The 53,298-nt window shown below is 73.3% G+C and carries 55 protein-coding genes, 1 tRNA gene and 1 pseudogene; 38 read left to right on the top strand and 19 right to left on the bottom strand.

Annotated elements, in window-relative coordinates:
• Positions 1–403: 403 nt before the first annotated feature.
• Positions 404–1,822, bottom strand: a complete 1,419-nt coding sequence (locus ACIG87_RS30665) for a hypothetical protein (RefSeq protein ID WP_396855101.1) — start codon at positions 1,820–1,822, stop codon at positions 404–406.
• Positions 1,823–1,967: 145 nt separating this feature from the next.
• Between ACIG87_RS30665 and ndhC the strand changes: the two genes are divergently transcribed.
• A complete protein-coding gene (gene ndhC, locus ACIG87_RS30660; protein WP_396855100.1) occupies positions 1,968–2,345 on the top strand; it encodes an NADH-quinone oxidoreductase subunit A in 378 nt (125 codons plus the stop codon).
• 7 nt (positions 2,346–2,352) lie between these two features.
• Here ndhC and folP read toward each other — a convergent pair whose 3' ends face one another.
• Entirely contained in the window at positions 2,353–3,222 is an 870-nt protein-coding gene (folP, locus tag ACIG87_RS30655; protein WP_396855099.1) for a dihydropteroate synthase, read from the bottom strand.
• A gap of 155 nt (positions 3,223–3,377) precedes the next feature.
• Between folP and ACIG87_RS30650 the strand changes: the two genes are divergently transcribed.
• The 5 genes from ACIG87_RS30650 (at position 3,378) to ACIG87_RS30630 (ending at position 6,658) form a co-directional block, all read left to right on the top strand.
• A complete protein-coding gene (locus ACIG87_RS30650) occupies positions 3,378–4,034 on the top strand; it encodes a DivIVA domain-containing protein (RefSeq protein ID WP_396855098.1) in 657 nt (218 codons plus the stop codon).
• Entirely contained in the window at positions 4,031–4,552 is a 522-nt protein-coding gene (locus ACIG87_RS30645) for an SRPBCC family protein (RefSeq protein WP_396855097.1), read from the top strand. The genes ACIG87_RS30650 and ACIG87_RS30645 overlap by 4 nt, the downstream gene beginning before the upstream one ends.
• 109 nt (positions 4,553–4,661) lie before the next feature.
• Positions 4,662–5,258, top strand: coding sequence for a DNA-3-methyladenine glycosylase I (locus ACIG87_RS30640; protein ID WP_396855096.1), 597 nt, complete (start codon positions 4,662–4,664; stop codon positions 5,256–5,258).
• Positions 5,255–5,839: a hypothetical protein gene (locus tag ACIG87_RS30635; RefSeq protein ID WP_396855095.1), complete on the top strand. Its 585-nt coding sequence runs from the start codon at positions 5,255–5,257 to the stop codon at positions 5,837–5,839. The genes ACIG87_RS30640 and ACIG87_RS30635 overlap by 4 nt, the downstream gene beginning before the upstream one ends.
• A 66-nt stretch (positions 5,840–5,905) precedes the next feature.
• Complete coding sequence (locus ACIG87_RS30630) at positions 5,906–6,658, top strand: SDR family NAD(P)-dependent oxidoreductase (protein WP_396855094.1); 753 nt, start codon at positions 5,906–5,908, stop codon at positions 6,656–6,658.
• Between the two features lie 68 nt (positions 6,659–6,726).
• On the opposite strand, the gene ACIG87_RS30625 is transcribed toward ACIG87_RS30630, so the two are convergent.
• Both ACIG87_RS30625 and ACIG87_RS30620 read right to left on the bottom strand, forming a co-directional pair.
• Positions 6,727–7,518 (bottom strand): enoyl-CoA hydratase-related protein, encoded by a 792-nt coding sequence (locus tag ACIG87_RS30625; protein WP_396855093.1) that lies wholly within the window; start codon positions 7,516–7,518, stop codon positions 6,727–6,729.
• Between the two features lie 4 nt (positions 7,519–7,522).
• On the bottom strand, positions 7,523–8,341 hold the full coding sequence (locus ACIG87_RS30620; RefSeq protein ID WP_396855092.1) for a PaaX family transcriptional regulator C-terminal domain-containing protein: 819 nt from the start codon (positions 8,339–8,341) through the stop codon (positions 7,523–7,525).
• A 191-nt stretch (positions 8,342–8,532) separates the two neighbouring features.
• Between ACIG87_RS30620 and ACIG87_RS30615 the strand changes: the two genes are divergently transcribed.
• Positions 8,533–8,700 carry a DUF3117 domain-containing protein gene (locus ACIG87_RS30615; protein ID WP_007455245.1) on the top strand — a complete coding sequence of 56 codons (168 nt, stop codon included), beginning with the start codon at positions 8,533–8,535 and terminating at the stop codon, positions 8,698–8,700.
• Between the two features lie 140 nt (positions 8,701–8,840).
• Complete coding sequence (locus ACIG87_RS30610; protein ID WP_396855091.1) at positions 8,841–10,310, top strand: leucyl aminopeptidase family protein; 1,470 nt, start codon at positions 8,841–8,843, stop codon at positions 10,308–10,310.
• A gap of 69 nt (positions 10,311–10,379) precedes the next feature.
• Here ACIG87_RS30610 and ACIG87_RS30605 read toward each other — a convergent pair whose 3' ends face one another.
• On the bottom strand, positions 10,380–10,988 hold the full coding sequence (locus ACIG87_RS30605) for an O-methyltransferase (protein WP_396855090.1): 609 nt from the start codon (positions 10,986–10,988) through the stop codon (positions 10,380–10,382).
• A 289-nt stretch (positions 10,989–11,277) separates the two neighbouring features.
• Here ACIG87_RS30605 and ACIG87_RS30600 point away from each other — a divergent pair, with 289 nt between their 5' ends.
• Both ACIG87_RS30600 and ACIG87_RS30595 read left to right on the top strand, forming a co-directional pair.
• Positions 11,278–12,606 (top strand): S1C family serine protease, encoded by a 1,329-nt coding sequence (locus ACIG87_RS30600; RefSeq protein WP_396855108.1) that lies wholly within the window; start codon positions 11,278–11,280, stop codon positions 12,604–12,606.
• A 73-nt stretch (positions 12,607–12,679) separates the two neighbouring features.
• A complete protein-coding gene (locus tag ACIG87_RS30595) occupies positions 12,680–13,111 on the top strand; it encodes a preprotein translocase subunit TatB (protein WP_396855089.1) in 432 nt (143 codons plus the stop codon).
• A gap of 199 nt (positions 13,112–13,310) precedes the next feature.
• On the opposite strand, the gene ACIG87_RS30590 is transcribed toward ACIG87_RS30595, so the two are convergent.
• The 3 genes from ACIG87_RS30590 to ACIG87_RS30580 all read right to left on the bottom strand — a co-directional run bounded on the left by ACIG87_RS30590 (position 13,311) and on the right by ACIG87_RS30580 (position 16,512).
• Positions 13,311–14,459 carry a P-loop NTPase gene (locus ACIG87_RS30590; protein WP_396855088.1) on the bottom strand — a complete coding sequence of 383 codons (1,149 nt, stop codon included), beginning with the start codon at positions 14,457–14,459 and terminating at the stop codon, positions 13,311–13,313.
• A gap of 135 nt (positions 14,460–14,594) precedes the next feature.
• Positions 14,595–15,203 (bottom strand): DUF1003 domain-containing protein, encoded by a 609-nt coding sequence (locus tag ACIG87_RS30585; RefSeq protein ID WP_396855087.1) that lies wholly within the window; start codon positions 15,201–15,203, stop codon positions 14,595–14,597.
• Positions 15,196–16,512, bottom strand: a complete 1,317-nt coding sequence (locus ACIG87_RS30580; protein WP_396855086.1) for a magnesium transporter MgtE N-terminal domain-containing protein — start codon at positions 16,510–16,512, stop codon at positions 15,196–15,198. Before ACIG87_RS30580 ends, ACIG87_RS30585 begins: the two co-directional genes overlap by 8 nt.
• 33 nt (positions 16,513–16,545) lie before the next feature.
• On the opposite strand from ACIG87_RS30580, the gene ACIG87_RS30575 reads away from it, so the two are divergent.
• The 4 genes from ACIG87_RS30575 to ACIG87_RS30560 all read left to right on the top strand — a co-directional run bounded on the left by ACIG87_RS30575 (position 16,546) and on the right by ACIG87_RS30560 (position 21,870).
• Positions 16,546–17,415, top strand: a complete 870-nt coding sequence (locus ACIG87_RS30575; RefSeq protein WP_396855085.1) for a PhzF family phenazine biosynthesis protein — start codon at positions 16,546–16,548, stop codon at positions 17,413–17,415.
• Between the two features lie 300 nt (positions 17,416–17,715).
• A complete protein-coding gene (locus ACIG87_RS30570; RefSeq protein WP_396855107.1) occupies positions 17,716–18,180 on the top strand; it encodes a hypothetical protein in 465 nt (154 codons plus the stop codon).
• Between the two features lie 99 nt (positions 18,181–18,279).
• Entirely contained in the window at positions 18,280–19,242 is a 963-nt protein-coding gene (locus tag ACIG87_RS30565; protein WP_396855084.1) for a DMT family transporter, read from the top strand.
• Between the two features lie 312 nt (positions 19,243–19,554).
• The gene (locus tag ACIG87_RS30560; RefSeq protein ID WP_396855083.1) at positions 19,555–21,870 is read left to right on the top strand and encodes an amino acid permease; all 2,316 of its coding nucleotides are present in this window, start codon (positions 19,555–19,557) and stop codon (positions 21,868–21,870) included.
• 763 nt (positions 21,871–22,633) lie between these two features.
• On the opposite strand, the gene ACIG87_RS30555 is transcribed toward ACIG87_RS30560, so the two are convergent.
• Positions 22,634–23,458 (bottom strand): SDR family NAD(P)-dependent oxidoreductase, encoded by an 825-nt coding sequence (locus ACIG87_RS30555; RefSeq protein WP_396855082.1) that lies wholly within the window; start codon positions 23,456–23,458, stop codon positions 22,634–22,636.
• Positions 23,459–23,583: 125 nt separating this feature from the next.
• On the opposite strand from ACIG87_RS30555, the gene ACIG87_RS30550 reads away from it, so the two are divergent.
• Positions 23,584–24,540 (top strand): HpcH/HpaI aldolase/citrate lyase family protein, encoded by a 957-nt coding sequence (locus ACIG87_RS30550; RefSeq protein WP_396855081.1) that lies wholly within the window; start codon positions 23,584–23,586, stop codon positions 24,538–24,540.
• Between the two features lie 42 nt (positions 24,541–24,582).
• Here the strand turns inward: ACIG87_RS30550 and ACIG87_RS30545 are convergent, their stop codons facing one another.
• Positions 24,583–25,161, bottom strand: a complete 579-nt coding sequence (locus tag ACIG87_RS30545) for a DUF4190 domain-containing protein (protein WP_396855080.1) — start codon at positions 25,159–25,161, stop codon at positions 24,583–24,585.
• Positions 25,162–25,345: 184 nt separating this feature from the next.
• Here ACIG87_RS30545 and ACIG87_RS30540 point away from each other — a divergent pair, with 184 nt between their 5' ends.
• Positions 25,346–26,182 carry an SDR family NAD(P)-dependent oxidoreductase gene (locus ACIG87_RS30540; RefSeq protein WP_396855106.1) on the top strand — a complete coding sequence of 279 codons (837 nt, stop codon included), beginning with the start codon at positions 25,346–25,348 and terminating at the stop codon, positions 26,180–26,182.
• On the opposite strand, the gene ACIG87_RS30535 is transcribed toward ACIG87_RS30540, so the two are convergent.
• On the bottom strand, positions 26,183–26,797 hold the full coding sequence (locus ACIG87_RS30535) for a DUF4190 domain-containing protein (protein WP_396855079.1): 615 nt from the start codon (positions 26,795–26,797) through the stop codon (positions 26,183–26,185).
• A 177-nt stretch (positions 26,798–26,974) separates the two neighbouring features.
• Between ACIG87_RS30535 and ACIG87_RS30530 the strand changes: the two genes are divergently transcribed.
• Entirely contained in the window at positions 26,975–28,171 is a 1,197-nt protein-coding gene (locus ACIG87_RS30530) for an acyl-CoA dehydrogenase family protein (protein WP_396855105.1), read from the top strand.
• 107 nt (positions 28,172–28,278) lie between these two features.
• Here the strand turns inward: ACIG87_RS30530 and ACIG87_RS30525 are convergent, their stop codons facing one another.
• The 4 genes from ACIG87_RS30525 to trxA form a co-directional block, all read right to left on the bottom strand.
• Positions 28,279–28,686, bottom strand: a complete 408-nt coding sequence (locus ACIG87_RS30525) for a CoA-binding protein (RefSeq protein ID WP_396855078.1) — start codon at positions 28,684–28,686, stop codon at positions 28,279–28,281.
• Between the two features lie 157 nt (positions 28,687–28,843).
• On the bottom strand, positions 28,844–29,575 hold the full coding sequence (locus ACIG87_RS30520; RefSeq protein ID WP_396855077.1) for a hypothetical protein: 732 nt from the start codon (positions 29,573–29,575) through the stop codon (positions 28,844–28,846).
• A gap of 84 nt (positions 29,576–29,659) precedes the next feature.
• Complete coding sequence (locus ACIG87_RS30515; RefSeq protein WP_396855076.1) at positions 29,660–30,706, bottom strand: Rv2578c family radical SAM protein; 1,047 nt, start codon at positions 30,704–30,706, stop codon at positions 29,660–29,662.
• An 83-nt stretch (positions 30,707–30,789) separates the two neighbouring features.
• Positions 30,790–31,152, bottom strand: coding sequence for a thioredoxin (trxA, locus tag ACIG87_RS30510; protein WP_396855075.1), 363 nt, complete (start codon positions 31,150–31,152; stop codon positions 30,790–30,792).
• 548 nt (positions 31,153–31,700) lie between these two features.
• Between trxA and ACIG87_RS30505 the strand changes: the two genes are divergently transcribed.
• The 11 genes from ACIG87_RS30505 to ACIG87_RS30455 all read left to right on the top strand — a co-directional run bounded on the left by ACIG87_RS30505 (position 31,701) and on the right by ACIG87_RS30455 (position 40,391).
• Positions 31,701–32,216: a MaoC family dehydratase gene (locus ACIG87_RS30505; RefSeq protein ID WP_396855074.1), complete on the top strand. Its 516-nt coding sequence runs from the start codon at positions 31,701–31,703 to the stop codon at positions 32,214–32,216.
• 128 nt (positions 32,217–32,344) lie between these two features.
• Positions 32,345–32,851, top strand: coding sequence for a hypothetical protein (locus ACIG87_RS30500; RefSeq protein ID WP_396855073.1), 507 nt, complete (start codon positions 32,345–32,347; stop codon positions 32,849–32,851).
• 173 nt (positions 32,852–33,024) lie between these two features.
• Complete coding sequence (locus tag ACIG87_RS30495) at positions 33,025–33,648, top strand: TrmH family RNA methyltransferase (RefSeq protein ID WP_396855072.1); 624 nt, start codon at positions 33,025–33,027, stop codon at positions 33,646–33,648.
• Positions 33,649–33,858: 210 nt separating this feature from the next.
• A complete protein-coding gene (locus ACIG87_RS30490) occupies positions 33,859–34,560 on the top strand; it encodes a DUF6758 family protein (RefSeq protein WP_396855071.1) in 702 nt (233 codons plus the stop codon).
• 116 nt (positions 34,561–34,676) lie between these two features.
• Positions 34,677–34,835 carry a hypothetical protein gene (locus tag ACIG87_RS30485; protein ID WP_165942702.1) on the top strand — a complete coding sequence of 53 codons (159 nt, stop codon included), beginning with the start codon at positions 34,677–34,679 and terminating at the stop codon, positions 34,833–34,835.
• Positions 34,836–34,841: 6 nt separating this feature from the next.
• Positions 34,842–35,708, top strand: a complete 867-nt coding sequence (locus ACIG87_RS30480; RefSeq protein WP_396855070.1) for a PH domain-containing protein — start codon at positions 34,842–34,844, stop codon at positions 35,706–35,708.
• Between the two features lie 103 nt (positions 35,709–35,811).
• Positions 35,812–36,594, top strand: a complete 783-nt coding sequence (locus tag ACIG87_RS30475; protein WP_396855069.1) for a SigE family RNA polymerase sigma factor — start codon at positions 35,812–35,814, stop codon at positions 36,592–36,594.
• Positions 36,591–37,838, top strand: a complete 1,248-nt coding sequence (locus ACIG87_RS30470) for a hypothetical protein (protein ID WP_396855068.1) — start codon at positions 36,591–36,593, stop codon at positions 37,836–37,838. Before ACIG87_RS30475 ends, ACIG87_RS30470 begins: the two co-directional genes overlap by 4 nt.
• Before the next feature lie 69 nt (positions 37,839–37,907).
• Complete coding sequence (locus tag ACIG87_RS30465) at positions 37,908–38,774, top strand: PHP domain-containing protein (RefSeq protein WP_396855067.1); 867 nt, start codon at positions 37,908–37,910, stop codon at positions 38,772–38,774.
• Positions 38,775–38,814: 40 nt separating this feature from the next.
• Entirely contained in the window at positions 38,815–39,429 is a 615-nt protein-coding gene (locus ACIG87_RS30460; RefSeq protein ID WP_396855066.1) for a MarC family protein, read from the top strand.
• Positions 39,430–39,554: 125 nt separating this feature from the next.
• Positions 39,555–40,391 (top strand): RecB family exonuclease, encoded by an 837-nt coding sequence (locus tag ACIG87_RS30455; RefSeq protein WP_396855104.1) that lies wholly within the window; start codon positions 39,555–39,557, stop codon positions 40,389–40,391.
• A 150-nt stretch (positions 40,392–40,541) separates the two neighbouring features.
• Here the strand turns inward: ACIG87_RS30455 and ACIG87_RS30450 are convergent, their stop codons facing one another.
• Positions 40,542–41,393, bottom strand: coding sequence for an oxygenase MpaB family protein (locus ACIG87_RS30450; RefSeq protein ID WP_396855065.1), 852 nt, complete (start codon positions 41,391–41,393; stop codon positions 40,542–40,544).
• A 232-nt stretch (positions 41,394–41,625) separates the two neighbouring features.
• On the opposite strand from ACIG87_RS30450, the gene ACIG87_RS30445 reads away from it, so the two are divergent.
• Both ACIG87_RS30445 and ACIG87_RS30440 read left to right on the top strand, forming a co-directional pair.
• Positions 41,626–42,108, top strand: coding sequence for a DUF2231 domain-containing protein (locus ACIG87_RS30445; protein WP_396855103.1), 483 nt, complete (start codon positions 41,626–41,628; stop codon positions 42,106–42,108).
• 1,110 nt (positions 42,109–43,218) lie between these two features.
• Positions 43,219–43,401 (top strand): hypothetical protein, encoded by a 183-nt coding sequence (locus ACIG87_RS30440; RefSeq protein ID WP_396855064.1) that lies wholly within the window; start codon positions 43,219–43,221, stop codon positions 43,399–43,401.
• Between the two features lie 111 nt (positions 43,402–43,512).
• On the opposite strand, the gene ACIG87_RS30435 is transcribed toward ACIG87_RS30440, so the two are convergent.
• The gene (locus tag ACIG87_RS30435) at positions 43,513–44,172 is read right to left on the bottom strand and encodes a flagellar biosynthesis protein FlgA (protein WP_396855063.1); all 660 of its coding nucleotides are present in this window, start codon (positions 44,170–44,172) and stop codon (positions 43,513–43,515) included.
• A 202-nt stretch (positions 44,173–44,374) separates the two neighbouring features.
• Here ACIG87_RS30435 and ACIG87_RS30430 point away from each other — a divergent pair, with 202 nt between their 5' ends.
• On the top strand, positions 44,375–44,644 hold the full coding sequence (locus tag ACIG87_RS30430; protein WP_396855109.1) for a hypothetical protein: 270 nt from the start codon (positions 44,375–44,377) through the stop codon (positions 44,642–44,644).
• Positions 44,645–44,706: 62 nt separating this feature from the next.
• On the opposite strand, the pseudogene ACIG87_RS30425 reads toward ACIG87_RS30430, so the two are convergent.
• Positions 44,707–44,904 (bottom strand): annotated as a pseudogene (locus tag ACIG87_RS30425) (FmdB family zinc ribbon protein); the annotation flags it as partial.
• Positions 44,905–45,064: 160 nt separating this feature from the next.
• Positions 45,065–45,700 (bottom strand): 5-formyltetrahydrofolate cyclo-ligase, encoded by a 636-nt coding sequence (locus ACIG87_RS30420; RefSeq protein ID WP_396855062.1) that lies wholly within the window; start codon positions 45,698–45,700, stop codon positions 45,065–45,067.
• Positions 45,701–45,785: 85 nt separating this feature from the next.
• Here ACIG87_RS30420 and ACIG87_RS30415 point away from each other — a divergent pair, with 85 nt between their 5' ends.
• The 7 genes from ACIG87_RS30415 to ACIG87_RS30385 all read left to right on the top strand — a co-directional run bounded on the left by ACIG87_RS30415 (position 45,786) and on the right by ACIG87_RS30385 (position 53,240).
• Positions 45,786–48,023, top strand: a complete 2,238-nt coding sequence (locus tag ACIG87_RS30415) for a diguanylate cyclase (protein WP_396855061.1) — start codon at positions 45,786–45,788, stop codon at positions 48,021–48,023.
• Positions 48,024–48,032: 9 nt separating this feature from the next.
• Entirely contained in the window at positions 48,033–49,034 is a 1,002-nt protein-coding gene (locus tag ACIG87_RS30410; RefSeq protein WP_396855060.1) for a UTP--glucose-1-phosphate uridylyltransferase, read from the top strand.
• Positions 49,031–50,323 carry a gephyrin-like molybdotransferase Glp gene (gene glp, locus ACIG87_RS30405; RefSeq protein ID WP_396855059.1) on the top strand — a complete coding sequence of 431 codons (1,293 nt, stop codon included), beginning with the start codon at positions 49,031–49,033 and terminating at the stop codon, positions 50,321–50,323. Before ACIG87_RS30410 ends, glp begins: the two co-directional genes overlap by 4 nt.
• A gap of 91 nt (positions 50,324–50,414) precedes the next feature.
• Positions 50,415–51,017 (top strand): GNAT family N-acetyltransferase, encoded by a 603-nt coding sequence (locus tag ACIG87_RS30400; protein WP_396855102.1) that lies wholly within the window; start codon positions 50,415–50,417, stop codon positions 51,015–51,017.
• Between the two features lie 177 nt (positions 51,018–51,194).
• On the top strand, positions 51,195–51,974 hold the full coding sequence (locus ACIG87_RS30395) for a hypothetical protein (RefSeq protein ID WP_396855058.1): 780 nt from the start codon (positions 51,195–51,197) through the stop codon (positions 51,972–51,974).
• A gap of 136 nt (positions 51,975–52,110) precedes the next feature.
• A tRNA-Ala gene (locus ACIG87_RS30390) sits at positions 52,111–52,187 on the top strand.
• Between the two features lie 351 nt (positions 52,188–52,538).
• Positions 52,539–53,240, top strand: a complete 702-nt coding sequence (locus tag ACIG87_RS30385; protein WP_396855057.1) for a hypothetical protein — start codon at positions 52,539–52,541, stop codon at positions 53,238–53,240.
• The last annotated feature ends 58 nt before the right edge of the window (positions 53,241–53,298 follow it).

The following is a 53,298-nucleotide window of genomic DNA, read 5'->3' as shown; positions in this document are numbered from 1 at the left end:
GCCGTCTCCGAGGTGAACCTGTCCCCCGTCAACTGCATCCCATCACCCGAGTCACCCGCAAACCGGATCACCACCCGGTCCAACTGACGGATCTGCTTGGTCACGCCTGCACCTCGCTTCGCTCGGCCCCGCCGCGCGCGCGGCTGCACATGATGGTGACCTCGCCTTGCCCGGCCACACGACCTCCCTGATGCGCCGCTGCACCGGTCCGCCCGTGGGGGGGTGGATGGCCCGGCCCGCTGTCGTCTCTGACCTCCGAGCCTACGTCCCGGTCTTAGGGCATCCTTGGTGGAGGTCCGACACCTGGGAACCGGGCCGGTGGCATATGCCCGATTGTATGGCGATCTGCGATGCCCGCCGTAATTGAGATCACCGCCCGCCCCGGCCGGCCCGTTGCGCCCGGTCAGTCCGGTCGGTCCGTCATCGCCGGGTCCGCTGCCGGCCCGGTCGTCCGTTGCCGCAGCGAGCTGGTGGCCAGCGCGAGCGCCAGCACCACCAGCAGGACGGAGACCACGATCAGCACGAGCGCGGTCCGCTGGGCGGAGGACATCCCGCCGACGTCGACGGCCCCGGCCCCCGCCGCGATCAACCCCTGTGACCCGGTCGGCGCGGGACTGCCCACCGGCGGGGTGGCCAGCGCGGCGGCGGCGGTGATCCGGAAGCTCATCTGGACCTGACGGGCCGGTCCGCTCTCCGGGTCCAGCCAGCCGATCAACGCGCCGGCCAGCGGCGCCTCGCGCTGGGCGTCCGGGGTGGCGGCGACCGTGAACCGGAGCGTCTCCGTCCGCCCCGCCGGCACGACGTCCAGGTCGCAGCGGGTACGTGTCGGCGACACCGGCGCGCAACCGGCCGGCGGGTTCCACACGCTGACCCCGGCGGGCAGCACCACCTCGACCCGCCCGGCGGCGTCCACCCTGCCGGTGTTGCCCAGCCGGGCCGCCAGCGCGGCGGGTCCGCCGCTGATGTCGAAGACCACCTCGTCGGCGTCCAGCAGTATCCCGGGCACCGGGGGACCGGGTGGGAAGAGGACCGCGAAGCCCTCGTTGTCCTGCGCGGTGTCGCCGGCGTCCGGCCCGGTCGCGGTGACCCGTACCGCGCCGCTCAGGGGCATCTGCCGCCAGGCGACGCCGCTGACCCGTACCCGGATCAGGCTGCTGAACCGGTCGCCCGGCGCGGTGGTCCACTCGCCGCAGCGCCAACCGTCGTCGCCGGCCGCCAGGCAACCCGGTGTCCCGGCGTCGGTGAGCCCGGCCGGCAGCGTGTACGCCAGCCGCAGCCGCTCCGGCACGACGCCGGTGTTGGTGACGGTGACCCGCAGGGCGGTGACCGTGCTCCCGGTGCTCCAGTACCGGTCGTCGAGCGTGATGTCCCCGGTGGTGACCTGGACCCCGACCCGGTCACCGCCCGGCTGGTCGGGGTTCGGCCCGGGTGGCGGCGCGGGCCTGCCGGGCAGGGACGGCTTCGGGGTCGGGGCGGCGGTCGGGGCGGTGGTGACCGTCGGCGCGGGGGCGGTCGGCTCCGGCGTCGTGCCGGTCGGCTCGGGCGCGGGGGTGGTCGGCTCCGGGTCCGGCGGCAGCGTCGGCGGCGCGGTGGTCGGGGCCGGCTCGGTCGCCGTCGGCTCGACCGGGGGCGTCGTCTCGTCCGTCGGGTCGCCACCGGGGACGGGCACGTCGGTCGCCCCGACGAGCGCCCAGGTCACGGTGGGTGCCGCCGTCGCCAGGCCCGGCGTCGCCCCGAGCGCGACCGCCAGCGCCGCCACGATCAGCGCGGGGGTACGCCGGGCGACGGACCGCCGAACGGTACGCGCCTGCACGCGGGGCATCTGACCTCCGTGGCACTGGGTGAGCGTTCATTATTCGGTAACAGTTGCCCGGTGGTACTAGTACCGGTGGGAAACGAATCAGTAACGTGTCCGGGTGCTCGCCGCTCCGTCCGGGCCGCCCCGACGCCCGGTAGGCTGATCCACCGTGACCGGTTACCTGGGCTCGTACGCGACGCTCGGGCTGTTGCTGCTCGCTGCCGTCCTCTTCTTCGTCACGGCGTTCTCCGCCAACCGGGTGTTACGTCCCGGCCGGCCTGCCGACCCGGCCGGCAAGCGGGCCAGCTACGAGTGCGGCCTCGACCCGGTCGGCGGCGACTGGGCGCAGATGCAGATCCGCTACTACGTGTACGCGTACCTCTACGTGCTCTTCGCCGTCGAGGCGGTCTTCCTCTTCCCCTGGGCGATGGTCTTCGACCGGCCCGGTTTCGGCGCGGTGACCGTCGCCGAGATGGGCGTCTTCGTGGCCGTGGTCGCGCTCGGCATCCTCTACGCCTGGCGCAAGCGCATCCTGCACTGGACCTGAGCGGCGGTCAGGCCAGACCGCGCCGGGTGGCCGCGGGCGGCCGGTCGCCCCGGATCGAGGCCACCATGTCGAGCACCCGCCGGGTGGGCAGCACCTGATGGGCACGGAACACCCGGGCGCCGAGCCAGGCCGACACCGCCGTCGCCGCCAGCGTGCCCTCCAGCCGTTCCGGCACCGGCAGGTCCAGCGTCTCGCCGATGAAGTCCTTGTTCGACAACGCCACCAGCAGCGGCCAGCCCGTGCCCGACAGCTCGGCCAACCGGCGGGTGATCTCCAACGAGTGCCGGGTGTTCTTGCCGAAGTCGTGCGCCGGGTCGATCAGGATGCCGTCGGGGCGTACCCCCAGGGCCACCGCGCGCTCGGCGAGCCCGGTCACCGTCGTGACCACGTCGGCGACCACGTCGGTGAAGGCCGCCCGGTGCGGCCGGGTCCGGGGCGCCAGACCGCCGGCGTGTGAGCAGACCAGCCCGACGCCGGTCTCGGCGGCCACCCGGGCGAGCGCCGGATCGGCCCCCGACCAGGTGTCGTTGAGCAGGTCCGCGCCGGCCGCCACCGCCTCGACCGCCACCTCGGCCCGCCAGGTGTCGATCGAGATGACCACGTCGGGGAACGCGGCCCGGACGGCGGCGATGGTGTCCACCGTCCGGCGGATCTCCTCGGCAACGTCGACCTCGTCGCCCGGCCCGGCCTTCACCCCACCGATGTCGATGATCTCCGCGCCCTCGGTGACCGCCCGCTCCACCGCGCGCAGCGCGCTGTCCTGGGCGAAGGTGGCGCCCCGGTCGAAGAACGAGTCCGGCGTCCGGTTGACGATCGCCATCACCACCGGCTCGCCCGGGGCGAACGTCCGCCCCCCGAGCCGCAGCGCCCCGGCCAATTCCGCCTCCCGCAGTTCACCGGCCGGACGACCCGGCCGATGCCGACGCTATCCGGTCGCCCACCCCGCCCCGGGGCCGGTACGGTCCAGAAGATCGGTGACGATGATGGTGGTTGGGCTCGCTCCGGAGGGTGTCCCCGTGCCACGATCTCCTCATGGGTAAGACTCTGCTCATTCTGGTCGTCGCATTGACCGTGGCGGCGGTCGTGTTCGGCGTGACGGTGCTGATCTCGGGTCGGGACGGGCTCGCGCCCACCGAGCCCGACGACGGGGCCGTCCCGTTGCCCGGCGGCCGTCCCCTGCGTGAGTCGGACGTCGGCGTGCTCCGCTTCGACACCGCCCTGCGCGGCTACCGGATGGCGCAGGTCGACCAGGCGATGCGCCGGGCCGCCTACGACATCGGGTACAAGACCGAGCTGATCGGGGTGCTGGAGGCCGAGATCGCCGCGCTGCGCGAGGGCCGTACCGCCGATGCCGACGTGCTGCGCCGTACCCGGGAGGAGGCCGCCGGCAGCCCGCCCGACGACTCCCCGGCGACGCCCGCTGCCGACGCGCCCGCCGCGGCCCCCGCTGCGGAGGGCCCGACCGTCGAGGTCGGGTCGGCGGAGCCGGTGACCGCCCCGGTGGCCCGGACCGTCCGTTCGGCGGCAGCCGAGCCGGCCGCGAAGCCGGCCGGGTCCACCGACGCCACCACCGGTTCCGCCACGCCGGCCACTGCCCCGGCCGACGACCGCTCCGAGGCGGAGGGGACGGATGCGGACCGGGCCGAGGACCGCCCCGGCGGTGCGGTGGTCCGGTCGGAGTCGGTGTGACCGGACCCGACCCGGCCGGCGGAGGGCTGGCCGACGAGGCGGCCCAGCCCGGTGCCGGCGAGTTCACCGCCACCGTGATCGTCGACGCCCCCGCCGAGCGGGTCTTCGCCGCGCTGACCGACTGGGAGGGGCAGTCCGACTGGATTCCGCTGACCCGGGTGCGGGTGGTCGAGGGCGACGGCGGGGAGGGCAGCCTCGTCGAGGCGATCACCGCGCTCGGCCCGGCGGCGCTGCGCGACGAGATGCGGGTGGTCCGGGTCGACGCCCCGTACGAGGTGGGCGTGGTGCACTGCGGCAAGCTGCTGCGCGGCCCCGGCGTGCTGCGCTGCACCCCGCTGGCCGACGACCGCACGCAGGTGGTCTGGCACGAGTGGTTCCACCTGCCCGGCGGCTCGGCCGGGCGGGTCGCCTGGCCGCTGCTCTGGCCGGGTTCCAAGGCCAGCCTGACGCTGGCCCTGAAGCGTTTCGCCCGCCTGGTCGAGGCCGGCCGGCTACCCCGCCCACCCGCCCGCCGCTGAGCTGGCCCGATGGCCCGGCCCGGCCCCGATCCGGCCCGGCCATCCACCGGTGCGGCCCCGGTCGACCTGTCGGCGGACGGTGTCGGGCCCCTGGCCTAGCGTGTACCGGGTGACTGACCTGGTGACCGGCCCCGACGGCCTGCCCCGCTGTGCCTGGGGGACGAGCACCCCCGACTACGCGATCTACCACGACAGCGAGTGGGGCCGTCCGCTGCGCGGCGACGACGCCCTCTACGAACGGCTCACCCTGGAGGCGTTCCAGTCCGGGCTGTCCTGGCTGACCATCCTGCGCAAGCGCCCCGCGTTCCGGCTCGCCTTCGACGACTTCCGGCTCGACCGGGTCGCCGGCTACGACGACGCGGACCTGACCCGACTGCTCGCCGACGCGGGGATCGTCCGCAACCGCGCCAAGATCGAGGCGGCGATCGCCAACGCCCGCGCCGCGTTGGCCCTACCCGGCGGGCTCTCCGCGCTGCTCTGGTCGTACGCGCCGCCGCCGCGGCCGGCGCGGATCCGGTCGTTCGCCGAGGTGCCGGCGTCGACCCCGGAATCCACCGCGCTGGCCAAGGCGCTCAAGAAGCAGGGTTTCCGCTTCGTCGGCCCCACTACCGCGTACGCGCTGATGCAGGCCACCGGAATGGTCGACGACCATCTCGCGGGCTGCCACGTCGCCACCGCCGGGGCCCGTGATGGGATGGGGTCATGACCGTGACCGACCACCGCAGCACCGGCCCGACCGACGTCGACGGCGGGCGGGGCGACGGCGCGTGGGCGGTGCTGCTCCCGGCCGGGCGGCACGACGCCGAACGCCTCGTCCACCACGACACCCTGGAGCTGGCCGTCCCGGCCGGTGCGCCCGCCCCACCCCCCGGTGACCCGGTGGCGGTGCTGGCGGACGACCCGCCCCGCCTGGTGGCGCTGGGCCGGGTCGCCCGCCACGACGGGGAGGCGCTGCTGGTCACGTACACCCGGCGGTCGTTCGACGCGCCGGTGCCGGTCGGGCCGCTGGCGGTCGCCGGGCCGGTCACCGCGCTCGACCCGGGCACCTACCGCGAGCTGGTCGACCGGCTCGGCCCGCCGCCGCTGCGCCGTACCTGGCTGGTCAGCCTCGACCTGCCGATCGAGGCCGAGTCGCGGGCCGAGGCGGTCCGGCTCTTCTGGTCGTACGTGCAGGAGCTGGGTCCGGCCGAGCTGCCCGCGTTCGTCTCCCCCAGCGGCGACGAGCTGGCCATGCAGGCGTTCGTGCTGGGCGCCGAGGCCAACCAGGACCCGGAGGAGGACGACTAGCCGCCCGTCGACCGGGTATGGGCGCTTGGACGCCGGCAGTCGGTCGGCCGGGCGGGGGGAGAGCCGATGCGGTTCCGGGACAAGGTCGCGTTCGTCACCGGTGGCGCCTCCGGGCTCGGCGAGGCCACCGCCCGGCGGTTCGCCGCCGAGGGGGCCCGGCTGGTGATCGCCGACATCAACGCCGAGGGGGCCCGGCAGGTCGCCGCCGACCTGCCCGACGCCCTCTCGGTCACCGTCGACACCGGCGACGCCGCCTCGGTGGAGCAGGGCGTCGCGGACGCGGTGCAGCGCTACGGCCGGATCGACGTCATCTTCAACAACGCCGGCATCGACGGCCGGCAGCAGCCCCTGCACGAGATGGACGTGGAGAACTGGCAGAAGGTCCGGCGGATCAACGGCGACGGTGTCTTCCACGTGCTCAGGTACGGCATCGAGGCGATGCTGCGCGGTGGCGGGGGCGCGATCGTCAACACCTCGTCCACCACCGGCCTGGCGGCCCAGGAGAACATCTCCCCGTACACCTTCACCAAGGCCGGCATCGTCGGGCTGACCCGGTCGGCGGCGGTGGAGTACGCGGCCCGCAACGTCCGGGTCAACGCGGTCGCCCCCACGGTGGTGATGACCCCGCTGGTGCAGAACTTCATCGACAGCGCGCCCGACCCGGCGGAGATGCGGGCCCGGATGGAGTCGTTCAACCCGAAACCCGGCATCCCCACCCCGGACGACGTGGCCGGGGTGGTGCTCTTCCTCTGCTCCGACGACGCCACCTGGATCACCGGCCACACCATCCCCATCGACGGCGGCTACGTGGCCCGCTGAGGCCGGTCGGTGTTCCGCCGAGGTTCCGGGCCGCGACCAGCACCGCGCGGCCGGCGCGGGCCCACCGTTCAGTGCCCCTGGAAGACCGGCTTCTGCTTGTTGACGAAGGCGGTGGTGGCGGCCCGGTGGTCGGCGGTGGCCCCGCAGATCGACTGGGCCTGCGCCTCGGCGGCGAGGGCGTCGGCGAGGGTGCCCGCGTCGGCGATGGAGAGCTGCCGCTTGATCGCCCCGTACGCGACGGTCGGGCCGGCGGCGAGCCGGGCGGCCAGTTCGTGCGCGGCGGGCAGCACCTGCTCGTCGTCGTCGACCAGCCGGGTGAGCAGGCCCAGCCGGGACGCCTCGTCGGCACCGACCGGCTCGGCGAGCATCAGCAGCTCGACGGCCTTGGCATGGCCGACCAGCCGGGGCAGCGTCCAGGACGCCCCGGTGTCGGCGGCCAGGCCCACCCCGGCGAACGCCATCAGGAACTTCGTCCGCGGCCCGCCGATGCGGAAGTCGGCCAGGAAGGCCAGCGACGCGCCCGCTCCGGCGGCCATCCCACGGACCGCGGCGACCACCGGCTTGGGCAGGTTGGCCAGCCGGGCGGCGATCGGGTTGTAGTGCGCCCGGACGGTGTCCAACGGATCCCTGCCCGCCGACTCCAGGACCTGTACGTGTTCGCGCAGATCCTGGCCGGCGCTGAACGCACCGCCCGCCCCGGCCAGCACCACCGCCCGGCAGGACCGGTCGGTCTCCAGCTCGGCCAGGGCGTCCCGGAGGGCCTCCTTGAGCGCCACGTCGAGCGAGTTCATCGCGGTGGGGCGGTTCAGGGTCAGGGTGACCACGGCCTCGGTGCGGTCGACGAGCAGCGGCTCGGTCACGTCGCTAACGACCCTTCTGTCGGGGGACCCGGTTGCCGGCGTCGAGGCACTGCTCGACGTACCGGTCGGCGGCCGGCCGGAGCCGGGCGGCGTGCCGGTCGAAGAAACTGGCGGCGGCGGTGCCGGGCCAGCGCTCGGGGAGCAGTGCCGGGGGGAGCTGCGGGTCCTGGAAGAGGAAGGTACGCCACGCGTGCACCAGCCGGAACCGGGCCGCGTACGCCTCCTCGTCGCCGCTGCGCACGGTCACCCCGGCGAGCTGCGCGCGCTGCTCGGCGACGAACCTTTCGTACGCGTGCCCGATCTCGTTGAGGTCCCAGGCCCGGCGGACCACGCCCATCGCGCCGGGGGTGCCGGCGGCGTGCGCGGCGGTGAACCGCTCGTAGCGCACCCCGGCCTCCTCCAGCAGCACGTCGACGTCCTCGCTGGCCCGGGTGGCCACCCAGGTGTGCTCGTCGAGGGTGCCGTAGCCGAGGAAGCTGAGGTTGGCGGCGAGCCGCTGCCGGTCCCGGCGGGCCGTCGGGGTCGACAGGACCAGTAGGTCGAACCGCCCGTCCCAGGTGATCCGTCCGGTGCGGTAGATCCGGGCGGCGGCCTCGTCGAGTCGTCGGACCGCCTTCGGCGTGATCGAATACCCGGGGCCGGAGGCGAGCCGCAGCGGTTCGAGCCAGCCCTGGCGGACCATCCGGGACACGGCGGTCCGGACGGCCGGGGGAGCGACACCGAGTGGGGCCAGCAACTTCACCAGGGCGGCAACCGGTGCGCGCCCACCCCTCGTGCGGAGATGGTCGCCGTAGAGGTCGAAGAGTGCCGACCGTGCCTGCATGACCGCACATTGTGACAGGCCTTCTCAAGATAAGCTAGATGCTGTTACATCAATGCTGCTCCGGTTTGGGTCCGGCGGTGTTCATCAGGGAAAATCGTGGTCGACGCCCCCGCGTACCTCGCGGGTGGTCGGCACGAAGTGGCTGTGGGGCAATACACCGACCCTGATGTATAGGTCTGAGGGGAGACAACATGGCGGCGATGAAGCCGCGGACGGGCGACGGTCCGCTGGAAGTCACCAAGGAGGGTCGGGGCATCGTCATGCGGGTCCCGCTGGAGGGCGGTGGCCGGCTCGTCGTCGAGATGACTCCCGACGAGGCCAACGCGCTCGGTGACGCGCTGAAGGCGGCTGCCGGCTGATCGGCCGACACTCCGCGCGCGCCGCGCGGACGGTCCCGTGTCCCTGAGTCACCGGCGACGCCGGTGACTCAGGGACTTCGTCTGTCACACGCGGGTCATCGAGGTCCCGCACCACGAACTTCCCGGAGGTACGGTCCAGCGTGCTCGCCATCAGTCTCGCCGTCGCCGCCGACCGGTCGGACGTCCTCGTCCTGCCCGTCCGCGCCGCCACCGACCCGGACGCCACCGTGCCGGCACTGGTCGCCACCGCACCACCGCCCACCGACGAGGTGCGGACCGAGGCGGAGGCGCTGCTGCCGGCCACCCGGCTGACCGGCCGGGCCGGCGAGACCCTGACCCAGCTGCGCCCAGGTCGCGCCCCGGCCCGGTTGTTGCTGCTCGGCGTGGGCGACGGCGGGGAGCGGGCCTGGCGGACGGCCGGTGCCGCCCTGGCCCGTGCCGCCGTAGATGAGACACATGTCACGTTGGCCCTGCCCGTCGACATGACGGCCGGGGCCGTCCGGGCCCTCGTCGAGGGGCTGCTGCTCGCCTCGTACCGGTTCCGGGTGGCCGAAGGGGGGCCGGCACCCGCGCTGACCGGGGTGACCCTGCTGGCCGCCGCGCCGGACGCCCTCGCCGACGCGGTCGAGGCGGCCCGGACCACCGCCCGAATGACCCGGCTCGCCCGTGACCTGACCAACACCCCTTCGTCGGTCAAGAACCCGCAGTGGTTCGCCGCGCAGGTCGAGTCGGCCGCCGCCGGCCAGCCCGACCTGCACCTGCGGGTACGCGGGCCGCAGGAGCTGGCGGCCGAGGGCTTCGGCGGGATCCTCGCCGTCGGTGGCGGTTCGGCCAGCACCCCTCGCCTGGTCGAGCTGGACTGGCACCCCGCCGACGCCCGGCTGCACGTCGTCCTGGTCGGCAAGGGGATCACCTTCGACACCGGCGGCATCTCGATCAAGCCGGTGCCGGCGATGAAACTGATGCGCAAGGACATGGCCGGTGCGGCGGCGGTCGTCGCGGCCACCCTCGGCGCGGCGGCGCTGCGGCTGCCCGTCCGGGTCACCGCGCTGGCCCCGCTGGCCGAGAACATGGTCAGCGGCGCGGCGTTCCGCCCCGGTGACATCATCCGGCACTACGACGGCACCACCAGCGAGAGCACCAACTCCGACGCGGAGGGCCGGCTGGTGCTCGCCGACGCGCTCGGCTACGCGGTCCGCGAACTCCGCCCCGACCTGCTCGTCGACCTGGCCACCCTGACCGGCGCCAACGCGGTGGCGCTGGGCAAGCGGACCGGTGCCCTCTACAGCGAGAACGACGAACTGGCCGCCGCCGTGCTGGCCGCCGTGGACGACGCCGGCGAGGCGGCCTGGCGGATGCCGTTGCCCGCCGACTACCTCGAACACCTCGGCAGCGACCTGGCCGATCGGCACAGCTCACCGGACCGGGGGGCCGGCTCGGTGATCGCCGCGCTCTACCTGCGCGAGTTCACCGGCGAGCTGCGGGACCGCTGGCTGCACATCGACATGTCCGCGCCGTCCTGGGCCGACGGCGACGACGCGGAGCTGACCAGGGGCGCGACCGGCTGGGGCGTCCGGGGCCTGCTGCGCTGGCTGGCGACCCTCGGCTGACCCGCAGGCCGTCCCGGCTGACCGGCCGGTCGGACTCGTGCGCGCAGCGCGTTCCGGTGGGTCAGCCGGTCAGCACTTCACCGCCGCCAGCAGGCCGTGGCCGACCGGGAGCAGGGCCGGAATCCACTGCTCGGCCTCCCGGATCGCCTTGACCGTCTCCCGCATGGTCACCGTCTCGGCGTCCCGGGCGGCCGGGTCGCCGATCCGACCGCCGGCGAAGCCGCCGTTGAGGGCGAGCACCCCGCCGGGGCGCAGCAGCCGCAGGGCGGCATCGACGTACGCGGCGGAGCCGGTCGCCTCGCCGTCCACGAAGATCAGGTCGTACGCGCCGTCGGCGAGCCGGGGCAGCACGTCCAGCGCCCGGCCGGTGATGATCCGGGTACGGCCAGGCGGGAAACCGGCCTCGACGAAGATCCGTCGGGCGATCCGCTGGTGCTCGATCTCCACGTCGATGGTGGTGAGCACCCCGTCGGCGCGCATCCCGCGCAGCAGCCACACCCCGCTGACCCCGGTGCCGGTGCCGATCTCCACCACCGCACGGGCGTTGCCGGCGGCGGCGAGCAGGCGCAGCGCCGCCCCGGCTCCGGGGGTGACCGCGTCGAGGCCGACCTCACGGGCGAGGCTGCGGGCGGTCCGCAGCACGATGTCCTCGCCGACGTACGACTCGGCGAACTGCAACGACTGCGCCGTCGGGCTGCCGGAACTGGCGACCGTGGCGATGGGACACCTCCGGGCGGGTGGCGATGGTGCGACGGGCGGGTGGGCGGTATGAGCCTAGAGGCGAGGCTTCTTCGGCGCAGCCGCGCGTCCGCCCGTGGCGTGATCGCGACCGGGCGGGAGTGCACCCGTGGCGATCACGGGAGGGGAAGAGCTGACTCCGTCCGGCGCATCCGTGCAATCCTGGATGGGGTGCCCCCTGCGCCGTGACCGCCACCCCCGGTCGTGGCCCGGGGCGCCGGGGGACGGACTGGGAGGCACCGACGTGACCGACGGCTGGGACTGGCGAGCGCCCGGCGGAACTCCGGCGTCGCCGCCGGCCGGTCCGCCGCAGACGGGGCCGACGACGTCGTACGGCGGCCACGGCGGACCGGCGTCGCCATGGTGGTCCGACGCGCTCGCCGACCCCTGGCGGGATCCGTACGCCCCGGCGGCGGTGATCCTGCCGAGCGCGCCCACCGGGGCGGCGCCGGAACCGGTCACCGACCCGGATGCGCCCGGCCGGCCGAAACTGCGTCAGCTGCTGGTCGTCCCACTGATCGTGGCGTTGCTCGCCGGCACCCTGGGCGGTGCCCTCGGGTACGCCTTCGCGGTGCGTGGCGGGGCCGGCGGCGGGGTCACCCTGGGGGCCGGTCCCGCCGAGGGGCCGGCGCTGGCACAGCGTCGCCCCGACTCGCTGGCCGGGGTCGCCGAACGGGTCCTGCCCAGCGTGGTGACCATCCGGGTGGCCAGCCTGGGCGGCACCAGCGAGGGGTCCGGGTTCATCGTCAGCACCGACGGTTACGTGGTCACCAACGACCACGTGGTCGCCGACGGCACCGGCAGGGCATCGGTGACCTTCAACGACGGCAGCAGCGCCACGGCGACGGTGGTCGGCCAGGACCCGGAGTCGGACATCGCGGTGATCAAGGTGGACCGCAAGGGGCTGCGGCCGATCGAGTTCGGCGACTCCGAGGCGCTCGCGGTGGGCGATCCGGTGCTGGCCATCGGCTCGCCGCTGTCCCTGGCGAACACGGTCACCGCCGGCATCATCAGCGCGTTGGACCGCACCATGCAGGCGGGGGAGCCGGGTGGGCCGGTCCGCTACTACGCCGCCATCCAGACCGACGCGGCGGTCAACCACGGCAACTCGGGCGGCCCGCTGGTCGACGCGGCCGGCCGGGTGATCGGGGTGAACTCGACGATCAAGTCGCTGGTGGCGGAGGGGCAGGAGGCGGGGAACATCGGGCTCGCCTTCGCCATCCCGATCAACCAGGCGAAGCGGATCACCCAGGACATCATCGGCACCGGCAAGGCCCGGCGTACCGTGATCGGGGCCCAGGTCGCCGGGACCGGGACCGCCACCCGGGCCGGTGCCGGCGTCCGCCTGGCGGCCGTGGAGCCGGCCGGTCCGGCGGCCGGGGCGGGCCTGAAGACCGGGGACGTCGTCCTCAAGCTCAACGGGCGGCCGATGAACGAGCCGACGGACCTGATCGCCCTGGTCCGCAAGTTCGCCCCGGGGGCGGTGGTGACGGTGGAGTACCGGCGGGGCACGACCCGGCAGAACGCCTCGGTGACGCTCGCCGCGGACGCCAAGTGAGGACCGTTTACCCCCTCCCGAACCGGGGTCTGACGTGCGTAGGCTTGGTCCGACGCGACGAGGAGGCCCAGCGGTGCTCGACAACCTGAACTGGTGGGAGATCGGCGTGCTGCTGCTCCTGGCGCTGCTGATCTTCGGGGACCGGTTGCCCAACGTCATCACCGATGGCCTGCGGATGGTGCGCAACCTGCGCGACATGGCCCGCAACGCGACCGGTGACCTGAGCCGTGAGCTGGGCACCGACATCCAGTTGGAGGATCTGCACCCGAAGGCGTTCATCCGCAAGCACCTCCTCAGCGAGGAGGACGAGCAGGCGATCCGCAAGCCCCTCCAGGGCGTCTACGACAACCTGCGGGCGGACGTCACCGGTGTGCACGAGGAGCTCAAGGACGTCGCCAACAGCGTCGACCCCCGGGCCGCCGTCCGGCAGCGCACCGCGACGGACACCGCTCCTGCTCCCGCTTCCGCGCCGGCTCCCCGCCCGAGCTACGACGACGCCACCTGACGCGCCCGGCCCTGCGGCCCTGCCACGATCCACTCACCTGAGGGCCATTGGTGGTATCCCCTGATCGGGATACCACCGCATCGGCTCACGCGAGTGGATCACCACCTCGGACGTCGACGCCGGGCCATCGACGCGCGGTTGCGCCTGCGCTTCGGTGGGTGGGCCGGGTCAGGGCGCGGGTGGGTCGGCGTGGATGGGGTCAGCGGCCGGCGGGCTTGAGACCCAGCGGCTTGCCGAGCAGCGACTCGCGGCGTACCGCCAGCCGGTCGGCGATCTGGTGCAGCGCCTTCGCGGCGGGGGCGTCCGGCGCGGCCAGCACGATCGGGGTGCCGGCGTCGCCGCCCTCGCGGACCCGGGTGTCCATCGGGATCTGCCCCAGCAGCGGCACCTGCGCGCCGATCGTCCGGCTCAGCGACTCGGCCACCTCCTGGCCGCCACCGGTGCCGAAGACCTCCATCCGGGAACCGTCCGGCAGCTCCAGCCAGGACATGTTCTCGATGACGCCGACGATCCGCTGGTGGGTCTGCAGGGAGATCGCGCCGGCCCGCTCGGCGACCTCGGCCGCCGCGGCCTGCGGGGTGGTCACCACCAGGATCTCGGCGTTGGGCAGCAACTGGGCGACCGAGATGGCGATGTCGCCGGTGCCCGGGGGCAGGTCGAGCAGGAGGACATCCAGCTCACCCCAGTAGACGTCGCCGAGGAACTGCTGCAACGCCCGGTGCAGCATCGGACCGCGCCACACCACCGCCGCGTTGCCCGGGGTGAACATGCCGATCGAGATGACCTTCACGCCGTGTGCCTGCGGCGGCATGATCATGTCTTCCACCCGGGTGGGCTTGCCGTCCGCGCCCAGCATCCGGGGCACCGAGTGGCCGTAGATGTCGGCGTCGACCACGCCGACGGCCAGGCCCCGGGCGGCCAGCGCGGCGGCCAGGTTGACCGTGACGCTGGACTTGCCGACGCCGCCCTTGCCGCTGGCCACCGCGTACACCCGGGTGCGGGTGCCCGGCTGGGCGAAGGGGATCACCGGCTCGTCGGTGGTGGCACCCCCGCGCAGCTTGCCCTGCAACTCCTGCCGCTGCTCCGGGCTCATCACCCCGAACTCGATCTCGACGCCGGTCACCCCGGGCACCGCGCCGACGGCGGCGGTGATGTCGCCGCGCAGCTTGTCCTTCAGCGGGCAGCCGGCCACGGTGAGCAGCAGCCCGACCCGGACCACGCCGTCCTCGCCGACCTCGGCGGAGCGGACCATGCCGAGGTCCGTGATGGGCCGGCGGATCTCCGGGTCGTTGACGGTGGCCAGGGCGGCCTGGATCGCGTCGGAGATGGTGCTGACGGGAGCTGACATGCCGGCAATGCTACGTCGGCGGCGCGGGACGCCCGGCGGCAGCGGGGCCGGGTGTGAGCGAATCGATCGGCTCGTGCGGCCGTTCCGCTCCGCCGGGCGAAGCCGGACGATCAGGTACGAGCCGGGCGAGCCCGCTCAACCCTCCGGACGGTCCCGGGCGTAGTCGCCGTCCAGCTCGTCCCGGGGCTCGTCGAGCGGCGGCTCGCCGCCCCCCGACCGTCCGGGGGCCCGCTCCTGCTGTCGGCGCTCCCGCTTCTGCCGCCGCTGTGCCGCCGCGTCCAACTCCTCGGCCAGCCGGGCCAGCTCCGAGCGGAGGAAGTCCCGGGTGGCCACCTCGCCCAGGGCGATCCGCAGCGCGGCGACCTCCCGGGCCAGGTACTCGGTGTCCGCCTTCTGCAGGGTCGCCCGACGGCGGTCCTCCTCCAGCGCCACCCGGTCCCGGTCCGTCTGCCGGTTCTGCGCGAGCAGGATCAGCGGGGCCGCGTACGACGCCTGCAAGGACAGCACCAAGGTCAGGAACGTGAAGGTGTACGGGTCGAAGCGCAGATCCGCCGGGGCCAGGGTGTTCCAGCCGAACCACAGCGCGATCACCACCGTCATGTAGACGATGAAGTTCGCCGTGCCCATTCCCCGGGCGATCCCCTCCGACCAGCGGCCGAACGCCTCCGCGTCGAACCGGGGCAGCTTGACGCCCCGGGGTTCACGCGGCTGGTCCAGCCGTTCGGCCCGGCGCTGCTCAGCCATCGGTGCCACCGCCTGCCGGCCCGACCGCAGGGGTGGCAGGATCTGCCTCGTCGGTGGTGGCCGGGGTCTGTACGGCGTCCCGGTCCCGCCAGTCCCGGGGCAGCGAGTGGTCCAGCACGTCGTCCACGGTGACCGCGCCGACCAGCCGGTTGTTCCGGTCGACCACCGGCATCGCCACCAGGTCGTAGGTGGCCATCCGGCGGGTTATCTCCGGCAACGGGGTGGTCGGCCGCAGCGGGTCGATGTCGTTGACCACCACCCCGCCGAGCAGGTCGGCCGGGGGCTCGCGGAGCAGCCGCTGGAAGTGCACGATGCCCAGGTAGCGGCCCGTCGGGGTGGTCATCGGGGCGCGGGTCACGAAGACCTGCGCGGCGATCGCCGGGGAGAGCTGCTCCTCCCTGATCCGGGCCAGCGCCTCGGCGACGGTGGCGTCCGGCGGCAGGATCACCGGCTCGGACGTCATCACGCTGCCCGCCGTACCGGAGGTGTACTTCAGCAGTTGGCGGACCGGGTCGGCCTCGTCCGGTTCCATCAGGTCGAGCAGCACGTCCTGCTCCGGCGGGGGCAGCTCGTTGAGCAGGTCGGCGGCGTCGTCGGGGTCCATCTCCTCCAGCACGTCGGCGGCCCGTTCCCGGTCCAGGGCGGCGAGGATCTCCACCTGGTCGCGTTCGGGCAGTTCGCTGAGCACGTCGGCGAGGCGTTCGTCGTCGAGCGCCGCCGCGACCTCGTTGCGCCGGGCGTCGGGTAGATCCTGGAGGGCGTTGGCCAGGTCGGCGGGGCGCATGTCCTCCAGCACGGCGAGCAGGTTGGCCGTACCCCGGTTGTCGGCGATGCCGCTCAGGCCGCGTACCCGGTCCCAGTCGACCTGGTGCAGGTGACCGCGGCGGGTCAACCGGCTGGACTGCTCGCGGACGGCGACCCGGGACAACACCCACTCGCCGCCCCGGCTGCGCTCCATGGCCACGTCCACCACCGAGCCGGGCTGGCCGCCCGGTTCGAGCTGCACCCGCCGGTCCAGCAGCTCCTGGAGGACGAGCAGTTCGTTCGGCCGTTTCTCGAAACGGCGCAGGTTGAGGGTGCCGCTGCCGAGGACGACCGCGTCGGCGTCGATGGAGGTGATCCGGTTGATGGACAGGAAGATCCGGCGGCGCATCGGCATCTCGGCCACCAGCCCCACCACCTCGGGCGGACGCTGGGTCGGCCGGATCCGGGCCACCGCGTCGCGGACCCGCCCCACCTGGTCGCCGTTCGGGTCGAAGACGGCGACTCCGGCGAGTCGAGCGATGTAGACCCGGTTCGGCGTGCTCACGGCCACCAGCCTAAGCGCCTAATGTTTATCACCATGTCGACCCTGGCCTACGAGATCGTGGACGTCTTCACCGACCGCCCGTTCGCCGGCAACCCCCTGGCCGTGGTGTTCGGCGCCGAAGCGCTGGCCACCGAGCAGATGCAGGCGCTGGCGCTGGAGTTCAACCTGTCGGAGACAGTGTTCGTGCTGCCGCCGACCCAGGTGGGTGCCACCTACCGGGCCCGGATCTTCACCCCGGCCGAGGAACTGCCCTTCGCCGGCCACCCCAGCGTCGGCGCGGCGGTCACCGCGAGCCGCCGTGGGCTGTTCGACGTCGGTCCGGTCAGCCAGGAGTGCCACGCCGGGGTGCTCCCGATCGAGGTGACCTCGACCGGCGCCACCCTGACCGGCGGTACCCCGACCCTCGGGCCGGAACTCGATCCCGAGCCGCTGCTGGAGATGGCCGGGCTCACCGCCGCCGACCACGCCGGGCCGGCCCCCCGGGTGGCCGGGTGCGGGCTGGAGTTCCCCTACCTGCCGGTGCACCCGGACGCGGTGGCCCGCGCCCAGGTCAACGCGGCGGCGGCCCAGCGGTACGGAGTGGAGCATGTCAGCGTCTTCTCCTGGGACGCCGACGCGCAAACCGCACACGCCCGGGTCTTCGTGCCGGGGCTCGGGGTGCCCGAGGACCCGGCCACCGGTTCCGCCGCCCTCGGGCTGGGGGTGTGGCTGGTCGCCAGCGGTCTGCTCCCCGGCGAGGGCCGCTCCGGGTACGCCGTCCGGCAGGGCGCGGAGATCCGTCGTCCGTCCGCGCTGACCTGCACGGTGACGGCCGAGGACGGGGTGGCGGTCGGGGCGACCGTCGCCGGCCAGGTGATGCCGGTGGCCCGGGGCGAGATCCTGATCCCACCGTTCGTCGGCTGACCGCGCAACGCACGCCGCCCGGTGGGCGGTGCGGACTGGCCGCCGTTCGGCCGACGGTGCGGACTGGCTGCCGCCCGGTGGGCGGTGCGGACTGGCCGCTGCTCGGCCGGCGGTGCGGACCGGCCGGCGGCGGGAGGAGCGCGTGGCGATGCCGGCGGCCCCACGCGGAGGGCAATGCTCACCTACCGGTGGTGTGCCGGAGGCGGGAGTCGGGTGTCGATCGGGTGGGAGCTGCGAGAGGATGCCGGTGTGACGGACGAGGTGGACGCTTCCCGGTCGACGCCGCTGGTCGACGAGGCGATGAAGAAGGCCGCCGTGGCCTGGGTGAGCGTCGGCGACGGTCCGGCGACCGCGCTGTGGTGCGTACCCCTGGAGGGGTCGCTCTTCGTGGTCAGCGGGCCGGGGGAGCAGTCCGCGCCGGGGCTGGCTGATGCCGCCACGGCCCGGGTGACCCTGCGCGGCGATCACGGCGGGCGCATCGTGACCTGGCCGGCCCGGGTGACCCGGCTGGCCCCGGGCACCGAGGCGTGGGAGACGTCGGCGCCGTTGGTGGCGGCGAAGCGGCTGAACGCCTCCGGCCCGACCGCCGACCTGGTCGCCCGCTGGGCGGCCGACGGCTGCGCGCTGACCCGCCTCGCTCCGGACGGTCCGCCGGACGCCGGGGACGCCCTGCCGGACGCCTCCCTTGCCGCCGAGCCGCGCGGCGCAGCCGTGGTCCGGGCCACCCGCAAGCCGTTCCGCCTGCACCGGGTCCGCCGCCGCTGACCTCGGGCCGGGTGAGGATTGCCCCCCGTGCCCGCCGCTGCGCCCCACCCGCGACCGCCGTCGACCCGCTGACCTGGGGCCGTGTGAGGATTACTCTCCGTGCCCGCTGCTGCGCCCCACCCGCGTCCGCCCGTCGACCCGCTGACCGTCGGCGTCCTGGTGCTCGCCGTCGCCTCGGTCTCGTCGTCGGGCCCGCTGATCGCCTTCGCGGCGGCCCCGGCGCTGGCCGTCGCGTTCTGGCGGAACCTGCTCGCGGTCGCCGTCATCGGCCCGTTCTCGCTGGCCCGCCGCCGCGCCGAACTCCGCACCCTGACCGCGGGGGCGGGTCGCCGGGAGGGCTGGTACTGCGTGCTGTCCGGGGTGGCGCTCGCCGCCCATTTCGCCACCTGGATGCCGAGCGCCCAGCTCACCTCGGTCGCGGCGGCCACCGCGCTGGGCGCCACCCAACCCGTCTGGCAGGGGCTGATCGCCCGTTGGCAGGGCCGGCGGCTGCCGTACGTCGTCTGGGTCGGTATCGGGGTGGCGGTGACCGGCGCGGTGCTGGCGACCGGTGCGGACGTCGGGGTCTCCGGCCGGGCCTTCGCCGGTGACCTGCTCGCGGTGGCCGGCGGGATGTTCGCCGCCGTCTACACCGCGTTCGGTGAACGGGCCCGCGTCACCATCAGCACCGCCACCTACACCACCATCTGCTACGGGGTGTGCGCGGCGATCCTGCTGGTGGTCTGCCTGGTCGGCGGGGTACGGCTGCACGGCTACGACTCCGGCACCTGGTTGGCGATCCTCGGGCTGGTGGCCGGTGCCCAACTGCTCGGCCACTCGATGTTCAACCATGCGCTGCGCCGGGTGTCGGCGACCACGATCAGCGTGCTGATCCTGCTGGAGGCGCCCGGTGCGGCCCTGATCGCCTGGGCCTGGCTGGGGCAACTGCCGCGCCCGCTCGCCCTGCCCGGGTTGGCGCTGCTGCTCGGCGGGGTGGTCGTGGTGGTGCTCGGCGGGGCCCGCACCGGCCGCCGTCCCACCCCGGCCCCGGTCCCCGCCGACGCCGCCCCACCGGCACCCTGACCATCCACCTGCCCACCTGCCCACCTGCCCACCTGCCCACCTGCCCACCTGCCCACCTGCCCACCTGCCCGCGTGCCCGCGTGCCCGCGTGCCCGCGTGCCCGCGTGCCCGCGTGCCCGCGTGCCCGCCTGTTCGCCCGTGTGCCTGCCCGCGTGTCCGCCTGCTCGCCCGTGTGCCTGCCTCCCCGCCTCCCCGTGCCTCCCCGCCTGCCCGCCTGTCTGTCTGCTCGCCGGGAGTCCGTTCGCTGCGATTCCGCCCAAACCGCAGGCACGGGTGCTGCCCGCGCGTGAGAGTGCGGGGGGAGGTGTGGCGATGTCGGGGCGAAGCGCGGACGAGGACCGCAGCGGCACCGTGGTCACCCCGTCGGCCGAGTTCCCGCCGCTCGACCCGGCCGAGGTGGACACCCTGCGCCGGGTCGGCGCGGGCTGGCGGACCGGTGTCCCGCGCGACCTGCCGGTCGACCCCACCCTGGACCGGTACCGGACCCGTCCCGCCCCGGGCCGGTTCAGTCGGCTGGCCCCGATCGCCCTGTTCCGGCCGGCGCAGGGCGAGCAGGGCCAGCCGGACGAGTTGGTGGCCGACGAACCGGCGAACCGGTCCGACTCCCGCCTCGGCCGGGGGCTGGGCCGGGCCCGCCGGGCGCTCCTCGGCCCGCCGCTGACCAGCGCGGCCGTGCTCCACGAGCGGATGCGCAAACTGGTGGCCCTGCCGGTGCTCTCCTCCGACCTGCTCAGCTCGGTGGCGTACGGGCCGGAGGCGTTGGTCACCGTGCTGGTGCTCGCCGGCAGCGGGGCGTTGGGCCTTACCCTGCCGCTCTCGGCCGGGCTGGTGCTGCTGATGGTCGCCGTCGGGATCTCGTACCGGCAGACCATCCCGGCCTACCCGCACGGGGCCGGGTCGTACCTGGTGGCGGGGGACAACCTGGGCGTCGGCGCGGGGCTGACCGCCGCCGCCGGGCTGATGCTGGACTACGTGCTGACCGTGTCGGTGTCGATCGCGGCCGGCGTACACGCGATCACCTCGGCGCTGCCGGGGCTGACGCCGTGGACCGTGCCGATCGGGGCACTGGCGATCCTGCTGCTGCTCGCCGGCAACCTACGCGGGGTACGGACGGCCGGCAACATCTTCGTCCTCCCGACGTACGCCTTCGTGGCCGCCCTCGTGGGGCTGCTGGTGGTGGGTTACCTGCGGGCGGCGGGTCGGGGTTTCACGCCGGTGGCCCCGCCGGTCGTGCCGGCGACGGAGGGCCTGGGGCTGCTGCTGGTGCTACGGGCGTTCGCCTCCGGGGCGGTGTCGATGACCGGCATCGAGGCGGTCTCCAACGCGGTCCCGGCGTTCCGCCCGACGGAGTGGCGCAACGCGCGGACCACGCTGGCCTGGATGGTGGCGATGCTGGTGGTCCTGTTCGCCGGGCTGACCCTGCTGATCCACCTGGACGGCCTGGTGCCCCGCTCGGGGGAGACGCTGTTGTCCCAGCTCGCCCGGCTCACCTTTCCGACCGGCCCCTGGTACGCCATCGTCCAGACGACCACCGCGCTGATCCTGCTGCTGGCCGCGAACACCGCGTTCAACGACTTTCCCCGGCTGCTGTTCTTCATGGCCCGAGCCGGTCATGCGCCGCGCCGCTTTCTGCACCTGGGCGACCGGCTGGCGTTCAGCAACGGCCTGGTGGCGCTGGCCGGTACGGCGATCCTGGTGTTCGTCGCGTTCGGCGGGCACACCGAGAGCCTGATCCCGCTGTACGCGGTGGGGGTGTTCCTCGCCTTCACCCTGTCGCAGAGCGGCATGGTGGTGCACTGGCGGCGGCACCGCAGCACCGGATGGCGACGTCGTGCGTTGGTCAACGGGGTGGGTGCGGTCCTGTCCGGCCTGGTGCTGTTGACCGCGGCGGTCGCGAAGTTCACCGAGGGGGCCTGGGTGGTGGTGATCGCCGTGCCGCTGCTGGTGCTGCTCTTCCACCGGATACACCGGCACTATCGGACCCTGCACGCCGCCCTGTCCCTGCAACCGCCGCCCGCTGATCCGGGGCTGCGGTCCGCCGGTCCGGGGCCGCTGTCTGGTGGTCCCGGGCCGTCGTCCGCCGGCACCGGCCGGCCGGCAACCGCTTCGGGGGCCGCCGGGCCGTCGTCCGCCGGGCCGTCGTCCGGTGCCGGCGCTTCGGAGTCCGCCGCCGTCCCGGCGTCCGGTGCCGGGCCGGCCGAGGGGGAGGAACTGCCACAGGAGCTGCGGCACCTGGTGGTGGTCCCGGTGGTACGGCTCAACCGGGCCTCGATGCGCGCCCTGGCGTACGCGGTGTCGCTGGGCCGGCCGACCCTGGCGGTGCACCTCGCGCCGGAGGACGCCGAGGCGGACCGGTTCCGGGAACAGTGGCGGGCCTGGGGCGACCATGTTCGGCTGGAGACGATCGTCTCGCCGTACCGGGCGGTGATCGGGCCGCTGGCGCACTATCTGGAGGCGCTGCACGCCGCCGCACCGGAACTGGTGCTGACCGTGGTGGTGCCGGAGGTGGTGCTGCGTCGACGCTGGCACCGCCCGCTGCACAGCCACACCGAGCAGCGGCTGCGCAAGGCGTTGCGGGCGCTGCCCGGAGTGGTGGTGACCAGCGTCCCGATCCACGTCATCGAGTGAGGGTCACCCGGCGGCGGACCGGCCGGGACAATTGCTCCTCACCTCCGCCGTGCTGTTGGCGTTGTTCGTCGCTCCGCAGAACTTCGGCCGTACAGCTGATTTGTCCGGTATCAGTAGCTCCGGCTGCCGCGCCTACCGCCAGTGCGGTGATCGACGGCCTGTTCCGGGCGCGCAACTTCAGGATTGTGAAGAGTTGTTGTCGCTATAGCGACAACAACTCTTCACAAAGGAGGATCCTGCTGGATCGGCGATAGTGCGGATCAGTCCGGTTTCGCTCGGTGGACGTCTTGCTGTCGCTGACGAACGTGTTCCGGGCGATGGGTGGAACCTCGGGAGGGCGGGGGTGGGGCCTTGGGTTCGCCGACGGTTCGATCATTCGACGAGGGGGACTCAGTTTGTCGGCGTCGCCTTGAGATGGACGCCCTTGTCCTTGCCTCCTTCAGCTCTCCGGCTGTCCTGATGTGGCCCAGTGGCGGGTCGTCCGGAGCGCCCCGGCAGCAGCCCGCGTGACCCGGCTGGCCGCCCTCGTCGGCCTGACCCGCTGGACCCATCGGCCGACCCCGGAGCTCAGGACCGGGTGTGGAACCCGGGCATGGCAGAGCCGCCGAGGCCGGCTCAGTGGACGAGGCTGGCTCAGTGGACAAGGCCGGAGTCAGCGGACAAGGCCGGAGTCAGCGGACGGGGCAGGGTCAGTGGACGGGGCCGGAGTCAGCGGATGAGGCCGGAGTCTGTGGACGAGGCTGGCTCAGTCGGTGGGGCCGGGTCAGTCGGTGAGGCCGACGGCCTTGGCGCTGGCCGTCCAGAGTCGGGCGGCGAGCTGCCGGTCGACGGCCTTCGCGAACGGTCGGCGCAGCCGCCGGTCGGCGTAGTAGGCCCCGTCGACCAGCCGGGACGAGGGCTGGTTGGCGAGCCAGACCAGCGTCTCGGCGCCCTTCTCCGGGCTGCGGATCGGCAGGAGCCGCATGCCGAGGGCGAGCAGCCGACTGTCCGCGCCGAACCGGGTCCGCACCACGCCCGGGTGGAACGAGTACGCCGGCACGTCGGGCCAGCGCCGGGCCGCCTCGGCGGCGAAGAGGATGTTCGCCTGCTTGCTGGTGCCGTACGCGCGCATCGGACGGTAGCGGCGCAGCACGGAGTTGAGGTCGTCCGGGTCGAGGGCCCCGCTGCGGTGCGCGCCGGAGGCGGTCACCACCAGCCGGCCGATCCGGTCGACCAGCAGGTTGCTCAGCAGGAACGGGGCCAGGTGGTTGGTCTGGATCGACACCTCGAACCCGTCGACCGTGGTGAGCGGCTCCAACACGAGCGCCCCGGCGTTGTTGGCCAGCACGTCGATCCGGTCGTACGCCGTCCGTAGCCGCTCGGCGAGCCCGCGTACGTCGTCCAGGATGGCGAAGTCGGCGCGGAACAGCTCCGGCCGCTCGCCGGCCGCCTCGCGTACCCGATCACCGGCGTCCTGGAGTCGGGCCGGATCCCGGCCGACCAGCGCCACCCGGTCGCCCCGCCGGGCCAGCTCCATGGCGGCGGCCAGCCCGATGCCGGAGCTGGCCCCGGTCACCACCACGGTCCGTCGCCCAGTGAGATCTTCCACAGGTCCATTCACCCCGGTCACGGCACGAGGTTACCGTGGCGTCACCACGCCCTTTGGGATCGTTCAGTTCTTCGTATTTCCCGGTGGCGTCGGCGTGCCCGCCGGACGCTGGAAGGAGCGCCTCCATGGCCGCTGTCGGTCGCCCCCGTCGGTCCTGTCTCGCCGTGCCGGGCTCCAGCGTGAAGATGCTCGGCAAGGCCCAGGGCCTCCCGGCCGACCAGGTCTTCCTCGACCTGGAGGACGCGGTCGCGCCGCTGGCCAAGCCGGACGCCCGGAAGAACATCGTGGCCGCGCTCAACGAGGGCGACTGGGCCGGTAAGACCCGGGTGGTCCGGGTCAACGACCTGACCACCCCGTGGACCTACCGGGACGTCATCGAGGTGGTCGAGGGGGCCGGCGCCAATCTCGACTGCGTCATGCTGCCCAAGGCGCAGGACGCCGCCCAGGTGCAGTGGCTGGACCTGCTGCTCACCCAGCTCGAGAAGACCCTCGGCTTGGAGGTCGGCCGGATCGGGATCGAGGCGCAGATCGAGAACGCCGCCGGCCTGGTCAACGTCGACACGATCGCCGCCGCCTCGCCCCGGGTGGAGACCATCATCTTCGGCCCGGCCGACTTCATGGCCTCGATCAACATGAGGTCGCTGGTGGTCGGCGCGCTGATCCCCGACTACCCGGGCGACCCGTACCACTACATCCTGATGCGCATCCTGATGGCCGCCCGGATGCATGACAAGCAGGCCATCGACGGCCCGTTCCTCCAGATCCGCGACACCGACGCGTTCCGCGAGGTGGCCAAGCGTTCGGCGGCGCTCGGCTTCGACGGCAAGTGGGTGCTGCACCCCGGCCAGATCGACGCCGCCAACGAGGTCTACTCCCCGGCCCAGGCGGACTACGACCACGCCGAGCTGATCCTCGACGCCTACCAGCACTACACCTCGGAGGCGGGCGGCCGGCTCGGCGCGGTGATGCTCGGCGACGAGATGATCGACGAGGCGTCCCGGAAGATGGCCCTGGTGATCTCGGCCAAGGGTCGGGCGGCCGGAATGACCCGCACGTTGCACTTCACCCCACCGGAGCAGTGACCCGGCGGGCCGCCCCGGAGTCTCCCGAGGCGACCCGGCCGCTCAGTACGTGGTGCCGTAGCCGGTCGACGATTCCTGGTTGGCCAGCCAGACGAAGAAGACCACGATGGCGATGGTGGCCAGCACCGCGATCGCGGTGGAGATCCAACCGACGATGATGCCGGCGGTGGCGAAGCCCGTGCCACCCTCCCCGCGCTCCTTGATCTGCTTACGGGACACGTGACCGAGGATCGCGCCGATGATGCCGATGTAACCGCCGAGCCCGTAACCGCAGAGGCCGAGCGCGCCGATGATTGAGACGATCATCGCGGCGATGGCGAGGCCGTTCTGCGGTGGCGGCGGCTGGTAGCCGTAGCCGGGGTAGCCGCCCGCCGGCGGGTAGCCGCCCGCCGGCGGGTAGCCGCCCGCCGGCGGGTAGCCGGCCGCGGCGGCGTACGGGTCGACCGGGCCGGCCTGGGCGGGGATGCCCGGCGCACCCGCGTACGGGTCTGCCGGGGCGTACGGGTCCTTGCCGGTCGGTTGGGCGGGGATCGGCTGGCCGCTGACCGGCAGCGAGGGATCGGGCTGCTGGCCCGACCACGCCGGGTCCTGCCAGTCGCCGGAGGGCGGGGGGTAGGTCATCTGATCTTCTCCGTCGTATGTAGGTGCGCCGTCAGGGTAGCCAGGGCCGGACAGTGCCGAGGTCCGCCTGTGGTGCCTCGTTGCCCGCGCCGCGCCGAGCGGGCAGGATCGCGGCATGGCAATCGACGCGCGTGGGGCCGACCGATCCGGCAGCCGACCGAGGCGGGACGTGAGCCGCCCCGGCCTGGCCCGGCGTACCCGCGCCACCGGCGGTGGCAGCCAGCCCGGCCAGGACGAGCCGATCTCGTTGGCCGATCCGGTGACCATGCGACTGGACGGCCGGGTCGCCCTGGTCACCGGCGCGGGCAGCGCGGACGGCATCGGGTACGCGACCGCCCGCCGACTGGCCGACCTGGGGGCCCGGGTGGCGATCGTCTCCACCACTCGGCGGATTCACGATCGGGCCGGTGAACTGGGCGTGACCGGTTTCGTCGCCGACCTGACCGACGAGTCCGAGGTCGGCGCGCTCGCCGACGCGGTCGCCGAGCAGCTCGGTGACGTCGAGGTGCTGGTCAACAACGCCGGCCTGGCCAGCCGGGCCAGCCCCGAGGTGCTGCGCCCGGTGGCCCAGCTCAGCTACGACGAGTGGCGCGGCGAGATCGACCGGAACCTGACCACCGCGTTCCTGTGCAGCCGGGCCTTCATCAGCGGGATGGCCGAGCGGGGCTGGGGGCGGATCGTCAACCTCTCCGCGACCGCCGGGCCGGTCAACGCCCTGCCCACCGAGGCGGCGTACGCGGCGGCCAAGGCGGGGGTGGTCGGGCTGACCCGGGCGTTGGCGATGGAGATGATCGCCGACGGCGTGACGGTGAACGCGGTGGCCCCCGGGACGATCTACACGGCGGCCTCCACGATGGCGGAGATCAAACAGGGGTTGGGTACTCCGGTCGGCCGCCCCGGCACTCCCGACGAGGTGGCCGCCGCAATCAGCTTCCTCTGCTCACCGGCGGCGTCGTACATCACCGGGCAGATGTTGGTGGTGGACGGCGGCAACAGCGTCCGGGAGGCGCAGTTCCGCTGATCAGTAGCTGGTGTCGGTGCCGGCGCTCGCCCAGAGGACGACGGCCAGCCAGCCGCAGCAGGCGATCACCCCGATCGCGGTGAACACGTAGCTGAGGACCAGTCCCCAGGTGGCGAGCTGGTCGCCCTCCTCACCGGTGCGCCGGATCTGCCGCTTGGCCAGGTGACCGAGGACGATCCCGGCCGGGGCGAAGACGAAGGCGAAGACCAGGGACAGGATCGCCAGCACGTTGGGCCCGCCGCCGGTCGGTGGCCCGTACTGCCCGTACGGCCCCTGCGACGGGTACGTCGGCTGCTGCCCCCACTGGTGCTGCTCGCCCGGCTGCTGCCCCCACTGCTGCTCGCCCGGCGGCTGCTGGCTCCAGGGCTGCTCGCCCGGCGGCGGCTGGCCCCACGGCAGCGGTTCGACCGGCTGGCCGGACTCCGGCGGCTCGGAGGGCTGTCCCCATGGTGACGCGTGGGACTGCGGTCCCCACGGCGACCGGTCGGGCGGGGGTGGATTCCACTGTCCGCCCGTCGATCCGGGTCCGGGTGGGGTGGTCGGCTCCTCGGGCGGGCGGGGAGGTGGCTCGTACGGTGACGGCGGCTGCTCCGGCTCCCCCGGTGGCGTACTCACGGTGCCCGCCCCTCCGTCGCAGGTCAGTGGCTCTTCCTCTTGCGGACGCTACCGGCAGCGGTGAACCTTTTCACAGCGGTTGGGGGGACTGGTCACCTTGGCGGGGCAGAGCTGGAGCCCGATACTGACCGAGCGTTCAGTTACCCCTGAGTAATGAGCCGATCCCCGGAGGCTGAGATGGCCCGACTCGCCCAGACGCCCGGCCTGACCGACGTGCAGCGGTCGATCCTGGAGACCGTCCGGGAGTTCGCCGACAAGGAGATCATCCCGCACGCCCAGCGGCTCGAACACGCCGACGAGTACCCGACCGACATCCTCGACGGGATGCGCGAGATGGGGCTGTTCGGCCTCACCATCGCCGAGGAGTTCGGCGGGCTGGGCGAGTCCCTGCTGACGTACGCGCTGGTGGTCGAGGAGCTGTCCCGGGGCTGGATGTCGATCTCCGGGATCGTCAACACCCACTTCATCGTGGCGTACCTGATCTCCCAGCACGGCTCCACCGAGCAGCGGGCCCGGCTGTTGCCGCGGATGGCCACCGGCGAGGTGCGGGGCGCGTTCTCGATGTCGGAGCCGGAGTGCGGCTCCGACGTCTCGGCGATCAGGTCCAGGGCCGTCCGCGACGGCGACAACTACGTGCTCGACGGCCAGAAGATGTGGCTGACCAACGGGGCCTACTCCTCGGTGGTCGCCACCCTGGTCAGGACGGACACCGGTGCCGACTCGGTCTACGGCAACATGAGCACCTTCCTGCTGGAGAAGGAGCCCGGGTTCGGCGAGACCGCGCCCGGCCTGACCATCCCCGGCAAGATCGACAAGATGGGCTACAAGGGCGTCGAGACCACCGAGATGGTCCTCGACGGGGTGACCGTGCCCGCCTCCGCCGTGCTCGGCGGCGAGGAGCAGGTGGGCCGGGGCTTCTACCAGATGATGGACGGCATCGAGGTCGGCCGGGTCAACGTGGCGGCCCGCGCCTGCGGCATCTCCATCCGTGCCTTCGAACTGGCCGTCGCCTACGCCCAGCAGCGCAGAACGTTCGGTCAGCCGCTCGCCAAGCACCAGGCCATCGCCTTCAAGCTCGCCGAGATGGGTACGAAGATCGAGGCCGCCCACGGGCTCATGGTCAACGCCGCCCGGCTCAAGGACGCCGGCCAGCGCAACGACGTCGAGGCCGGAATGGCCAAGCTGCTCGCCTCGGAATACTGCGCCGAGGTCGTCCAGGAGGCGTTCCGCATCCACGGCGGTTACGGCTACTCCAAGGAGTACGAGATCGAGCGGCTGATGCGGGAGGCCCCGTTCCTGCTCATCGGCGAGGGCACCTCGGAGATCCAGAAGACGATCATCTCGCGCGGCCTGCTCAAGGCGTACCAGCTCTGACCGGGCAGCCCGGTCGTCCGCTGGTCGGCTCCGGCGCGGTGGCCGGTCCACGGGCCGGCGGACCGTGGGTGGCCGCCTGACCTCCGGTGCGGGACGCGCTGCGGTGGTCAGGCGAGGCGGCTGAGGCCGGCGGCGGCCCGCTCGACGATCAGACACCGGTCCTCGACGTAGTCCATGCCGGCCTCCTCGGCGATCCGTCGCGCCTCGGGCGAGACGATGCCGAGCTGGAGCCAGACCGCCGGAGCGCCGATCGCCGCCGCCTGACGCACCACCTCGACCGCGTCCCGGGCCGGTCGGAAGACGTCCACCAGGTCCACCGGGTGCGGAATGTCGGCCAGCGAGGCGTACGCCTGCTCGCCGAACAACTCGTCCACCGTCGGGTTGACCGGGATGATCCGCCATCCGTACCGCTGCATCTGCGCCGGCACGCGGTGCGCGGCCTTGCCCGGGTCGCGGGACGCGCCCACGACGGCGATCACGGCGGAGTCGGCGAGGAGCTGCTGTGCGGTCCGCATCCGCCGAGCCTAGCCCCGGTGCTCAGCCCTCGCGGCCCGGCGCTTCGGCGCACAGCCCGGCCACCGGGCTTCGGCGCACAACCCCGGCCGCCGGGCCTCGGTGCTCGGCCTGCCACCAGGCGCTCCGGTGCTCGGCGCAGTCGTCCGGTGCTTCGGGTCAGGACCCGCCGCCGAGCGCATCGCGCAGCCGGGCGTGACCGGCCGGTGTGCCGATGGTCGGCCGGGCCTCCGGGTTCGCCAGGTAGTAGCGGATCGCGCCGCTCAGCAGCGCGGGCGTCACGTCCAGTTCGCGGACCGCGATCACGTCGACCCTGCGCCGCAGACGGGGTCCGGTGATCAGCTCCGGCCGGGCCACCGGCAGCGAGATCGTCCCGGTGCCTCCGGGCGACCCGAGCGGCCGGCCCGGGTCGAGCGCCGCCCACGGCACGACGGCCGGTCTGTTGTGCCGCCCGTGCGTGATGCCCTCCGGGGTCAGCACGACGGTGGGCACCCCGCGCCAGAGGAAGACGGCGACCAGCCCGGCGAAGACCGCGCCGGCGGCCGGCAGCACCAGGAACCAGGTGCCACTTCCGGCCCGGTCCCGCACCGAGTCCACGCACTGGTAGACGAGGAAGCCCACCAGGAACGGGACGAAGCCGATCCCGGCGGGCGGGGCGAAGAACGCCCGAGCCGACTCGTCGACCCGCAGTTCGGCGGTGCTCGGCCGCCAGCGCAGGTAACGCAGGGCCACCCCGACGAAGATCAGCACGGGGAGCAGGCCGAGCAGTCTGAGCCAATTGTCGGCCCCGTCCGCCCAGGCCGTCAACGAGGCCAGCGCCAGCCCGCCCGCCGCCGCCAGGGCGGTGGCCCGTCGCTGCCGGCGCAACGCCGCTCCGATGATCTCTCGCATCCGCGCAGGGTAGGGCCGAACCGCCACCGGTGCTGCCCCGCGAACGGGTCGACTGCGGTGCCGGCGCGGTCACCACCGGCGCACTCACAGCAGGGTGAGCTGCTCGGGGGCCGGTGAGGTCGCCGGGGCCGCCGGGCGTCGGTTGTCGCCGGACTCGCCGCGGTGCAGGCCGTGCCGGCGGGCCGCGATCCGCACCCGGGCGGTCAGCTCCCGCTGGTACGCCTGCGGCGGGTAGGCCCCGGACCGGTACAGCTCGCGGTAGTGGGGGACCAGGTGCGGGAACTCCCGGCCGAGCCAGTGCGCGTACCACTGGCGGGCGCCGGGGCGCAGGTGCAGGGCGATCGGGATGATGCTGGTTGCTCCGGCAGCGGCGATCGCCGACACGGTGGCGTCGATCGACTCGTCGCCGTCGCTGAGGCCGGGCAGGATCGGCGCCATCAGCACCCCCACCTCGAAACCGGCGTCGGTGAGCCGGCGTACCGCGTCGAGCCGGCGACGCGGGTCCGGGGTGCCCGGCTCCACCGCCCGCCACAGCGCCTCGTCGACGAATCCCACCGAGTACGACAGGCTGACCCGGGTCACCTCGGCGGCCTGTCGCAGCAGCGGCAGGTCGCGCAGGATCAGCGTGCCCTTGGTGAGGATCGAGAACGGGTTGGCGAAGTCGCGCAGCGCCTCGATGATCGGCGGCATGAGCCGGTAACGGCCCTCGGCCCGCTGGTAGCAGTCGACGTTGGTGCCCATCGCGACGGCCGCGCCGGGCCAGCGCGGGGCGGCCAGCTCACGGCGGACCAGTTCCCCGGCGTTGACCTTGACGATCACCTTGCGGTCGAAGTCCGCTCCGGCGTCGAGGTCGAGGTAGGTGTGGGAGTTGCGGGCGAAGCAGTAGACGCAGGCGTGCGCGCAGCCCCGGTACGGGTTGATCGTCCAGCCGAACGGCACCCGGGACTCGCCCGGCACCCGGTTGATGATCGACTTGGCCCGCACCTCGTAGAAGGTCATGCCGGCGAAGTCGGGAGTGTCGAAGGTGCGGACGATCGCTCCGGGCAGCGCCAGCGGCAGGGGTGGCGTCGCTGGCGCTGCCCGGTCGGGATGCTCCTCGTCCGGGGGAGCGGACAGGTGCTCCCAGCGCATGAACTATTCGAACATGTGTACGACTCTGGCGCAAGTGACACGACGACGGCCGGGCCCGGTGGGCCCGGCCGTCGTCGCCGTGTTCAGTGCTTGTGCTCGGCCAGCTGCTTGCGTACGTCGTCCATGTCGAGGGCCTGGACCTGCTCGATCAGGTTCTCCAGGGCCGACTCGGGTAGGGCGCCGGGCTGGGCGAAGACGATCACGCCGTCCCGGATGGCCATGATCGTGGGGATCGACCGGATGTCGAACTTCGCGCCCAGCTCCTGCTGCGCCTCGGTGTCGACCTTGCCGAAGGTGATCTCCGGGTGCTTCTCCGACGAGCGCTCGTAGACCGGGGCGAACCGCTTGCACGGGCCACACCACTCGGCCCAGAAGTCGACCAGCACGATGCCGCTGCTCTCGGTCACCTCGTCGAAGTTGGCCGTGGTCAGCTCAACGGTTGCCATTGGACTCTCCGATCAGCGCGCGGATTGCTTTTCGTCCGGTAGAACCAGGCGGTACCCCGGCAAATTCCCGGGTGGGGGGCGCCGAAACCGGCGTGGGTGGGGCGGCCCGATCAAGCCCATCGAACCGCCTCTGTCGATGCACGCATGCGGACTGCACTTGCATGACGCATTTGCGTGACCGGCCGTGATGGGAGCGTTTCCAGGGAGATCGCCGTCCGGAGCAGCCAGCACGCGCCGACTTGCGCCCTGACGAGGTGCTATTTCTCCTGCGGAGATCGCTCTCGCGTTGATCATCTGTCACTCTCCGCATTGTTACGAAAAGATAAATGTGACCTCCGTCTCTGTTCGTTCATCGCTCCGGTGGGGCAGAATCTTGGGCATCAGAGCGTGGGCGGCGGGTGCCGGGGAGGGCCCCGCCGCTCATTGCGTCTCCCCTCGGGTGGGCCCCGGTGTGACATTTCCTCGCCGCCCGCGCCCCGGGCATCTCCTTAACCAGCGGTAAGGCATGCTGTGCCGAACTCCATCGCCACCCGTCGAAGGGGAGAAGGATGCAGTTCGGCCGCTACTACGAGGAGTTCGAGGTCGGCGCGGTCTACCGGCACTGGCCGGGCAAGACGGTCACCGAGTACGACGACCACCTCTTCTGCCTGCTCACCATGAACCACCACCCGCTGCACCTGGACGCGCACTACGCCAGGTCGGCGACCCACTTCCAGCGCAACGTGGTGGTCGGCAACTACATCTACTCCCTGCTGCTCGGCATGTCCGTGCCCGACGTCAGCGGCAAGGCCATCGCCAACCTGGAGGTCGAGTCGCTGCGCCACGTCGCGCCGACCTTCCACGGCGACACCATCTACGGCGAGACCACGGTGCTGGACAAGCGGGAGTCCGGGTCGAAGCCCGACCGTGGCGTGGTCGCGGTCGAGACCCGGGGTTACAACCAGGACGGCACCCTGGTCTGCGTGTTCAAGCGCAAGATCATGGTCCCCAAGCGGGAGTACGCCGTCGCCGCGGTGCCCGACGGGGTCGACCCGGAGCGGCCGAGCTTCCCCGACCCGCGCTGACCCGTGCCTGGTCCGCCGCCAGGTGGGTGCTTGGCTCGCGCCTGGTCGGTGTTGGTGGGGGATGCCGCCGTGGCCCGGCAACGGAGTGGATCGAGGCGGGACCGGCCCGTCACCCGTTCGGTGGGCATATGCTGACCGCGGAGGTCCTGATGAGCCACTCCCTCGCCGGAGAGCCGCCCTCTGCCGGACGGCGTGCCGCACCCTTGACCACCGCCGTCTACTCCGCCGCCGAGTGGGACCTGCTCACCACCCTGCCCGGCCGGGTGCTGGTGGCTGCCGCCTCGCCCGGTCCCGGTCGCCCGGCGCGGGACGTCGCCGCCGGTCTGGTCGGGCTGGACGCGGTCGCCGCCGGCCGGGCCTCCGACAGCGACCTGGTCCGTGCGGTGGTCGCCACGATCTACGCCCGCCACGACGGTGCTGCCGCCCCGACCGGCGGGCTCGCCGGCCTGGCGGACCTGCCGCCGGTCTGCCGGGCTGCCGTACGGGTGCTGCGCCGACGGGCCGACCCGGCCGACTCCGCCGCGTACCGGCAGTGGGTCGAGTCGGTGGCGGTCCGGGTCTGCCGGACCGGCGACCCGGGCCCGGCCGACCGGCGATTCCTGGACCGCCTCGGCGACGCCCTGGGGCTGCGCTGACCGGGCTGGCGTAGGAGGCAGGGGCGCCTGACCGGCGTGGCGCCGGAGGCGGGGGCACGTCGACCAGGGTGGCGGTGACGGAAGTGGCGTCGAGTCGGGTTGCGTCGACCGGGGCGGTGTCGACCGGGGCGGCGTACGGCGGCCGTGGCCCTGGGCCGTACCCTCTTGTGACCGTGACCGAGGACCAGCTAGACGTGGGTGTCGGACCGTGGACCGGCGACCCGCCGGACGACCCCCGCTACGACCCGGAACTGCTCGCCGCGGGCGACCGGCGCAACGTGGTGGACCGCTACCGCTACTGGCGGCGGGAGGCCGTCGTGGCCGACCTGGACGAGCGTCGACACGACTTCCACGTGGCCATCGAGAACTGGCAGCACGACTTCAACATCGGCACGGTGGTCCGTAACGCCAACGCCTTCCTCGCCGCCGAGGTGCACATCGTCGGGTTGCGTCGGTGGAACCGGCGGGGTGCCATGGTCACCGACCGGTACCAGCACGTCCGGCATCACCCGACGATCGAGGAGTTCGTCGGATGGGCCGCCGACCACGGCCTGCCGGTGGTCGGCATCGACAACCTGCCCGGTTCCCGACCACTGGAGACCACCACCCTGCCCCGGCGCTGCGTGCTGCTCTTCGGCCAGGAGGGCCCCGGCCTGTCCGATGCCGCCCGAGCCGCCTGCGACCAGCTCTTCTCGATCGCCCAGTACGGCTCGACCCGGTCGATCAACGCCGGGGTGGCCAGCGGCATCGCCATGCACGCCTGGGTCCGCGCGTACGCCGGCCCCCCGCCCGCCTGACCGCCCGCCTGCCAGGTCCGCGCGTACGCCGACCCCCGGCCCACTCACCTGATCGCTCGTCTGCCCGAGCGTTCTCCGGATCCTGGTACGTGGTGGCCCTTCGGAGGGCCGGAATCGCCCAAGATCACCGGAAGTGCGTTGCCGTGGTGGAGGTGTGGAGATCGGCGTGCTCCGCTTGACGTACCCGCATTGTGGGGCCACGGTGGGGATGTGAGTGTCGTGGTGAGTTGTCCGAGGTGTGCGGGTCAGGTGCGCCCGCCGGATCTGATGCACGGCGAGTCGCGCTGCGTCCGTTGCGGACCGATCGCCCCGCTGCACGTGCCCGAGCACATCGACGCCGAGATCGTGGCGAGCGTGGTGGACCGGGTGGCTGCCGAGGGCGACCCGGAGCGGCCCACGCTGCCGTTGTGGTGCCCGTGGCCGCTGCCGTCCGGCTGGACCGTGACCGGGGTGGCCTGGGCCGGCGACGAGGCCGCTGGCGTCCGGGCCACGGCCGTCGCGTGCGCCGGGCCGGCACCGCTCGGCGGCGGCCCGGCCGAGCTGGTGCTGGTGGCGGAGGAGCCCGGGGTCGGACTGGGCACCCGGTTCGCCGGGGTGGCCGGCCCGGACCCCGGTCCAGAGTTGACGGAGGTGCTGGCCGGTCCCGGTCCCGGCCCTGGTCATCCCGAGCACGTCGAGCCGGCACGGATCCGGGTCGGCGGCCATCCGACTCCACTGTGGTTGGTAAATTCCGCCACGGATCGAAGTGCGTACGCCGGTGAGGCTCGGGGAATGTGGCTCCATGCGATAGCCTGGCCGGCGAGCGCGGGTCACCTCCTCGCGGAAGATGTCGTCCTGCACGACCTCACCGAGTGGACTCCGCCCGAGCTCGTGTACGGCGCACCGTCCCCGTACCTGCACGGCAGGGCTTGACAGCCCTCCGGGTGAGTCGGAGATGGGACGCAGATATTCACGCTACGACGTCATGCTGATACTCTGGGTGCCGCTGCGGTAAACGGACCCGGCGCCGCGCGAGAGGATGGCCCGCTATGGTCAAGAAGGTCCTCACCTGGGCCGGTATCGCATTCTTGATCTTCTTCGTTGCCTACCGGCCAAATTCGGCAGCGGACGTCTTCAAGTCTCTCGGCGGTGGCATCGTGGACATCGCCCAGGGCTTTGGTGACTTCTTCACGAGCCTCGTCGCCTAGCCACCGATGGGCAGCCCCTCCGGACCCCCGTTCGACCCGGACGATCCCGGCCGGGACCGCCGGGAGCGGGACACCGAACCGATCCCGAGGTACCGGCCCGACGACGGGCCGGGCTACGGATCCGGTCCGGGGCTCTCCAGCGGACCGTCCTTCTCGGACGACGCCGGCTACGGCGACGGCCCGGGATACGCCGGTGAGGGGCGTGCCTGGGTCCGCGACCCGGAGGCGGGTTACCAGCAACCGGTCATCTCCGAGGAGGAACTGGCCGGCCTGCGGTCCGACTCCCAGGGGATGGTCCCCCGCCGGGTGCTCCCGCTGGAGGACGAGCCCAGCTCGCTGGTCGCCCGCTACCTCTTCCCCACCGAGCGCTACCGGGGCGAGTGGAAGCGGCACTGGATCCACCTCACCACTCCGATCATCGTCGGGGTGGCGGCCACCTTCGTCCTCGGCTACCTCTCCGGCTTCCTCGCCGGGCAGGACGTCGGCGCACTCACCACCATCGCGGTGCTCCTCTGGTTCGCGGTGATGGGCTGGGTCGCCTGGAAGGTCGCCGACTGGTGGTACAACCGGTTCATCCTGACCAACAAACGGGTCATGGTGGTCGACGGCATCATCACGCGCAAGGTCGCCATGATGCCGCTGGCCCGGGTCACCGACATGAAGTACGAGCAGACCCCGACCGGCCGGGCCCTCAACTACGGCACCTTCGTGCTGGAGTCCGCCGGCCAGGAGCAGGCGCTGCGGGAGATCAAGAACCTGCCCAACCCGAACGAGCTCTACCTGCGTGTGGTCGAAGAGATGTACGAGCCGCAGGCGGTCGAGGCCCGGTTGGGCAAGGAGGCCGACGAGGCGAAGGCCGACGACGGCGCCTGAGAACTGTCGTCCGTCCGTCGGACGAACTGCACACCTTTCGCCGTCGACCGGGTGTTGCCCGGCGTGGCAGCCTGCCAGGCAGGACGGGGCACGGAGGTGAGCGGTGGCCGACCGGGATCCGCTGGAGGACGAGTTCCGCGACTTCGTCGCGGCGCGCTCCGGTGCCCTGCTGCGTACCGCGTACCTGCTCGCTGGGGACTGGGCCACCGCAGAGGACCTGCTCCAGACCGCGCTGACCAAGACGTATCTGGCCTGGCGGCGACTGGGTGGGATCGAGGCGGTCGAGCCGTACGCCCGGCGGGTAATGGTCAACACGTCCACGAGTTGGTGGCGGCGACGGTGGCACGGTGAGCGTCCCACCGAGGTACTGCCCGAGCGGGCCGGGGCGGACGAGATCGAGCAGCAGCTCGACCGGGATGCGCTCTGGCGGCATCTACGGGCATTGCCCGCCCGGCAGCGCGCGGTGCTGGTGCTGCGCTACTACGAGGACCTGTCGGAGGCCCAGACGGCAGCCCTGCTGGAGATCTCTCCCGGCACGGTGAAGAGCCAGACGTCCCGTGCCCTGGCCACGCTGCGCCGCCGGCTCGGCGCCGAGGCGCTGCTCGACCTCGCACCCGACCCGGCCCCCCGCCCGGCAACGGCCCCCCGCCTCTCCCTCGCTTCTCGCCCCTCCCGCGCCGCCCGCCCGCCGTCGCCCGGCGGACCCACCGGCGGAACCCGAACTCCCGCGCGAGCCACACCGGGCGAGCCGGTGCCTGATCACGCCCGACCGCTGCCTGACCGGGCCGGGGTGCTGCCCGAGCGGGCCGGTGCGGTCCCCTTGCCGGTACGGGCGGGGGCCGGGGCGGAAGACTCGACCACACCGGTCGCCGCGGAGATCCGATGAAGTCCTCGTCTGCCTGGTCGGACAACCAGACCGGCGGCCCCGAGCGTCCATTGGCCGTGACGGACGACGAGCGGCTGGAGCAGGAGCTGCGGGAGACCCTCGCCCAGCGGGTCGCCGGACCGCACCGGTTACCGGTCGACCCGGCCGGGCTGGCGCTCGGTCGGGCCCGGCGGACGCGCCGACGCCGTACGGTCGCCGGGCTCGCGCTGGCCGGCATCGCGACGGCCCTGGCCGCCGGGGGGATGATCCAGCTCGGCGGGCCGGCGGACCGTTCCACCACCCCGACCGTGGTGCTCGGCGACCCGCGCGGGGTGGCCACCCGGTCCGCCGAGCCGGTCGCGCCCGTCCCACCGGACCGGCCGGCCGACGGCCAGGTCGACCTGATCGTGGCCGGCGTCCTGGTCACCGGCACCGGGCAGCGGTACGACCTGGGCATCGGGCCGGTCGAACGCGCGCAACGGCTGCCCGACCGGGGTGGTTGGCTGCTGACCGGGGCGGTGACCGCTGCCGGCCGTACCCTCTGGATGGTGCCCGCTGGCGGTGAGCCGCGGGCGCTGCTGGCCGGGGCGGAGGAGATCGTCCTGTCGCCGGACGGCCGGCAGGTGGCCTGGCGCGACGACGGCCAGATCTTCGCCGCCGGGATCGTCGCCGGTCAGCTCCTCGCGATGGTGGCCGAGCCGGCCCCCACCGGTATGGTCCCGGTTCGGTTCGTCGGCGACCAGGTTCTGCTCCGGGCCGGTCCCCAGGGTGGTCACCTGCTGTGGCGGCCGTCCCCGGGCACGCCGCCCGGTGCTGTCGCGCCGGACGTCCTCGACGTCTACGGGAGCAGGCCGGACGGTCGGCTGGTCGCCCGGGTGCGCGCCGGCATGCGGAGCTGCCTGGCCCTGCTCGGCCCGGATCTGACCCCGGACACGACCCGATGCGAGTCGACGCCCGCTGTCGACGGCCGGGGTGCGGTCTCCCCCGACGGACGCTGGCTGCTGGTCAACGGTCGACTCGCCGGATCGGACGGTGCCATCCTGGTCGACCTGGCCGGCACCGCTGCGCCTCAGCGGACCGTCGGACCGGTGATCGACGGCGTGGTGGTGTGGGCGGACGCACGGAACGCCGCGTACGTCGACCGGGGTGGCGCCCTGGCCCGGTTGCGCCCCGACGAGGTGCAGGCGGGGAAGTGGGCCTCCTCGACCCTGGTGGCCGGGGTCGGCGACGGCGTCCGACCGGTCGTGGTGGCGGGTCCGGAGTGACCTGTCCCGGTCTGCCGGCCGACCTTGCGGTGGTCGGCGTCGGCTCGCCCGCCCGGTAGCGTCAGGATCATGCCCGCGCGCCCGCTGATCGACCTGCACGCCCACTCCACCGCCAGCGACGGCACGCTCGGCCCGGCCGAACTGGTCCGCGCCGCCGCCGACGCCGGGCTGGACGTCGTCGCGATCACCGACCACGACACCACCGCCGGGTGGGGGCCGGCGGTCGACGCGTTGCCGCCGGGGCTGACCCTGGTCCGGGGCGCGGAGATCTCCTGTCGCTGGCATGGCGTCGAACCGTCGCTCTCGCTGCACCTGCTGGCGTATCTCTTCGACCCGGACCACCCGGAGCTGGTCGCCGAGCTGGCCCGGGTCCGACGGGCCCGGGAGGTGCGCGGCGAACGGATCGTGGCGCTGCTGCGGGCCGACGGGGTCGATCTCAGCTGGTCGGAGATCATGGCCGCCGCCGACGGTGGGACGGTGGGCCACCCGCACATCGCCGCCGCGTTGATCCGGGCCGGCCTGGTCGCCACCACCACCGAGGCGTTCGGGCGGGACTGGCTGGGGGAGCGGTACCGGCTACCCAAGGACGACATCGACGTGTTCCGGGCGGTCGCCCTGGTCCGCGCGGCCGGGGGCGTACCGGTGTTCGCCCACCCCAGGGCCACCCGGCGGGGGCGGATCGCACCGGACGAGCTGATCGTCGCGCTGGCCGAGGTGGGGCTGGCCGGGCTGGAGGCCGACCATGAGGACCACACGCCCGCCGAGGCGGCGCACGTCCGGCGGCTCGCCCACGACCTGGGCCTGCTGGTCACCGGCTCGTCGGACTTCCACGGCACGCACAAGGCCGTCCGGTTGGGCGCACACACCACCACCCCGGAGACGTACGAGCGGATCGTCGCGGCGGCCTCCGGAGTGACCGGCGTCGCTTCCGGCTGATCCGGGTTGCCGCCTTCGACGGCACCGCTACCCTCGTGCGGTGGATCTCAAGCTCTTCGGTGAGGTCTTCGTGACCCTGCTGGTCATCGTCGACCCGCCGGGCATGATGCCGATCTTCCTCGCCCTGACCGGCCCGCTGCCGGCCCGTGACCGCAACCGGGCCGCATGGCAGGCGGTCGCGTTGGCGCTCGGCGTCATCGTGGTTTTCGCCGTCGCCGGCCAGACCCTCCTCGCCTACCTGCACGTCGACCTGCCGGCGTTGCAGGCCGCCGGGGGCCTGCTGCTGGTGCTCGTCGCGTTGGAACTGCTCACCGGCAAGGCCGACGACCCCAGCCAGCAGGTCACCTCCAACATCGCCCTGGTGCCGTTGGGCACCCCGCTGCTGGCCGGCCCCGGCGCGATCGTGGCGACCATGCTCTTCGTGCAGCAGGCCGACGGGGTGGGTCAGGTCTCGGCGATCGCCGCCGCGATCGTCGCGGTGATGCTGGCGGTCTGGATCGTGTTGCGCTTCTCCGGCGGGATCGTGAAGATCCTCCGACCGGGCGGCATCGAGGTGCTGACCCGGATCGCCGGCCTGCTGCTGGCGGCCATCGCCGTGCAGCTCATCGCCGATGCGGTGGCCGCCTTCGTCACCCAGTACGTCAACATGGCCTGAGCCGCCGTCGTGCCGGTGCCGGGCTGTCGTACCGGGCTGGCAGGATCTGGAGGGTGCGACGAGCCTCCTCCGCCGGCACTCCCCGGCCCCGCTCCGGTCAACCCGAACAGCTCGGCTTCGCCGGCATGCCCGAACGGCTCTTCACCTGCACACCCAGCAAACTCGGCGCGTACGCCGACTGCCCCCGGCGCTACCGATACGCCTACGTGGACCGGCCCGCCCCGCCGAAGGGGCCACCGTGGGCGCACAACTCGCTCGGCGCCAGCGTGCACGCCGCCCTGAAGAACTGGTACGCGCTGCCCGCCGACCGTCGTCGCCCCGAGGCGGTGCCCGCCCTGCTCAAGGGCACCTGGGTACGGGAGGGCTACCGCGACGACGAGCAGGAACGGGCGGCGTACCAGCGGGCGCTGGGCTGGCTGGAGGGGTACGTCGCGACCCTCGACCCCGAGGCCGATCCGCTGGGGGTGGAGCGGGTGGTCGCCGTGAAGACCGCCGTGCTGGCCTTCAACGGGCGGGCCGACCGGATCGACTCCCGCCCCGGGCCGGACGGTCCCGAGCTGGTCATCGTCGACTACAAGACCGGTCGTAGCGGATGGGACGCCGACGACGCGCGCGGCTCGCAGGCGCTCGCCCTCTACGCGTACGCCGCCGAGCGGACGTTCCGCCGGCCGTGCCGCCGGGTGGAGCTGCACCACCTGCCGACCGGCACCGTCGCCGGGCACGACCACACCGCCGAGTCACTGACCCGCCAGCTCACCCGCGCCGAGGAGACCGCCCGGGACATCATGGCCGCCGAGCGGGCGGTGACCGAGGGGGCCGACCCGGACGAGGCGTTCCCCACCGTGGCCGGGCCGCGCTGTGGCTGGTGCGACTACCGCCGTACCTGCCCGGTCGGCGCACAGACGCCGGGTCGTGAGCCGTGGTCGGCGATCGACCGTCCCACCACCCCCGTGACCGACTGACAGGTCCCTGGCACCACCGGCCGCCACCGTCGGCGGGTCGGCTGCCGCCAGCATTCCGGGCCGCCGAGCGACGCACTGTCAGGCAGCGGTGAGTCGGGTGGGGTGGCGTCCGGGTCGGGCAGCGGTGAGTCGGGTGGGGCGGCGTCCGGGTCAGGCGGCGGTGAGGCGGGCGGCGCGGTCCTTCGCCGCCTGCTGGATCGGGCTTTTCCACCAGCTGCGGGGTGACGCCGCCAGGGCCAGCCGCAACGCCCGTACCCCCAGGCCGGCGGAGAGCGCGGTGGTGGGCAGCCCCAGGCCGCCGTACAACCGCAGCGCCCACGGTGGCAGCAGCCCGAGCGCCGTGCCGGCCACCCCGAGGTACGCCCAGCGTGGCGGTCCGAGGCTCAGCCCGAGCCGGGCCGGGCGGCTGACCTTCCACGGGATCGGCGGTGCGGTCAGGAACAGGGCGGTCTCCGCCGCATCCTTCGTCATCCGCAGCTCGGGCCGGACCGCCCGGTAGTAGTCGGCCACCTCGGCGGCACTGCCGGGCACCTCGGCCGGGTCCAGCCCGACCAGCGCGGCGGCCTGCCGCTGCTCGGCGTAGTAGGCGTCCACCTCGGTGTCGGTCAACGACAGGCCGGCCCGCCGGGTGGTGCTGACGAACGACTCGGCCCCGGTGACGTGCACCCAGCGCAACAGGTCCGGCTCGTCGATGCGGAACTGCTCCCCGGTGAACGGGTCGGTGGCGCGCATCCGGGCGTGCCGGGCCCGTAACCCCCGGGCGGCCGTCTCGGCCTCGGCGGTGGTGCCGTAGGCGACCGTGTCGATGTACGTGCCGGTGCGGATCAGCCGGCCCCAGGCGTCCGACCGGTAGTTGCTGTTCTGGGCCACCCCGGCCATCGCCCGGGGGTGCAGGGCCTGGAGGTAGAGCGAGCGCAGGCCGGCGACGATCAGGATCGGTTCGTCGTGCACCTTCCAGGTGACCGAACCGGGACCGAAGAGGCCGAGATCGTCGGTGTCCACCCGTCAACAGTGCCACGCCCGGCGCAGTGCCGCCCGGCGCAGTGCCGCCCGGCGCAGTGCCGCCCGGCGTCGGAACGCAGGCCCGGGGTCGGCGGGGTGGCGGGCCGGCGATCGGGACGACGCCCGGTGAACCGGGGTGCTGATCACTACGTGTATGCAAATGGGGGACGCTGTGATCATGCCCCTCGTCGTACGCTGTCTGGCGCAACCGCGTCCACTGTCGGAGGTGTCGGTGTTCAAAGAGTTCAACGGTCTGCCAGCGCACGTCCTGGTGGTCCATGCCGTGGTGGTTTTCGTGCCGTTGCTCGCCCTGTTGGCCAGCGCGTACGGGTTGGTGCCGCGCTGGCGGCCCCGCCTCGACTGGGCGGTGGCCACCCTGGCCGTCGTCACCCCGGTCGTCGCCTGGCTGGCGACCGAGACGGGAGAGGCGTTCGAGGAGGCGCTGGAGAAGAAGGGCTATTCTCCCGAGTTGCTCGCCAAGATCCAGGAGCATTCCGAGTTCGGCGACATTCTGCTCTGGTTCACCGTCGGGTTGGCCGTGGCGACGCTGCTGCTGCTGGCGGTGACCAGCAACCGGGTGCGTACCCCGAAACTGCCCGCCTGGACGACCTGGCTACTGACCGCGGTCGTCGTGGTGCTGGCGGTGCTCAACACCATCTCCGCCTATCTCACCGGGGACAGCGGCGCCGCCTCGGTGTGGACCAACACGTTCTGACCGGCCACCGAGGTCGGCAGGTTGACCACGGTCGGCCACGCAACCACCGCCGTACCGGCGATGGTTGCGTGGCCGGCCGGTCTGTCGGTGCCTGGCCGACGCGTCCGATGCGGCGACGCGTGCCTGCCGGTGTGTCCGGCCCGTGTGCGGCGTCGGCCGGTGTGCGTGTCCGGCGGTGGGCGGAGTCCGGCGGTGGGCTGTCCGGCGGTGGGCTGTCAGGCGGTGGTCAGAACAGCGCTCGGGAACAGAGTAGGCAGAGCAGTACGAGCAACACGACGCCGACCGCCGCGCCGACGCTCCAGGTGAACCGCTGGGCCTGCTGCTCCGCCGTGTCCATCGCCTCCATGTCCTGCCCCGGCAGGGTGCGGGCCGGTGTCGCCTCCAGGTGTACCGGGGGACGCCAGCCCGGTGGTGGCGGCGTGGTCGGCGGCGGTCCGACGTAACCGCCCGCCCCCGGCCACCCCGCCCTCGTCCCCGCTGTCGACGTGCCCCTCCTCGGCGGGGCGGCCCGACCGGACGGGTCGTGGAAAGGTTGGCCGGGTAGGGGGTGGGAGGGCTGGCCGGCCGGCAGACCGGGTGCCGGCCCGTCGGCGGGGCTGGCCCAGGGTGAGCTGTGCGGTGTCCCGACTCCGGCCTCGGCTCCGGCTCCGGCCTCGGCTTTGGTCGGGGTAGCGGTGGGTGCTTCGTCCGGACTGTCCGGCGCGTTCGACTGGCTGGTGGTGGGCCTCGGGTCCGGCTGACGGGACGGGATCGGCTGGCTGTGGGCGTCCGCTCGACCGGCCGCGCTCGTCGGGGGCGTCGGTTCGGTGGGTGAGGGGGCGGGTTGCGTGGGCGGGCGTCGCCAGTACTCATCCTCGGGGCGGGCACCGCTGGGCGTCGTCACGCCGTCCGACGCTACCAACGCGGCGATCCGCCAGCCGTCCGACGCGGCGATCTTCGGCGCGAAGCCGGCCAGTGGGCCGACCTGGCACGACCTTCGACGTCCGGGTGCCGCCCGTCGGGGCTGACGGTCTTCCGCGTACCGGACGTCCGCGCGATCCCACAGGACGAGTCGACGCGCCAGCAGGCAGGACATTCGATCGGACTGGCCGCCCGGGTAGTCTTGCCGTCGTGAGCACCGAGGACCCGGCGGGGCATGGCGTGCCCGGCGACGACGACCGCGCGGTCGACCTCAGCGACGACTTCGTGGTGTTGCCGGAGCAGACCGTCGATGACACCGACTTCGGCTGGGGTGAGCGCCGTGGTGGCAACGACGACTGGTTGCTCGCCGAGCGCCCTCCGCACTGGGGCTGACCGCCGCCGGCATCGCCATCAGGGTGGCTTCTTGGCGAGATCCACTTTCGGTGGGCGAGGTAGCGGTATCCGGAAGTGGGCGATACCGCTGTCGGGGCGCACACGGGTGGATCATCTCCGGACGACGACGCTGAAGCGGCTGCCCTCCGGCTGGCCGACGGACCGCTGCGCCTGATCGGGCCGCACCGCCAGGTACAGCGCGGACGAGCCGTCGGCGGCACCCCCGCCCACCACGTCGAGCACCAGCGCGTCGGCCGCCAGCAGGATGGTCTCACCGGTCGTCCGCCCGGCCGGCACCACGAGCAGGTCGACCCGCGCGCCGGGGCGGAGGACCGCGAGGGCGGCTGGTTCGGCCAGGCGTACCGGCACTCCCACGAAGCCACTCGGCAGCGGCAGGGCGACCGAGCCACCTCCACCGACTTCCCAACCGGGGGCAGTTGCCCCACTGGCACCCGGATGCCCCGCCCGGTCGGTCGGTGCGACGGGAGCGTGGCCGGGCCGGCCCGCTGCGGCAGACCCGTCCGCCGCCCCGGTCGGCGTGGTGGGACATCCCGCCGGGCTGGTCGTCGTGGCGAGAAGTCCCGCCATGCCGGGGGAGCCGACGGGCGGTGGAGCGCTGGTGGGGCAGTCTGTCGGGGTGTCCAGGACGATCACCGCCAGGCCCAGCAGGACGGCCACCAGCGCCGCCCGCAGCAGGGTTCCCCCGCCGGGGCGGCGCGGCCAACGGAACGGCCGTAGCGAGCCTTCACCATCCGCGCCACCGGCCGCCATGACAACACCTCCGCCGCTCACCGGATGCCGTGGCGGCATCCCCGGCTCAGCAGGCTAGGCGGGGGACGGTCGAGCTGTGAGCCGTTGTCCACAACCTGTGGCCGACGAGCCGGCCTGTGGACAACGACCATCCACCCGCCGGATCTGCTACTCGTACCTGTGCCGAACGCCCCTGCGGCCCGAGGGGCGGCAGGGGCGTTCGGTGGTGTACGGGGGTCAGGAAGAAGCGCTGGCGGCCGGTGACTTGCTCGACCCGGACGAACCACCACTGGTCGACCCGGACGAGCCCGAGCCCGACGACGAGCCCGACGACGACGAGCCCGAGCCCGAGGACGAGGATCCCGAGGACGAGGATCCCGAAGACCCGGACGAGCCCGACGAGTCTCCACCGGAAGAGGTGCTCTCCGACTTCGCCGGCTTCGTCGCGCCGTTCTTGCCCTCGGTGCCCGAGGCCCGGGAGTCGGTGCGATAGAAGCCGGAGCCCTTGAACACGACACCGACCGAGTTGAAGACCTTGCGCAGCCGCCCCTCACACGCGGGACACTCGGTCAGCGGCTCGTCGGAGAACGACTGCACCGCCTCGAGTTGGTGGCCGCACGCGGTGCAGGCGTACTGGTACGTGGGCACGTTCTCCTCCGGATCTGGCACGGCCGATTGGCACTCGACGTATTCGAGTGCCAATGGTGCGTCATCGGACCCGGGTTCGTCCAGCGGACGGGGGAGGATCGTCATCCGGCCCGTCCGCGGAGCATGGACGGGCCGTCGCAAAGCGGACGCGGGCCGTCAGACCGCACGGACGAGCAGTCAGACAGCATGGACGCGGGCCGTCGGGCAGCATAGGCCGGGCCGTCGGGGAGGCGGGACGCGGGCCGTCTGAGAACGGACGCAGGTCTCAGCGTGCGCCGGCGGGAGGCTCGGGGAGCGGGCGCAGGCCGTCCGACGGGGTGAGCGCCGCACGTACCGGCCGGTCGTGGGGCTGGGCGGGCAGCGCCGCGAGTAGTTCACCGTCGTGCAGCAGCGCCACGGTCAGGGTGACCGTCGGCACCCGGGTCAGTGCCCGGTCGTAGGAGCCGCCGCCCCGGCCCAGCCGCAGGCCGCGCCGATCGACCGCCAGCGCGGGTACGACCACCAGCGTCGCCCCGACGATCGCCGTCCGACCCAGACGTGGACCGTCCGGCTCGCGCATGCCCCGGCCGGCGGCGACCAGGGTGCCCGGCCCGGCGTACGGCGCCCAGTCCAGGTCGAGGTCGTCGCGGAGCACCGGCAGCAGCAGTTCCGCCCCGGCCGGCAGCGCGGCACGGAGCACCTCGGGCAGTTCGGGGCCGCCCGGCTCGGACCCGACCGGCACGTACCCGGTCATCCTGGCCGGCCGCAGGCGGCGTACCAACTGGGTCAGCTCGGCCTGGACGCGCGTCGCGGCGGCGGCCCGTTGCGGCGCGGTGAGCGCCCGACGGCGGGCGAGCAGCGCGGCGCGCGTCTCGCGTTTCGCCGCGTGGGCGTCTTCCACTTCATCAGAAAAATCGGGCACGCAACACTCCTGACGCAACGCTGTCAAATCGGTCGCTCTGTGTCAGCATCGCAGGAACAGGCCTGGAACTTCCGGGGGGAAAGCGTTGACGCTACGCGGGCGGTTGACGGCGGCTTTCCTCACGGTGGTGCTCGGCCCGGTGCTGCTCGGCGCGGTCTTCGTCGGCACCACGCTGTCGACGGTGGACCGCAGCCGGTCCACCGAACGTCTCGGCCTGGCCGCGTCCGCCGTCCGGACCTCGATCGACGCGCTCTGCCAGCAGTTACGGGCCGCCGCCGACGCGGTGGCCCTACGCCCCGACCCGGCCGGCCGGGCGGGCGCTGCCGGCCAGGTGGTCAGCCGGGGGTTGGCCGCCGCCGTGCTGGTCACCGACGTGTCCGGCGGCATCACCTACGCCACCCCGGGCGGGCCCGCCACCGGTTGGCAGGACTGCGCGGGGGCCCGGACCGAGGGGCCGGTCCAGGCGCTCAGCGCCCGGGTGGACCTGCGCGACCAGGCCGGCACGCCGCTCGGCACGGTGGCCGTCGCCGAGGTGGTCGACCCGGCGTTCGTGGCCCGGCTGGCCGCCGCGACCGGCGTCGCGGTCACCCTCCTCGACGACACCGCCGGCCCCGGCCGGATCACCCACACCACCGAGGCCCGTCAGGTACGCGAGGAGGTGCTCGCCGCCGCCGGCACGGTCGACGGCGACCGGGTCACCGCGACCCCCGACGGCCGGTATGTCCGACGGCTCGGGCCGGCCCCCGGGCAGCCGCTGCCGCTGGTCCTCTCCGTCGCCGGTGAACGACCGTCGGGCCTGCCGGCCGGGTTGGCCGGGGCGGTGCTGCTGGCCGCCGCGCTGGCCGTGCTGGCCGCGTGGCGGCTGGCCCGGGTCACCACCCGGCCGTTGGTGGAGCTGGCCGGTGCGGTCGACCGGGTGGCCCGGGGCGACCTGACCGCCCGGGTGCCGGTGCGCAGCCGGGACGAGATCGGTCGGCTCGCCGCCGCGTTCAACCGGATGATCCGGGAGACCGCCGGGTACGTGACCGCGTTGACCAGCAGCCGGGACCAGTTGCGCGGCCATCTCGGGGTGCTCGGGGACACCCTGGCCAGCACCCACGACCTGCAACGCATCCTGCGGGTGATCCTGCACAGCGCCATCGCGGCGACCGGGGCGCGGGCCGGGGCGGTGCTGCTGCTCGACGGCACCGGGGTGCTCGTCGGGCGGTGCGCCGAAGGGCTGGCCGGGCGCTGCCCGGCGGGCACCGAACCGGAGGAGTTGCGGGTGCCGGTCGGTGTGGGGGTGGTCGGTGGGGTCGCGGCCACCGGTGAACCGCAGCGGGGTCGGGTCGCGCCCGGCACGATGCCGACCGGCGAGCCGTGGTGTGAGACGTACGTGGCGGTGCCGTTCACCGCACCCGGTGGGGACGCGGCCGGCCGGGATCCGGCGGTCGGCGTGCTGGTCCTGTACGACCGGCTCGGCGCCGACGAGTTCGACGACGACGACCTGGCCACCCTGCGGACCTTCGCCGGGCATGCGGCGGTGGCGGTGGAGAACGTACGGGTGCACGAGGAGGCGCAGCGGTTGTCGCTGACCGATCCGTTGACCGGGTTGTGGAACTACCGCTACCTGCGCGAATCGCTGCGCCGGGAGGTGGAGCGGGCCAGCCGGTTCGGCCGGATGCTCAGCATCCTCGTCCTCGACCTGGATCGCTTCAAGATCGTCAACGACAGCTACGGGCACGCCGCCGGTGACGCGGTGCTCGCCGAGTTCGCCCGCCGGGTCCGGGGCGAGATCCGCGAGGTGGATCTGGCCTTCCGGCAGGGCGGTGAGGAGTTCGTGGTGCTGCTGCCGGAGACCGACGCCCGGGGCGCGGCGACGGTCGCCGAGCGGCTGGGCGCGGCCGTCCGGGACACCCCGGTCGTCGTGGTCGGCCACGCCGGCACCCCGACGACGATCTCGGTGTCGGTCTCCATCGGCATCGCCGTCTATCCGGACCATGCCAACACCGGCACGGAGGTGCTGGATGCCGCCGACGAGGCGTTGTACGCGGCCAAGGGCGCCGGCCGCGACGGGTACCGGGTGGCGACCGCGCGGACCCGGTCGGTGCCGACCGAGGAGATCGCCGTGCCGGCGGGGGCGGCCAGCCCGGACGACGACCTGCCCCGCGCCGGGCCACCCCCCGATCGGCCGCCCCCCGACTGGCCACCCGCCGGCCGGTCGGCCGACCATCCACCCACCGAGCGGCCGGGCGGCCGGCACGCCGTCGGCGCTCCCGGTGTGACGCAGCCGGGCGGCGCGTCTTCCGGTCCTCACCCGCCGCGGCAGAGCCGTGGCCGATAGTCTCGCGGCATGTCGGAGCACTCAGCGAACCCCTCAACGGCCGCCGCGACCGGCCGTCCCCGTGCGGTCAAGGCCGTGATCCCGGCCGCCGGCCTGGCCACCCGGTTCCTGCCGGCCACGAAGGCGGTGCCCAAGGAGCTGCTGCCGGTGATCGACCGGCCGGTGCTCCAGTACATCGTCGAGGAGGCCGCCCAGGCCGGCATCGGTGACGTGCTGCTGATCACCGGCCGGGGCAAGACGTCGATGGTGGACCACTTCGACCGCCGTCCCGACCTGGAGGCCCGGCTGGAGGCCAAGGGCGACGCGGAGCGGCTGGCCGCGGTGAAGCGCCCCAGTGAGCTGGCCGAGATCTACACCTGCCGGCAGCCGGAGCAGCTCGGTCTCGGCCACGCCGTCGGGTACGCCGAGTCGCACGTCGGCGACCAGCCCTTCGCGGTGCTCCTCGGTGACGAGTTCGTCAAGCCGTCCGAGCCGCTGCTGCCGGCCATGTTGGAGCTACAGGCCCGCACCGGTGGCGTGGTGCTGGCGTTCTTCGAGGTCGACCCGGCCGAGACCAAGCGGTACGGGATCGCCTCGGTCGAGCCGGCCGAGGCCGAGCTGACCGACATCGGCGAGGTCGTGAAGGTCACCGGCCTGGTGGAGAAGCCCAAGCCGGAGGAGGCCCCGAGCAACCTCGCAGTCCTCGGCCGGTACGTCCTGCCGGGGCGGATCTTCGACGCGATCCGGCGTACCGAACCGGGCAGCGGCGGCGAGATCCAGCTGACCGACGCGATGGAGCTGCTGCGCAGCGAGGGCGTGCCGGTGCACGCGATCGTCTACCGGGGCACCCGCTACGACACCGGCATGCCGCTGGGCTACCTCCAGACAGTCGTGCAGATCGCCGTCGAGCGGGAGGATCTCGGAGGCGAGTTCCGCGCCTGGCTGGCCGAGTTCGTCAACAACAGCGACCAGACCGTCACGGCGGCGATCCTCGACGGGGTACGTGACGCGGCGGGCGGCTCCGGTACATGACCTCTACGGCCGACGCCGAGGCGGCCGCGAACGAGTTGACGCCGCTCGCCGACTACCTGGGCAGCGTGCTGCGCAGGTTACGCGCGCTGCCCCCGCTCGACCTCGACCTCACCCAGGCGTACGGCAACGTCCTGGCCTCCGACGTCGTCGCCCCGCACTCGTTCCCCGCCTTCGACCAGGCGGCGGTGGACGGGTACGCCGCGCGCTGGGAGGACCTCGTCGGGTACGGCCCGGTCCCCTCCGGGGGGCCGGGCCGTCCGGTACGGCTCAACGTGGTCGGCGACCTGGGCGCGGCGAGCTGGCGTCCGGTCCGGCTCACCCCCGGCTCGTGCTTCTCGGTGGCCGCCGGTGCGCCGATGCCGATCGCCGCCGACGTGGTGGTCCCGGTGGAGTGGACCGACCAGGGCATGGCCGCGGTGGAGATCTTCCGCACCCCCAAACGTGGGTACGGCGTGCGCCGCGCCGGTGAGGAGTTGCCCGCCGGCACGGTCCTCGCCCGCGCCGGCACGTACGTCGCCCCGGCGCTGGTGGCCGTCTTCGCCGCCACCGGCATCGGGCACGTGGTGGTGCGGCCCAGCCCCCGGGTGGTCATCGTGGCCACCGGCGACGAACTGGTCGACGTGGGCCGGGGCAGTCAGCCCGGTCAGGTGGTGGACGCCAACTCCCACGCGTTGACCGCCGCCGCCGCCGAGGTGGGCGCGTTGGCGTACCGGATCGGGATCTGCGACGACGACCCGGAGGGACTGCGCGGCCTGCTGGAGGACCAGACCCTGCGGGCCGATCTGATCATCACCACCGGCGGCACCGGCACCGGCCCCGGCGACATGGTCCGGCGGATCCTGTCCCGTCGAGAGGGCGGCCGGGCCGGCCCGGTGACCTTCACCGATGTGGCGCTGTACCCCGGCACCGCGCTCGGGTTCGGTACCGTCGGCGCCGAGGAGGTGCCGGTGGTGTGTCTTCCCGGTGAGCCCGGCGCGGCGCTGATCGGTTTCGAGGTGCTGGCCCGGCCGGCGATCCAGCTGCTGGCCGGCGCGGAGCCGGTGTTCCGGCCGAGCGTGCGGGCGCACCTGCTGGAGACCATCTCGTCGCCCGGTGGGCTGCGCGAGTTCCGGCCCGCCCACGTGGCCGAGCGGCGCGGCGGGGGTTACACGGTGCAGCCGCTCAGCGGGGGCCCGTACACCCTCTCCGGCCTGGCCGAGGCGAACGGCCTGATGGTGCTCGGTGAGCGGGTCACCACCGCGGCCGCCGGCTCCACCGTGGACGTGCTGCTGCTGGACCGTCGGCGGTGAGCCGGTTCGGATCGACCGACATCCCGGTCGGGGACGGGAGGCCGGCGCGGTGAGCTGGTTCGGACGGGCGCCGGGGTGGCCGGTGGTGCTGATGGACGGTCCGGTGGTGCTGCGACCGTACCGGCGGTCCGACGCCACCGTCTGGTCGGCGGTGCGCCGGGCGAACAGGGCCTGGCTGGCGCCCTGGGAGTCGCACCTGCCCGGCGGCTGGGACGCGGCCAACTCGCCGGCCGCCTTCCGCTACGTGCACGCCGACCAGCGGCGTTCGGCGCGTACCGGTGAGGGGATGCCGTTCGCGGTCTGCCTGCGCGAGGACGGGCAGGAGCGGCTGGTCGGCCACCTGAACGTGGGCAGCATCGTCCGGCGGGCGTTCTGCTCCGGGTACGTCGGCTACTGGGTGGACTCCCGGGTGGCCGGACGTGGGGTGATCCCCACCGCGATGGCGCTCGCCGTCGACCATGCGTTCGGCCCGGGTGGGCTGCACCGGGTCGAGGTGAACATCCGGCCGGAGAACAAGCCGTCCCGGCGGGTGGTGGAGAAGCTGGGCTTCCGCGAGGAGGCGTACCACGTACGCTACATGCACATCGACGGGGCCTGGCGGGACCACATCGGATACGCGATGACCAGCGAGGAGGTGGCGGCCGAGGGCGGTCTGCTGGCCCGTTGGCACCGGATGCGTCACGACGTCGGGTGAGCCGTCCCACGGACGGGATCGGCGCGGCGTGCCGGCATCCCGGTCGGTGGCCCGTAACCTCAAGTAACTGCAAGCTGCGGCAAGCGCTGTTTGACCGCAGGATCTGCGCCGAGGGGGACCTTTCGGGGAAGATCTTGCTGTCGATCGGTGGTTGCCCCGAATTCGGTGACGGGAGGGGTGAGGGTGCCGACCTCGGTGCTCCTCGCCGTCCTCGCCGCCGCCGGTCTGCTCGCCCTCGCGCCGGCGCTGGTTCGTCGGTACGACGCCACCGAGCGGCTGGTGGCGGAGCGGGCGCAGTCGACGGCGCGGGTGCTCCAGCGCCGCCGACGGCGTCGTACTGTCCCCGGCCGGCGACCGGTCAACCAGCCCCGGACGCTCGTCGTCACCCTCGCCGAGGACGCCAGCGGTAAACTCGGTGCGCCGGTCTCCGCCCGCCGGTCCGGTCGGCTGCGCGCCGTGCCGCCCGCCCCCCGGCAGGCCCGACGCCGGCCGCCCCGACCCGGGCACCACACCCCCGCCGTCTACCGGCGGCGTCGGGTGCTCGCCGCGCTGCTGCTGCTCAACTTCGTCGAGTTGGTCGGCGTGATCGTGGTCAGCCCCGGCTTCTGGATCAGCTTCTCGGTCACCGCAACCCTCCTGCTCGTGTACGTCGCACACCTGCGGCGGCGGGCGCTGGCCGAGCGGCGCAGGCGGCGTATCCGGGCCCGGGAGGCGGCCTGGCTGGCCGCCCGACAGGCCGAGGTGCGCCGCGAGCAGGCCCGCCGGGCAGCGGCCCGTCGGGAGGCGCAACGCCGCCTGGCCGCCCAACGCGAGGCGGTACGCCGCACCGCGATGGGGCTCGACCGGCCGGCCGGCCTGCCGGCGGCGGCCAGCGGGGGCGGCTCGGTGTCGTACCGCCGCTCCGGTGGCCTGCGCGGACGCCCCTACCAGTCCGGCCGCGACCCGCACGGCGCCTGACCTCTCCCGCGCGCCCGCTTGACCGACTCGCTCGGGGCGGGAGGGGCGATTCGCTCGGTGGGTGGGTGGGCTGTTAGTCTTGGCGCCGGCCCGCCCGGTGAAAGCCGGGTGGGACCGAAGCCGGTCCGCCGGTGGAGGGGCTGTGGCGCAGCCCGGTAGCGCACCTCGTTCGCATCGAGGGGGTCAGGGGTTCGAATCCCCTCAGCTCCACCAAGGAACAGCAGGTCAAGGGTAGGTTCTCGGAAGATCGAGAACCTACCCTTGATCATTTGTCCGTCAGACGTCCGTTGGACGGAGCCCCAGTCCGTGGCACGTGGCGGACGAACTCAAGCCGAACGGGTGATGTGGGCTACACCGACGGCCCGGACCGGGCGTCACGCTGCGGCAGTTGCCATAGTGGCAGCTGGTCGTGGTTTGACCAAGGAACGCGTTTCGTCTGTATCGGTTGAGTTCGGCTGCCCTGACGCCCACGTGGCGCTGTGGTCCACTCAAGCAGTTGCTCTCACGGCGCTGAGGCTTCGGAAGACGCTTGTACGAAGGCCATTTCAAGACCATCCTGTCTCGATGGACGAGGACGGGCCGACCTGGCGGCAGATCGACGAAATGATTGGCAGGGGCGGCCTCTCCGAAAGTGGGGCCGCTGCGGCACGCTGGGCCGTTGATCGGTTCCGTGCACATCTCGGGGAGAGTTGGCCGGGCCGGCAGTACGACAAGCGGGGCTGGTTCCCACGCGAGTTGCTCCTTGTCGGCGCCTACCGCTACGCGCTACCCCAGGTGCTGTCGTGGGCGCTGTGGCTGGATGCCGCCGCAGCCGAACCGACGTTCGCCAAAGTCCGGACCGGTATGAAGAAGGGCATGGACACCGCGACCTGGCGGCACAGTTGGCTACAACTGGAGGTTGCCCGTGTGGCAGCCAGCGCGGGAACACCGTTCAGCTTTGAGCCGCCAATTCCTGGCTCGATCAAGAGCGGGGATCTCCTCATCGCCCCTGTGGGCGGGAGCCCGTGGATGGTGGAGATCGTGACGGTTCCCCGGGCGGACGTGGACATGAAGTGGGAGGACTACGAGGACCGGTTTCAGATCGTAATCAGGAGGGTCGAGCACGCGCACAGCGTGACCTGCGTCGTGGTACTGAACGATCATGCGCCAGAAGCTGAGACGCAGGAATGGCTGGCAGCCATCGAGGCGATCGCCGTGATCGCGGCAGAATCGCGTCAGGTGCAGGTGATTGAGCCTTTCCGCGTAACGGGTCGTGGCGTTGGGTGATCAGGTTGTGCGGTTGTGCTCGACGTGCAGGAGTACGAGGGCCGCTGCGGTGATCCTG

It is taken from the genome of Micromonospora sp. NPDC051925, from assembly GCF_044548625.1.
Lineage (GTDB): Bacteria > Actinomycetota > Actinomycetes > Mycobacteriales > Micromonosporaceae > Micromonospora.
The sequence above is the reverse complement of the archived record's forward strand: the minus strand, read 5'-3'. Positions and strand labels throughout refer to the sequence as shown.

Coding starts and splice junctions, on each gene's coding strand:
- ACIG87_RS30665 (WP_396855101.1), bottom strand. CDS start 1,822: ATGCCCCGCGTGCAGGCGCGTACCGTTCGGCGGTCCGTCGCCCGGCGT.
- ACIG87_RS30650 (WP_396855098.1), top strand. CDS start 3,378: ATGGGTAAGACTCTGCTCATTCTGGTCGTCGCATTGACCGTGGCGGCG.
- ACIG87_RS30635 (WP_396855095.1), top strand. CDS start 5,255: ATGACCGTGACCGACCACCGCAGCACCGGCCCGACCGACGTCGACGGC.
- ACIG87_RS30630 (WP_396855094.1), top strand. CDS start 5,906: ATGCGGTTCCGGGACAAGGTCGCGTTCGTCACCGGTGGCGCCTCCGGG.
- ACIG87_RS30620 (WP_396855092.1), bottom strand. CDS start 8,341: ATGCAGGCACGGTCGGCACTCTTCGACCTCTACGGCGACCATCTCCGC.
- ACIG87_RS30615 (WP_007455245.1), top strand. CDS start 8,533: ATGGCGGCGATGAAGCCGCGGACGGGCGACGGTCCGCTGGAAGTCACC.
- ACIG87_RS30590 (WP_396855088.1), bottom strand. CDS start 14,459: ATGTCAGCTCCCGTCAGCACCATCTCCGACGCGATCCAGGCCGCCCTG.
- ACIG87_RS30585 (WP_396855087.1), bottom strand. CDS start 15,203: ATGGCTGAGCAGCGCCGGGCCGAACGGCTGGACCAGCCGCGTGAACCC.
- ACIG87_RS30575 (WP_396855085.1), top strand. CDS start 16,546: ATGTCGACCCTGGCCTACGAGATCGTGGACGTCTTCACCGACCGCCCG.
- ACIG87_RS30570 (WP_396855107.1), top strand. CDS start 17,716: ATGAAGAAGGCCGCCGTGGCCTGGGTGAGCGTCGGCGACGGTCCGGCG.
- ACIG87_RS30560 (WP_396855083.1), top strand. CDS start 19,555: ATGTCGGGGCGAAGCGCGGACGAGGACCGCAGCGGCACCGTGGTCACC.
- ACIG87_RS30550 (WP_396855081.1), top strand. CDS start 23,584: ATGGCCGCTGTCGGTCGCCCCCGTCGGTCCTGTCTCGCCGTGCCGGGC.
- ACIG87_RS30545 (WP_396855080.1), bottom strand. CDS start 25,161: ATGACCTACCCCCCGCCCTCCGGCGACTGGCAGGACCCGGCGTGGTCG.
- ACIG87_RS30530 (WP_396855105.1), top strand. CDS start 26,975: ATGGCCCGACTCGCCCAGACGCCCGGCCTGACCGACGTGCAGCGGTCG.
- ACIG87_RS30525 (WP_396855078.1), bottom strand. CDS start 28,686: ATGCGGACCGCACAGCAGCTCCTCGCCGACTCCGCCGTGATCGCCGTC.
- ACIG87_RS30520 (WP_396855077.1), bottom strand. CDS start 29,575: ATGCGAGAGATCATCGGAGCGGCGTTGCGCCGGCAGCGACGGGCCACC.
- ACIG87_RS30515 (WP_396855076.1), bottom strand. CDS start 30,706: ATGCGCTGGGAGCACCTGTCCGCTCCCCCGGACGAGGAGCATCCCGAC.
- trxA (WP_396855075.1), bottom strand. CDS start 31,152: ATGGCAACCGTTGAGCTGACCACGGCCAACTTCGACGAGGTGACCGAG.
- ACIG87_RS30505 (WP_396855074.1), top strand. CDS start 31,701: ATGCAGTTCGGCCGCTACTACGAGGAGTTCGAGGTCGGCGCGGTCTAC.
- ACIG87_RS30500 (WP_396855073.1), top strand. CDS start 32,345: ATGCTGACCGCGGAGGTCCTGATGAGCCACTCCCTCGCCGGAGAGCCG.
- ACIG87_RS30485 (WP_165942702.1), top strand. CDS start 34,677: ATGGTCAAGAAGGTCCTCACCTGGGCCGGTATCGCATTCTTGATCTTC.
- ACIG87_RS30480 (WP_396855070.1), top strand. CDS start 34,842: ATGGGCAGCCCCTCCGGACCCCCGTTCGACCCGGACGATCCCGGCCGG.
- ACIG87_RS30470 (WP_396855068.1), top strand. CDS start 36,591: ATGAAGTCCTCGTCTGCCTGGTCGGACAACCAGACCGGCGGCCCCGAG.
- ACIG87_RS30465 (WP_396855067.1), top strand. CDS start 37,908: ATGCCCGCGCGCCCGCTGATCGACCTGCACGCCCACTCCACCGCCAGC.
- ACIG87_RS30455 (WP_396855104.1), top strand. CDS start 39,555: ATGCCCGAACGGCTCTTCACCTGCACACCCAGCAAACTCGGCGCGTAC.
- ACIG87_RS30435 (WP_396855063.1), bottom strand. CDS start 44,172: ATGGCGGCCGGTGGCGCGGATGGTGAAGGCTCGCTACGGCCGTTCCGT.
- ACIG87_RS30410 (WP_396855060.1), top strand. CDS start 48,033: ATGTCGGAGCACTCAGCGAACCCCTCAACGGCCGCCGCGACCGGCCGT.
- glp (WP_396855059.1), top strand. CDS start 49,031: ATGACCTCTACGGCCGACGCCGAGGCGGCCGCGAACGAGTTGACGCCG.
- ACIG87_RS30400 (WP_396855102.1), top strand. CDS start 50,415: ATGGACGGTCCGGTGGTGCTGCGACCGTACCGGCGGTCCGACGCCACC.
- ACIG87_RS30385 (WP_396855057.1), top strand. CDS start 52,539: ATGGACGAGGACGGGCCGACCTGGCGGCAGATCGACGAAATGATTGGC.